The 57,671-nt window shown below is 41.9% G+C and carries 47 protein-coding genes, 1 tRNA gene and 2 pseudogenes (2 of these 50 running past the window's edge); 40 read left to right on the plus strand and 10 right to left on the minus strand.

Features of this window, described 5'->3' with window-relative positions; all coding sequences use genetic code 11:
• The 6 genes from hcaB to dmpG form a co-directional block, all read left to right on the plus strand.
• Positions 1-95, plus strand: the 3' portion of a protein-coding gene (hcaB, locus tag AC0SAP_RS00710; RefSeq protein ID WP_473382376.1) for a 3-(cis-5,6-dihydroxycyclohexa-1,3-dien-1-yl)propanoate dehydrogenase. Its footprint begins 712 nt before the window's first position; the window shows 95 of its 807 coding nt (coding positions 713-807); the start codon falls outside the window, past its left edge; the stop codon is at positions 93-95.
• Positions 96-133: 38 nt separating this feature from the next.
• Positions 134-1,117 carry an NAD(P)H-dependent flavin oxidoreductase gene (locus AC0SAP_RS00715; RefSeq protein ID WP_473382378.1) on the plus strand — a complete coding sequence of 328 codons (984 nt, stop codon included), beginning with the start codon at positions 134-136 and terminating at the stop codon, positions 1,115-1,117.
• Positions 1,118-1,364: 247 nt separating this feature from the next.
• Positions 1,365-2,144: a 2-keto-4-pentenoate hydratase gene (locus tag AC0SAP_RS00720; RefSeq protein ID WP_373296264.1), complete on the plus strand. Its 780-nt coding sequence runs from the start codon at positions 1,365-1,367 to the stop codon at positions 2,142-2,144.
• Positions 2,145-2,527: 383 nt separating this feature from the next.
• Positions 2,528-4,450 (plus strand): feruloyl-CoA synthase, encoded by a 1,923-nt coding sequence (locus AC0SAP_RS00725; protein ID WP_473382380.1) that lies wholly within the window; start codon positions 2,528-2,530, stop codon positions 4,448-4,450.
• 10 nt (positions 4,451-4,460) lie between these two features.
• Positions 4,461-5,411, plus strand: coding sequence for an acetaldehyde dehydrogenase (acetylating) (locus AC0SAP_RS00730; protein ID WP_473382381.1), 951 nt, complete (start codon positions 4,461-4,463; stop codon positions 5,409-5,411).
• Between the two features lie 7 nt (positions 5,412-5,418).
• On the plus strand, positions 5,419-6,444 hold the full coding sequence (gene dmpG / locus AC0SAP_RS00735) for a 4-hydroxy-2-oxovalerate aldolase (RefSeq protein WP_473382970.1): 1,026 nt from the start codon (positions 5,419-5,421) through the stop codon (positions 6,442-6,444).
• A 323-nt stretch (positions 6,445-6,767) separates the two neighbouring features.
• On the opposite strand, the gene AC0SAP_RS00740 is transcribed toward dmpG, so the two are convergent.
• Positions 6,768-7,970 (minus strand): NAD(P)/FAD-dependent oxidoreductase, encoded by a 1,203-nt coding sequence (locus AC0SAP_RS00740; RefSeq protein ID WP_473382383.1) that lies wholly within the window; start codon positions 7,968-7,970, stop codon positions 6,768-6,770.
• Between the two features lie 476 nt (positions 7,971-8,446).
• Positions 8,447-9,301 carry a carboxylating nicotinate-nucleotide diphosphorylase gene (gene nadC, locus AC0SAP_RS00745; RefSeq protein WP_473382384.1) on the minus strand — a complete coding sequence of 285 codons (855 nt, stop codon included), beginning with the start codon at positions 9,299-9,301 and terminating at the stop codon, positions 8,447-8,449.
• 446 nt (positions 9,302-9,747) lie between these two features.
• On the opposite strand from nadC, the gene nadA reads away from it, so the two are divergent.
• On the plus strand, positions 9,748-10,884 hold the full coding sequence (gene nadA, locus AC0SAP_RS00750) for a quinolinate synthase NadA (RefSeq protein WP_473382385.1): 1,137 nt from the start codon (positions 9,748-9,750) through the stop codon (positions 10,882-10,884).
• A gap of 84 nt (positions 10,885-10,968) precedes the next feature.
• Here the strand turns inward: nadA and AC0SAP_RS00755 are convergent, their stop codons facing one another.
• A complete protein-coding gene (locus AC0SAP_RS00755) occupies positions 10,969-11,913 on the minus strand; it encodes an NUDIX hydrolase (RefSeq protein WP_473382386.1) in 945 nt (314 codons plus the stop codon).
• Positions 11,914-12,424: 511 nt separating this feature from the next.
• Between AC0SAP_RS00755 and AC0SAP_RS00760 the strand changes: the two genes are divergently transcribed.
• The 11 genes from AC0SAP_RS00760 to dctM all read left to right on the plus strand — a co-directional run bounded on the left by AC0SAP_RS00760 (position 12,425) and on the right by dctM (position 25,836).
• Positions 12,425-13,831, plus strand: a complete 1,407-nt coding sequence (locus AC0SAP_RS00760) for an MmgE/PrpD family protein (RefSeq protein WP_473382971.1) — start codon at positions 12,425-12,427, stop codon at positions 13,829-13,831.
• Positions 13,832-14,179: 348 nt separating this feature from the next.
• Positions 14,180-15,232, plus strand: a complete 1,053-nt coding sequence (locus tag AC0SAP_RS00765; RefSeq protein ID WP_473382388.1) for a TRAP transporter substrate-binding protein — start codon at positions 14,180-14,182, stop codon at positions 15,230-15,232.
• 476 nt (positions 15,233-15,708) lie between these two features.
• Positions 15,709-17,508 (plus strand): succinate dehydrogenase flavoprotein subunit, encoded by a 1,800-nt coding sequence (gene sdhA, locus AC0SAP_RS00770; RefSeq protein WP_473382389.1) that lies wholly within the window; start codon positions 15,709-15,711, stop codon positions 17,506-17,508.
• Positions 17,509-17,517: 9 nt separating this feature from the next.
• Complete coding sequence (locus tag AC0SAP_RS00775) at positions 17,518-18,444, plus strand: LysR family transcriptional regulator (RefSeq protein ID WP_473382390.1); 927 nt, start codon at positions 17,518-17,520, stop codon at positions 18,442-18,444.
• A gap of 187 nt (positions 18,445-18,631) precedes the next feature.
• Positions 18,632-20,035 (plus strand): acyclic terpene utilization AtuA family protein, encoded by a 1,404-nt coding sequence (locus AC0SAP_RS00780; protein ID WP_473382391.1) that lies wholly within the window; start codon positions 18,632-18,634, stop codon positions 20,033-20,035.
• A 142-nt stretch (positions 20,036-20,177) separates the two neighbouring features.
• Positions 20,178-20,609: a DUF4387 domain-containing protein gene (locus AC0SAP_RS00785; protein WP_473382392.1), complete on the plus strand. Its 432-nt coding sequence runs from the start codon at positions 20,178-20,180 to the stop codon at positions 20,607-20,609.
• Complete coding sequence (locus AC0SAP_RS00790; RefSeq protein WP_473382393.1) at positions 20,602-21,444, plus strand: fumarate hydratase; 843 nt, start codon at positions 20,602-20,604, stop codon at positions 21,442-21,444. Before AC0SAP_RS00785 ends, AC0SAP_RS00790 begins: the two co-directional genes overlap by 8 nt.
• An 11-nt stretch (positions 21,445-21,455) precedes the next feature.
• A complete protein-coding gene (locus tag AC0SAP_RS00795; protein ID WP_473382395.1) occupies positions 21,456-22,058 on the plus strand; it encodes a Fe-S-containing hydro-lyase in 603 nt (200 codons plus the stop codon).
• A 688-nt stretch (positions 22,059-22,746) separates the two neighbouring features.
• On the plus strand, positions 22,747-23,691 hold the full coding sequence (locus tag AC0SAP_RS00800) for a TRAP transporter substrate-binding protein (protein ID WP_435659243.1): 945 nt from the start codon (positions 22,747-22,749) through the stop codon (positions 23,689-23,691).
• 172 nt (positions 23,692-23,863) lie between these two features.
• Positions 23,864-24,556: a TRAP transporter small permease gene (locus AC0SAP_RS00805; RefSeq protein ID WP_286479106.1), complete on the plus strand. Its 693-nt coding sequence runs from the start codon at positions 23,864-23,866 to the stop codon at positions 24,554-24,556.
• Positions 24,553-25,836: a C4-dicarboxylate TRAP transporter large permease protein DctM gene (gene dctM / locus AC0SAP_RS00810; RefSeq protein WP_109235370.1), complete on the plus strand. Its 1,284-nt coding sequence runs from the start codon at positions 24,553-24,555 to the stop codon at positions 25,834-25,836. The genes AC0SAP_RS00805 and dctM overlap by 4 nt, the downstream gene beginning before the upstream one ends.
• A 182-nt stretch (positions 25,837-26,018) precedes the next feature.
• Here the strand turns inward: dctM and AC0SAP_RS00815 are convergent, their stop codons facing one another.
• Complete coding sequence (locus tag AC0SAP_RS00815; RefSeq protein ID WP_473382396.1) at positions 26,019-26,759, minus strand: UTRA domain-containing protein; 741 nt, start codon at positions 26,757-26,759, stop codon at positions 26,019-26,021.
• Positions 26,760-27,204: 445 nt separating this feature from the next.
• On the opposite strand from AC0SAP_RS00815, the gene hutU reads away from it, so the two are divergent.
• The 4 genes and pseudogenes from hutU to AC0SAP_RS00835 all read left to right on the plus strand — a co-directional run bounded on the left by hutU (position 27,205) and on the right by AC0SAP_RS00835 (position 33,096).
• Entirely contained in the window at positions 27,205-28,875 is a 1,671-nt protein-coding gene (hutU, locus tag AC0SAP_RS00820; protein ID WP_473382398.1) for a urocanate hydratase, read from the plus strand.
• A 330-nt stretch (positions 28,876-29,205) separates the two neighbouring features.
• Positions 29,206-30,156 carry a formimidoylglutamase gene (gene hutG, locus AC0SAP_RS00825; protein ID WP_473382399.1) on the plus strand — a complete coding sequence of 317 codons (951 nt, stop codon included), beginning with the start codon at positions 29,206-29,208 and terminating at the stop codon, positions 30,154-30,156.
• Positions 30,157-30,235: 79 nt separating this feature from the next.
• Positions 30,236-31,477, plus strand: coding sequence for an imidazolonepropionase (gene hutI / locus AC0SAP_RS00830; RefSeq protein ID WP_473382401.1), 1,242 nt, complete (start codon positions 30,236-30,238; stop codon positions 31,475-31,477).
• Between the two features lie 277 nt (positions 31,478-31,754).
• A pseudogene (locus AC0SAP_RS00835) lies at positions 31,755-33,096 on the plus strand (YjiH family protein).
• A 205-nt stretch (positions 33,097-33,301) separates the two neighbouring features.
• On the opposite strand, the gene AC0SAP_RS00840 reads toward AC0SAP_RS00835, so the two are convergent.
• Positions 33,302-34,474 (minus strand): RtcB family protein, encoded by a 1,173-nt coding sequence (locus tag AC0SAP_RS00840; RefSeq protein WP_473382973.1) that lies wholly within the window; start codon positions 34,472-34,474, stop codon positions 33,302-33,304.
• 559 nt (positions 34,475-35,033) lie between these two features.
• Here AC0SAP_RS00840 and AC0SAP_RS00845 point away from each other — a divergent pair.
• Complete coding sequence (locus tag AC0SAP_RS00845; protein WP_473382402.1) at positions 35,034-35,444, plus strand: hypothetical protein; 411 nt, start codon at positions 35,034-35,036, stop codon at positions 35,442-35,444.
• Between the two features lie 14 nt (positions 35,445-35,458).
• On the opposite strand, the gene AC0SAP_RS00850 is transcribed toward AC0SAP_RS00845, so the two are convergent.
• Positions 35,459-36,049: a hypothetical protein gene (locus tag AC0SAP_RS00850; RefSeq protein WP_286479129.1), complete on the minus strand. Its 591-nt coding sequence runs from the start codon at positions 36,047-36,049 to the stop codon at positions 35,459-35,461.
• Between the two features lie 398 nt (positions 36,050-36,447).
• On the opposite strand from AC0SAP_RS00850, the gene AC0SAP_RS00855 reads away from it, so the two are divergent.
• From AC0SAP_RS00855 to htpG, 4 genes are all read left to right on the plus strand, one after another.
• Positions 36,448-37,464, plus strand: coding sequence for a lipoate--protein ligase (locus AC0SAP_RS00855; RefSeq protein WP_473382404.1), 1,017 nt, complete (start codon positions 36,448-36,450; stop codon positions 37,462-37,464).
• 16 nt (positions 37,465-37,480) lie between these two features.
• Positions 37,481-38,416, plus strand: a complete 936-nt coding sequence (locus AC0SAP_RS00860; RefSeq protein ID WP_473382406.1) for a pirin family protein — start codon at positions 37,481-37,483, stop codon at positions 38,414-38,416.
• A gap of 321 nt (positions 38,417-38,737) precedes the next feature.
• Positions 38,738-39,016, plus strand: coding sequence for a hypothetical protein (locus AC0SAP_RS00865; RefSeq protein WP_473382407.1), 279 nt, complete (start codon positions 38,738-38,740; stop codon positions 39,014-39,016).
• Between the two features lie 467 nt (positions 39,017-39,483).
• Entirely contained in the window at positions 39,484-41,379 is a 1,896-nt protein-coding gene (htpG, locus tag AC0SAP_RS00870; protein ID WP_286479156.1) for a molecular chaperone HtpG, read from the plus strand.
• 174 nt (positions 41,380-41,553) lie between these two features.
• Here the strand turns inward: htpG and AC0SAP_RS00875 are convergent, their stop codons facing one another.
• Complete coding sequence (locus AC0SAP_RS00875) at positions 41,554-42,276, minus strand: SDR family NAD(P)-dependent oxidoreductase (protein WP_473382409.1); 723 nt, start codon at positions 42,274-42,276, stop codon at positions 41,554-41,556.
• 252 nt (positions 42,277-42,528) lie between these two features.
• On the opposite strand from AC0SAP_RS00875, the gene AC0SAP_RS00880 reads away from it, so the two are divergent.
• From AC0SAP_RS00880 to AC0SAP_RS00930, 11 genes and pseudogenes are all read left to right on the plus strand, one after another.
• Positions 42,529-43,233 carry a TIGR04211 family SH3 domain-containing protein gene (locus AC0SAP_RS00880; RefSeq protein ID WP_094567982.1) on the plus strand — a complete coding sequence of 235 codons (705 nt, stop codon included), beginning with the start codon at positions 42,529-42,531 and terminating at the stop codon, positions 43,231-43,233.
• A gap of 478 nt (positions 43,234-43,711) precedes the next feature.
• Positions 43,712-44,554 carry a MetQ/NlpA family ABC transporter substrate-binding protein gene (locus tag AC0SAP_RS00885; protein WP_473382411.1) on the plus strand — a complete coding sequence of 281 codons (843 nt, stop codon included), beginning with the start codon at positions 43,712-43,714 and terminating at the stop codon, positions 44,552-44,554.
• Positions 44,555-44,747: 193 nt separating this feature from the next.
• The gene (gene hisG / locus AC0SAP_RS00890) at positions 44,748-45,644 is read left to right on the plus strand and encodes an ATP phosphoribosyltransferase (protein WP_094567984.1); all 897 of its coding nucleotides are present in this window, start codon (positions 44,748-44,750) and stop codon (positions 45,642-45,644) included.
• 76 nt (positions 45,645-45,720) lie between these two features.
• On the plus strand, positions 45,721-47,013 hold the full coding sequence (gene hisD, locus AC0SAP_RS00895) for a histidinol dehydrogenase (RefSeq protein WP_473382412.1): 1,293 nt from the start codon (positions 45,721-45,723) through the stop codon (positions 47,011-47,013).
• 187 nt (positions 47,014-47,200) lie between these two features.
• Complete coding sequence (hisC, locus tag AC0SAP_RS00900; RefSeq protein WP_473382414.1) at positions 47,201-48,367, plus strand: histidinol-phosphate transaminase; 1,167 nt, start codon at positions 47,201-47,203, stop codon at positions 48,365-48,367.
• 141 nt (positions 48,368-48,508) lie between these two features.
• Positions 48,509-49,603: a bifunctional histidinol-phosphatase/imidazoleglycerol-phosphate dehydratase HisB gene (gene hisB, locus AC0SAP_RS00905; RefSeq protein ID WP_473382974.1), complete on the plus strand. Its 1,095-nt coding sequence runs from the start codon at positions 48,509-48,511 to the stop codon at positions 49,601-49,603.
• A gap of 184 nt (positions 49,604-49,787) precedes the next feature.
• Complete coding sequence (gene hisA / locus AC0SAP_RS00910) at positions 49,788-50,519, plus strand: 1-(5-phosphoribosyl)-5-[(5-phosphoribosylamino)methylideneamino]imidazole-4-carboxamide isomerase (RefSeq protein ID WP_286479175.1); 732 nt, start codon at positions 49,788-49,790, stop codon at positions 50,517-50,519.
• Positions 50,504-51,268 (plus strand): annotated as a pseudogene (gene hisF / locus AC0SAP_RS00915) (imidazole glycerol phosphate synthase subunit HisF); the annotation flags it as partial. The gene hisA and the pseudogene hisF, both read left to right, overlap by 16 nt.
• A gap of 66 nt (positions 51,269-51,334) precedes the next feature.
• Complete coding sequence (gene hisIE, locus AC0SAP_RS00920) at positions 51,335-51,934, plus strand: bifunctional phosphoribosyl-AMP cyclohydrolase/phosphoribosyl-ATP diphosphatase HisIE (RefSeq protein ID WP_353623178.1); 600 nt, start codon at positions 51,335-51,337, stop codon at positions 51,932-51,934.
• Between the two features lie 89 nt (positions 51,935-52,023).
• Positions 52,024-52,100, plus strand: a tRNA-Met gene (locus AC0SAP_RS00925).
• A gap of 111 nt (positions 52,101-52,211) precedes the next feature.
• Complete coding sequence (locus tag AC0SAP_RS00930; protein WP_473382415.1) at positions 52,212-52,559, plus strand: arsenate reductase; 348 nt, start codon at positions 52,212-52,214, stop codon at positions 52,557-52,559.
• A 100-nt stretch (positions 52,560-52,659) separates the two neighbouring features.
• On the opposite strand, the gene AC0SAP_RS00935 is transcribed toward AC0SAP_RS00930, so the two are convergent.
• Entirely contained in the window at positions 52,660-53,289 is a 630-nt protein-coding gene (locus AC0SAP_RS00935) for a class I SAM-dependent methyltransferase (protein WP_473382417.1), read from the minus strand.
• A 64-nt stretch (positions 53,290-53,353) separates the two neighbouring features.
• A complete protein-coding gene (locus AC0SAP_RS00940) occupies positions 53,354-54,460 on the minus strand; it encodes a DMT family transporter (RefSeq protein WP_473382419.1) in 1,107 nt (368 codons plus the stop codon).
• A 356-nt stretch (positions 54,461-54,816) separates the two neighbouring features.
• Between AC0SAP_RS00940 and AC0SAP_RS00945 the strand changes: the two genes are divergently transcribed.
• Together AC0SAP_RS00945 and AC0SAP_RS00950 are read left to right on the plus strand one after the other, a co-directional pair.
• Positions 54,817-55,707 (plus strand): LysR family transcriptional regulator, encoded by an 891-nt coding sequence (locus tag AC0SAP_RS00945; RefSeq protein ID WP_286479182.1) that lies wholly within the window; start codon positions 54,817-54,819, stop codon positions 55,705-55,707.
• 116 nt (positions 55,708-55,823) lie between these two features.
• A complete protein-coding gene (locus tag AC0SAP_RS00950; RefSeq protein ID WP_286479183.1) occupies positions 55,824-56,099 on the plus strand; it encodes a hypothetical protein in 276 nt (91 codons plus the stop codon).
• 135 nt (positions 56,100-56,234) lie between these two features.
• Here AC0SAP_RS00950 and AC0SAP_RS00955 read toward each other — a convergent pair whose 3' ends face one another.
• A protein-coding gene (locus tag AC0SAP_RS00955; protein WP_473382421.1) for an amidohydrolase crosses the window boundary here: on the minus strand, positions 56,235-57,671 show its 3' portion. The gene runs 270 nt beyond the window's last position; the window shows 1,437 of its 1,707 coding nt (coding positions 271-1,707); its start codon lies beyond the right edge, outside the window — the gene reads right to left on this strand; its stop codon occupies positions 56,235-56,237.

Raw genomic sequence — 57,671 nt, forward strand, 5'->3', positions numbered from 1 at the left:
CTTCGCGGGAGAACTCCGCACTAACGACAGCCACCATTATTCATAGTGATGGGGGTTGGGAGGTTAGAAAGCCGGGAATTCACAATCGCCGATAACTTAATAGGCAATGGTTATTTATCTTTGGGAGACCAATATGTCACAACAGATAGAAGAGAATTTTTTAGAATCATTGAGACACTTAAAAGTGCCGGTGATGGTTGCCCCCATGTTTTTAGTTTCAGGACCTGAGCTTCTACTTGCTACTTGTCGAGCGGGCGCTATTGGTAGTTTACCGCTGCCCAATGCGCGTAATATCACAATATTGGAGGGGTGGTTAGAGGAGATTAAGCTAGGAATTGATAGATTAGCGCAAGAACAAAAAAGGAGCATTCCTTGGTTGCTGAATATGATTGTCCACCGCACCTATGACCGTTTTGATGCAGAGTTAGAGTTAGTCTGTCAATACCAACCTCCACTGGTGACAACTGCACTCGGTTCACCTAAACGCGTTGTGAAAGAGGTACATCAATATGGTGGCGTTGTTTTTGCTGATGTCACTAATTTAACACTTGCAAAAAAAGCGGTAGATGCAGGTGTCGACGGGCTAATCTTAGTCTCACATGGTGCAGGTGGGCACACAGGCCATCATAATCCATTTGCATTTATAGCTGAGGTGAGAAAGTTTTGGTCAGGCTCTATTGCGCTTTCAGGGGCATTGATGAATGGGCGTGATATTTTGGCCACGCAAGTCTTAGGTGCTGATCTCGCTGTTATGGGAACACGCTTTATTGGTGCGAATGAGAGTTTAGTGGCCAATCAATATCGGCAGATGCTCTTAGATGCCAATCTAGATGACATTATTTTGAGTGACCAAATTAGTGGGGTTCCGGCAAATTGGTTGAGAGCGTCTCTTGAAAAGAGCGGAATAATATTACAAAGAGATCAGCCATCAAAGATCAACTTCTCTGGCAATATTTCAGATGATAAACGTGCATGGCGCGATATCTGGTCTGCGGGCGAAGGGGTTGGTCAGATTGAAAAGTTAGAGAGTGTTGCCGATATTATTGCTGATTTAAGTGTAGATTATCAGCAAGCTAGAGGAGAGATTATTAACTCAAAGAATTATATAAAACTCTAAGTTAAGTCTTAGTTAGAGTGAATTTGGGGCAAAGAGCGAAATAGAGCAATAAGAATCAATCAAGATTAATAGAATCAACAAGATCAATAGAGAGATTCAGGATAAAAGATAGAGCGCGCAAAAAGATCTCCAAAAGCGTAAGCAATCAGTTAAAGAATAGAACAATAAAGCAAGTCGTAGGTTTGTGTGATCACTTCATAAGATCCCGGCTTACGAGATAACAGACAGGGAAGAGGATAAAGAGATGATGCTAGATCATTATAAAAAGGCTGCTGCCGAGTTACTTAGGGCAAGAGAGGAGAGAAAAACTTGTGGTCGAATCTCCGAGGCATATGGCATTACCACGATGGAAGATGCCTATCGCGTCCAAGAGATCAATACAGAAATTGCCTTAAAAAATGGTCGTCGTATTGTTGGACGCAAGATTGGTTTAACTTCAAAAGCAGTCCAGCAACAATTGGGCGTCGATCAGCCCGATTTTGGGATGCTATTTGCTGATATGGAGATTGGTGATGGTGACTCAATCGATGCTTCGACATTAGTGCAACCCAAAGTTGAGGGAGAGATCGCTTTTGTTCTAAAGCGTGATCTACCAACGGAGGATACCACATTAGCGGAGTTGATTAGCTCTATCGATTATCTTCTACCGGCATTAGAGATCGTAGATACCGTTATTGAGAATTGGGATATTACACTTGCTGATACGATTGCCGATAATGCCTCAAGTGGTCTCTTTGTTCTAGGAAAGACACCTATTTCGCTCGACCAACTCGATCTAGAACTAGAAGGGATGTTGCTTTATAAAAATGGAGAACTCGCTTCTACAGGAGTTGGTGCATCTTGCTTAGGAAATCCCCTTAATGCCTGTTTGTGGCTTGCTCGAACAATGTCGCAAAAAGGAAGACCACTTCTTTGTGGAGATATTCTCCTTTCAGGCGCTTTAGGGCCGATGGTCAATGTCGAAAAAGGTGACTCAATCTCTATGCACTTGACGCGTTTAGGCAGTGTTAAATGTGATTTTGTCTAGCTTTATCGTTTGATATCGTTCTAGTTTAATTACGTTTTTACCGACTCAGTTAAGATGATTATAATTTTTCCAATGAAAGTCGTTGGAGAGTCGTTATTTACACCCTCAAAAGCTCAGAAGAGGGCTGTAGTAAAAAATAATAAAGAGCAATTTAAACCAATAGTAATGATGAGAAGACGGTATTACCAATGTCTAGCCGCCAATGCCTATCGCTAATACTTATCGGTATGAATAACTCGATAGGATAACGCGATATAACAACGCGATATGACAATACGATTTGACAACGATGACGACATTATTATTACGACAATATTGTTGTAGAGAGAGTCGTTATTGGGGCAATGCTTGGTAGACCGACAATCTAAAAACGGAGGAGTAGTATGTGTAGGACTTTGGATCAAGAGCAGGGATTAGTAAAAGCAACCATTTTGAAATCTTTCTATGCTAAAGAGAAGCAGAAAGAGGAGGCTGTAGGACGATTAGCAGTGGCTTCTACGCTCTGTGAATATCGGGAGGATGGCAGCTTTATTATGAAATCTCCAGAGAAGCTGAAGCCATATGCAAGATGTGTTGGGGAATGGTTAGATTATTGGGCAGATAAAAAACCCAATCATCCATTTCTCTCCGAAAGAGAGGGCGATGGTTGGAAGAGTCTTACCTACGCAGAAACACGTGATAAAGTGGGGCGAATCGCACAAGGTCTTCTTAATTTAAAGATGCCGACTTGCCATCCTATCGTCTTTCTATCAGGGAATGGATTGAGCCAAGCATTGGTCACTTTAGCGGCTTACCATGTGGGGATTCCTGTTGCGACAATTTCAGCTGCTTATTCACTGCGTCCTACTGACTTTTCTCGCCTTAATTGGATTTTAAATACTTTAGAACCTTCTGCTGTTTTTGTCGATGATGGTGCTAAGTATGAGAAGGCATTGAGGGGTGTTGAGGTCGATAGCCGACTTATTATTGAGAAAAATGCGGAACTCTTTCCTCAAGCAGTTACTTTCGATTCGCTCTTAGAAGCGACGGAAACTGAGGAAGTAAACCATTATTTTGAACAGGTTGGCCCCAATACGGTTGCCCGTTACCTTATGACTTCAGGATCAACGGCAGATCCTAAATTTGTTGTTCATACGCAGCGTGTTCTCTGTTCTAATCAGCAAGCGATCTCTCAATGTTGGCGCTTTATTGAAGAGAGTGAAATTGTTGTAGTTGACTGGTTACCTTGGAGTCATGTTTTTGCCTCTAATCACAACTTTAATATCGTTTTGCGTAATGGCGGAAGTCTCTATATCGATGATGGTATGGCAACTGATCAGAAAATTGAGCGAACCATTGAGAATATTAAGATGGTTAAGCCGACGCTCTATTTTAATGTCCCGAGAGGTTATGAACTCTTACTTCCCTATTTAGAAGAGGATCAAGAGTTAGCAGAAGCGCTCTTTGGTCGATTAGAGCTGCTCTTTTATGCCGGAGCTGCATTGCCGAAAGTCGCCTGGAATCGATTAGAAAAGGTGGCAAGTAGCTGTCGTACAACACCACTTTTTATCGCAACAGAATGGGGAACAACAGAGACGGCACCTGTTATTACTAATGTTCATTACACCATTGATGGACCTGGAAATATCGGCCTACCTGTTCCTGGGGTTGAGGTAAAGTTTGTCCCGAATGAAGAGAAGTATGAGATGCGTGTTCGTGGGGAGTTTATCTTTACCCGTTATCTCGGTGACCCCGCTATGACGGAGAATGCTTTCGACGAGGAAGGATTCTACTACACTGGAGATGCCGGCTATTTAGCAAATCCTCAACGTCCAGAGCAGGGGATTATCTTTGATGGGCGTATTACGGAAGACTTTAAGCTTAATACTGGAACATGGGTATCGGCAGGTGTTTTAAGACCGCTCTTAGTGGATGCATTCTCTCCTTATGCCCTCGATTTTGTCATTACAGGGCATGATCAAAAATATGCAAGCGCCATGATGTTCCCGACAAAAGAGCTCTATTTATTAGCCGATGATCCGGAACAGAAACTCGATGTTGCAGAGCTTTCAGAGCATCCGAAGGTTAGAAAAGAGCTATTAACACGTATGCATCAATTCTATAAAGAGAATAGTGGTTCATCGCGCCATATTAAGCGTCTCATTATTCTTGACACGCTCCCCTGTTTAGAATCGGGCGAGACAACAGATAAAGCTTATATTAATCAACGAAAAACATTAGCAAGAAGACAAGATCAAGTGATGAAACTCTATGCTGCTCATCCGGGTAGAGAGGTCATTAGACTCTCGGAACTTGAAGAACAATAGAAGGATAGGAATGATGAAAGAGAAAGTACGTGCTGCAATTATCGGCTCAGGCAATATCGGCACCGATTTGATGATTAAGATGTTAGAAAATGGGGTCAATGTGGTGATCGATACAGTTGTTGGTATCGATATTGCATCAGATGGATTGAAAAGGGCGAGAGATCGTGGAGTTAATACAACCCATGAAGGGGTAGAGGGATTGGTAAAATCCCCCAATTTTGAAGAGATTGAGATTGTATTTGATGCAACTTCAGCCAATGCTCATCTTCATAATGAGAAGGTTCTTCGAGCGCTAAAACCGGAAATTAAGATGATCGATTTAACGCCAGCTGCGATCGGTCCCTACTGTGTACCTGTTGTAAATCTTGAAGAGCATCTCGCTGAGAATAATGTCAATATGGTCACTTGTGGTGGACAGGCGACTATTCCCATTATTGCGGCAATCTCTTCTGTGGCAAAGGTTCATTATGCAGAGATTGTTGCCTCTATTAGTAGTCTTTCAGCCGGACCAGGAACACGGGCAAATATCGATGAATTTACTGAAACCACATCTCGTGCAATTGAGGAGATTGGCAAGGCAACTAAAGGGAAAGCTATCATTGTTCTCAATCCTGCTGATCCGCCGATATTGATGCGAGATACCGTCTATTGCTTTACCGATAATGCAGATCAAGATCAGATCCGGGAAGCTGTTGAAAAGAGGGTTGCTGAGGTCAATCAATATGTTCAGGGCTACCGTTTAAAGCAAGATGTACAATTTGAGGTGATTCCAGAAGATAAGCCACTCAATCTACCAGGAATCGGTTATCGATCCGGATTGAAAGTTGCTGTTTATCTTGAGGTAGAGGGCGCAGCACACTATCTTCCTGCTTATGCCGGAAATCTCGATATTATGACTTCAGCTGCTTTAGCGACTGCAGAAAAGATTGCTCTCAATTTACTTGCTCAAAAGGAGGCATAAGATGGGAATGCCAGAGAAACTCTATATTTCAGATGTAACACTCCGTGATGGTAGCCACGCTATTATGCATCAATACTCTCTAGAAGATGTGAGATCTATTGCGAAAGCTCTAGATGATGCACATGTTGATAGTATTGAGATCGCTCATGGGGATGGACTTCAAGGTTCAAGTTTTAACTACGGTTTTGGCGCTCATTCTGATCGAGAGTGGATTGAAGCGGCGGCTGATGTGGTTAAAAATGCAAAAATTGCCACTCTATTACTCCCCGGTATCGGTACCACTCGAGATCTTAAAGAGGCTTATGATGCCGGAGCAAGAGTCGTGCGTGTTGCAACTCATTGTACGGAAGCTGATGTTTCCGCTCAACATATCGCTTACGCTCGTGAGTTAGGAATGGACACAGTGGGCTTTTTGATGATGAGCCATATGACGACGCCGGAAAATTTAGCACAGCAGGCTAAAAAGATGGAAAATTATGGGGCTACCTGTATCTATGTCGTTGATTCTGGTGGTGCTATGACAATGAATAATGTGCGTGACCGAGTTCGTGCTGTTCGAGATATCCTACTACCTGAAACTGAAATCGGTATTCACGCACACCATAATCTCTCTTTAGGCGTAGCAAACTCTGTTATTGCGGTAGAGGAGGGGGCTAATAGAATAGATGCAAGTTTAGCCGGCATGGGTGCTGGAGCAGGAAATGCGCCGTTAGAGGTTTTTATTGCTGTCGCTAATAAATTGGGATGGAAACATAATGCTGACCTCTATCGTTTAATGGATGCAGCAGATGATATTGTTCGTCCTCTGCAAGATCGTCCTGTCCGTGTTGATCGGGAGACATTAGCATTAGGTTATGCCGGGGTCTATTCTAGCTTCCTTCGTCATGCTGAAGATGCTGCAAATCGCTTTGATCTTAAGACAGTCGATATTTTGGTTGAATTGGGTAAGCGTAAAATGGTGGGTGGGCAAGAAGATATGATTGTTGACGTTGCGCTAGACCTTCTTGAGAAAAGCCAATCCCTAAAGAGTTAATTAATAGAGTATAAATAGAGTATAACTCCATGACTTCATTACACTTTGACTAAAGTGCTTTCGCCTAAACAGGATCTCCTTTCTGTTTAGGCTTTTTTTATGTTTGATCGGTTATGACCCCTTTTTGATCAACAAAATGACGCGTGAGGAATACCAATACCTTTTGAAGCGCAATCTTTGAAGCACTATCTTTGACGAGTAATAATCTTTGGAGAGTAAGTTTTGAAGGGCAACTTCTTTACAAAAGTTGCCCATTCAATGACTCTCTATTGTATTAATAAATTATGATTATCAAGCCACCAAGCCATCAAACCATCAGACTACTAACGAAGCTTCATAAGATCGATCTCACTATTTTGCAGTTGCTCGGGATCAAGGGAAGCACCTTTTCTAAACCAGAAGCGTCCAACACCAATTGCTTTAGGTTCATTGAAGGCAACAATGGAGCGAACTTTCTGATCTTTATCGAGATGGATAAAGCATTTTTTATCGCCATCTTCTCGAATCACGAGTTGATTTTCTTCTTCAATTGGCAAGCCCATAATTTGAATATTGTGATGATACTGATCTGACCAGATCCAGGGAACCTCCTGATATGGTTCATCTTTCTGCCCAACAATAGCTTTTGCGACTTTTTCTGCTTGTTGCTGTGCATGCGCCCAAGATTGTGTTGTAAAGCCGATAAGAGGGTGGATTGCTGCATCGCCGGCAGCATAGATATCGGGGTCAGAGCTTTGCCCATAATGATCTACTACAATTCCCCCTTTTACTTCGAGTCCTGCAGCAACAGCAAGCTCTGTTGCAATCTCTGCTCCGGCACCGATCAGCAAGATATCAGCTTCTATTGTGATATCGCCACTTTGAATTTGTAAAGTGCCATCGCTCTCTTCTGTGATCTCGATCTCTTTGGCATTCAGAATAATAGTAGTCCCTTCTGCTTCATGGAGCGTCAGTAGATGGGCAGAGACTTCAGGAGAAACACTGCGACTGCAGAGGCGATCTTCACGTTCAAAAAGAGTGACTTCTAATCCGAGCTTATTAGCGGTTGCGGCAACTTCTAATCCGATCCAGCCTCCACCAATAATGGTAAGTCTCTTTCCATCAGTTAATCTCTCTTTGAGTTTCAGCGCATCTTCTACCGTTCTAAGAGTATGGCTATTTTTAAAAGTGAGCCATTGGGCATTAGGAACTCGAGGACGGCTCCCGGTTGCGATGATTAGTTTATCATAGGGGAGAGTAGTGCCTTGATCGGTTTTGACAACTTTTGCTTGACGATCGATCTCAGTTGCACGCATCGGTTTATGCCACTCAATATTGAGTTTGTCGATACTCTCTTGATCGAAAAAGTAGAGTTTATCTAATGTCTCTTCGCCACTAAGAATTCCTTTTGAAAGAGGAGGGCGTTCATAGAAAATACGATCCTCATCGGAGATAATCGCCAACTTCCCTTCATAGCCTTCTTTTCTTAGAGTCGAGGCCGCAAAAGCAGCCGCTTGACCGCCACCGATAATAACAATTGAATCCATTATAACTCCCTTTATAATTCCTTATAGTTGTTGGTATTTAAGCCGATATTAATAATTTTTACATGAAATCTCTAAGCTAACTCCGAATTAGTCAGTTAATGATCTAATGAGCTAGTTAATTAACTCATTCAATTTAAAAATTAACTTATAAGTTAACTTAGAAATCAGATAGATAAAGAAATTAGATAGATAAAAATAGTAAGAGCCACTAATAGTTAATGAGTTTAATGAGTGGCTAATTGAATAAACATACATATCTGTATGTTTAACTATATAGGAGTCAGATAAGATGATCAAGAGAACAAAATATGCGATATAAGGATCTTCAGGCCCTCTAATAATCATTAAGATATGGGCGTTATCAACGATTGGGTGGGTCTATTCATAAAAGGGGTAGCAAGATCAATAAAAAACCTCAAGAATCACTTCTTGAGGTTCAACTATTTCGACTCTTCTCTCTATCTCTTTTTCTCATCTTATAGTGTGTAATCGAGGCCTATATCGAGCGACTTGACACTATGGGTGATCCATCCCATCGCAATAAAATCGACACCTGTCTGTGCAACTTCTAAAACATTGTGGGGCGATATTCCGCCAGATGCTTCTGTCTGACAGATCCCTTTTGCTAATTTGACAGCCTCTCGTAATTGCTCGGGATTCATATTATCGAGCAATACAAGATTAATCCCTTCTTTGAGTGCAAGTTCTAATTGCTCTAAAGTATCAACTTCAACCTCTACCGGAATGAGATGACCGGCAAATGCTTTTGCGCGTTGGATAGCCGTTGTAATATCGCCGGCAATGGCAATATGGTTATCTTTGATTAAGATTGCATCATCAAGCCCCATACGATGATTGCGTCCGCCACCGGCGCGTACAGCATATTTTTGTAATATCCGTAATCCTGGAATGGTTTTACGTGTACAGGTGATCTCAACAGGGTAATCGGCAACGATCTCTTTAATAGCGGCAACCTCTGTCGCAATTCCACTTAGATGAGTTAAAAAATTGAGAGCGGTGCGTTCAGCTGTGAGTAATGCGCGTGCATTTCCAGCAACTTCGGCTAAGAGAGTGCCGGCGGCAACTTTCTCACCATCATCGATTTTGGTACTAAAAGAGATCGAAGGGTCAATCTCTTGAAAGGCTAATCGGGCAAGATCCATGCCGGCAATAACACCTGGCTCTCTTGCTACGATCGCTAATTGACTTGATCGATCTGCTTCAATCAAGGCAGCGCTCGTAAGATCGCCTCTACGGCCTAAATCTTCTTCTAGGGCCTGCTGAACAAAAGGGCGTAGTAGTGGGGTGGGAAGGGCGGCAAGCGATGTCATAAGAACTCCTCATTCCAATTTAATAATGCTCATTATGAGCATATCGACTAATTTTCAAAATCTCAATCTTTATTTTCAATCTATTGTGCGAGTAAAGATGAGTAAAGATCTATTGTTAGGGAAAATGGTGTAACTAATTCCCTAATTAATCCTCTTCTATGAAGAATGATTTTATAAAAAGCTTGTTCTTCTATGAAAATCCATATATGCTCAAATTGAGTATATCTCTCTCATTGAGCGCAATTGATAATCAATATTTTAATCAATATTTGAATGAATAGTTCTCATCGAATTATTTCTATCAATAGTAGAGCCTATGAGATCTATAACATCTATTGGTTAATTAGATAGTTGTGTCAATGGGTGGAGAAAGGCTTAAAAGCCGTTTGAAGATATTAAGGATATGAAGGTCATTAAGGATAAGTGACAGAGGAAGGATGATTGCCATGAATCAGGAAGTAACAAAATGGGTCGACTATATTCAACCGACAAAAGCTGGATCGGCTAAAATTTCCCAAGCAGAAGCAAAAGTACCGGTCGCACTCACTTCAGAAGAAGAGGAGAAGGTGATTGCGGAATTAAAAGCGCTTCTTAAAGCGGAAGATGCCGTGTTAGTGGCGCATTACTACACCGATCCTCGTATTCAAGCATTAGCTGAGGAGACGGGAGGTTGTGTAGCTGACTCGCTTGAGATGGCCCGTTTTGGGCGGGATGCAAAAGCGCAGACGTTAGTCGTTGCGGGGGTTCGCTTTATGGGAGAAACTGCAAAGATTTTAAGCCCCGAAAAACGTGTCTTAATGGCGGATCTAGATGCAACTTGCTCTTTAGATTTAGGCTGCCCAGAGGAGGAATTCTCTCAATTTTGTGATCAATATCCTGATCGAACGGTTGTGGTTTACGCTAATACAAGTGCCAAAGTAAAGGCTCGAGCAGATTGGGTTGTCACCTCAGCAATTGGGCTCGATATTGTTAGAGAGCTAGATCGTGCGGGTGAAAAGATCATCTGGGGTCCTGATAAGCACCTTGGACACTATATTCAAGAGCAGACCGGCGCAGATATGATTTTATGGCAGGGAAGCTGTATTGTGCATGATGAATTTAAAGCTGATAGCTTAGCGCTCTTTCGTAAAGAGCATCCCGACGCTGCAGTTTTAGCTCATCCAGAATCGCCGGCATCCGTATTGGCGCAAGCAGATGTGATCGGCTCAACCTCTCAATTGATTAAGGCGGCACAAGCTTCAACTAGTGAGCGCTTTATTGTGGCAACCGATCGAGGCATTTTTTACAAGATGCAACAGGCGGTTCCCCATAAGGAGCTACTCATTGCACCTACTGCAGGAGAGAGTGCTACCTGTAAGAGTTGTGCGATGTGTCCCTGGATGGCGATGAACTCACTGGCAAAGTTACGAGATGCCTTGAAATTAGGTAGTAATGAGATCAAAGTGGATGAGGCAATCAGAGTCGGTGCAGTTAAAAGCCTTAATCGAATGCTCGATTTCTCTGAAAAGATGCGTGTAAACGTGCAGGCTTCCGGCGATCTGCTTCAGGATCAGAGGCTCTTTCAACACGTCGGGCCTGCGTAACATAAGTTGTGAATCATAAGATCAATCTATTGATGATCGATAGATATGATGGGTAAGAATAATCGATAATCGATTGTGATAGTGCTAACGAGAGATAGGGAGCTTACTGCCGGAGAGGGAGCGTTCTAAAAGAACATCATCTCTAAATTGGTAGAGTCTAGCGGGTCTTCCAGGGCCGCTCTGATCGAGCTCTCCTGTCTCTTCGATCAATTCTTGTTGCGTGATAAAGCGGCGAAAGTTCTGCTTGTGAAGCGTTACACCACCGAGTGCCTCAATACTCTGCTGTAATTGTAGGAGTGTAAAAGTGGGGGGCATCAATTCAAAAATTACCGGTCGATACTTGATCTTTGCTCGTAGACGCGCCATAGCAGAGGCTAAAACGCGGCGATGATCATGAGCCATCCATTGACCTATAATCTCTTTAGGTAGGAGTGCAACATCAGCACCCGCTTCCGGTAGAATTCCCACTTCGTAGAGTAATTCATAACGCTGCAGCGCATACTCTTCATTCCATGTAAAAGGCGCAATTCCCCAACAGAGTTTGACGCGCTGTTCACGTGCTTTCTGTTCTGCAACGGTATTACCGGAATTGATCCAATGACGAAAAATGGGATAGAAGGTCTCTTCAATAAATTGAGGAGGTGCTTCTCGATGATCTTCCCAAGGAAGATATTGATACCAGTTGCACCATATTGCGCTATTGTCGCCGCTCTTTTTCTCTTCATCAGCTTCCTCTCGGACTAATCCAAGATAACTAATATAGATTACATAGTGACCAGAAGAGGTTTTACGATTGGTATCTACAAAGGTATAGAGTTGCTCAACATATCCTAAAGGTCGACCTGTCTGCGTTTCTACCCATTGCCGGACTCCCGCTTGCAATGAGCGATGAATCGGTGTCAGTGGCCCATTGGGGAGTAACTTTCCAGCATCGACGGTCAACACCTTTGCTTCTGATTGTGTCACAGAGATTAAGACTGCTGCGAGTTCTGTCGTTCCTTCTTTGGGTCTCTGATTTAATTGGGTCATAGGCAAATTTTATCTCAAATATAGGGGATAGTGTCTCGCTGATTGGCGGATCATTGAGTGATCTCTTTTGAGGAGGTATTGTACCTCAATTTTAGGATAAGAGCGGGGTAATCTCCATTCAGATCCATGTTTCTTGATCTCTATTCTCGCCTACTGCAATTCTCTCTTCGTTGCTATAAATGCAAATCTGTAATCCATAATTTGCACTATGCAGTCCTCAAAAATATCGCTAGTCTGTTTTCTAAGAGGAGAAAAAGATCTTTTCTTCACTGAAAGAGAAGGTCAATGCTTATTAAGCGAATATGGTTAATATGAATAATAATATATAACTGAAAATAATAATAAGTAACCATATGCAACTACATATAACTATATACAACCATATGTAACGATATGCATCGATATAGATCGATATAGAGCGATATAACAATAAGATAGAAGTATCAGAGGATAAGTGATGATGGAGAGAAGTGAAGAGCAGAAGCAGACAATAGCGCCCGATTATCCAGAGGTGTCACAACAGACGCTACTTTTAGCAAAATATCTGGTAGAAACAGAGTATCAAGATCTCCCAAGTCACGTTATCGAGGGGATGAAAGCTTTAACATTAGACTGGTTAGGATCGGCATTGGCAGGAAAAGAGTTTTATCCCAGTGATCTTTTTCGGCAATATGCAGCGATGATGGGACCTGCTCATGGTCCAAGTACTATTTTTAATTCCAAAGAGATTTCAAGTAATGAGTTAAAGGAGGGAAGCAGCCCCTACTTTGCGGCTCTTGTGAATGGTGCTTGCGGTCATCTTTTAGAGCAAGATGATCTGCATAATAGCTCTGTTTTTCATCCCGCTACGGTCGTTTTTCCGGCACTTCTTGCTGCGAGTGAAGATCTTAATGCATCAGGTGAGGCATTTTTATTAGCCGCCACAATGGGGTATGAGGCAGGCATTCGGATAGGAGAGTTTTTAGGAAGATCTCACTATCGTGTTTTTCATACAACATCAACGGTCGGATCGATCTCTGCAGCGATCGCGGTGGGGAAGTTGATGAATTTTAATCTTGAAGAGATGCTCAATCTAATAGGTAATGCGGCGACTCAATCTGCCGGCATTTGGGCCTTTCTTGAAGATGCCGCTGATTCAAAACAACTGCATACAGCAAAGGCGAATGCTAATGGATTGCTCGCAGCCTATCTGACAAAGATGGGGCTCAAAGGGGCAAAGAATAGTTTAGAAGGGGTGCAAGGGCTTGCTGCTGGAATGTCAGAAGAGAGTAATCCTAGCGCATTAAGCGATCGATTAGGAGTAAGGTGGGCTGCCATTGAAACTTCATTTAAATATCATGCTTCATGTCGCCATACCCATCCTGCCGGAGATGCCTTGTTGCAACTCTTAAATGATGAAGGGCTCTCTTATCACGATATTGTTAAAGTTAAGGCCTTTGTGCATCAAGCTGCAATTGATGTTTTAGGGGCAGTGATTGAACCACAAAGTATCCATCAAGCTAAATTTTCTATGGGGAGTGTACTAGGATTATTAGCGGTACATGGGCGAGCAGGGCTCTTTGAGTTTGATCAATATAGTTTAACAGATCGAGATGTTATCGCTTTTCGTCAAAAGGTCTCAATGGTGCTAGATCCTGAGATTGATGCTGCCTATCCCAAAGAGTGGCGTGGAAGGGTGGAAGTAGAGACGAAGGAGGGTCGACGTTATCAATCTATGTTGCGTTACCCCAAAGGTGATCCAGAAAATCCATTAACCCAGCTTGAATTAGAAGAAAAGTTTCAAAGACTTCTCCATTTTTCAGGAGATCAACATCTTTTAGCGCAATCAGAGGCGCTCATCGCAATGATTTGGAAATTGGAGACACTCGAAACGATGAAGAGCTTAACGAAGTTAATCGATCCTTGTAATGATTTATAAGGAGAATGCCTTTAACAACTGTTGAAGAAAAACTGTTGAAGAAATTTTATGGCAAATTCATGGCGAATTCATCGCGGATTTATGGAGGATTTTTAAAAAAACATTTTTAGCATCATGCAGTAAAAGAAGGAGTGATTAAGCAGTAAGTAGCAGGAAGTAATAGTAAGTAACAGATAATAACAATAAACAATAATTAAAATAATGAAGTGAATAATCACACTCTACACAAAGCGTTTAGTCGACATCTAGTTGATATTTAATATCTATTTTATGTAGTCACTATTTAGTGACTATTTAGTAGCTATTTAGTAAACGCTTTATAGATGTAGTTTATTAAAGGAGAATGGAATGATGGAAGTAATGACACAATCGATCAAGAGATCTATTTCAACGACATTATTGAGTAGCGCACTACTATTTGCCGGCATCAGTAGTATCAATAGTGCATGGGCAGATGAGCCAATCGTTATTAAATTTTCTCACGTAGTTGCTGAGCAGACCCCTAAAGGGCAAGGGGCACTTCTATTTAAAGAGGCTGTTGAGAGAGCACTCCCCGGAAAGGTATCGGTGGAGGTCTATCCTAACTCCTCCCTCTTTGGTGATGGACAGGAGCTAGATGCACTCTTGATTGGAGATGTCCATATGTTAGCGCCTTCAACCTCAAAATTGGAGTATTACTCAAAGCAGACACAGCTTTTTGATCTTCCATTTCTCTTTGATGACTTTGATGCCGTTGAAAAATTTGCAAAGAGCGATGCCGGCAAATCAATTTTGATGAGTATGGAGAACTCCGGTATTACCGGCCTTGCTTATTGGAATAATGGAATGAAGCAGATGTCTGCCAATAAGCCGTTAAAAAAACCGCGGGATGCGAGGGGATTAAAGTTTAGAGTGCAAGCATCTAATGTATTAGAAGATCAATATAAGGCAGTACGAGCGAATCCTCGTAAGATGTCTTTTGCTGAAGTTTATCAAGGGCTGCAAACAGGTGTTGTTAATGGTACAGAGAATACCTACTCCAACTATTACTCCCAGAAGGTGCATGAAGTGCAGAAATATATCACCGAGAGCGATCACGGACCCATTGTCTATATGGTTATTACAAATACGAAATTTTGGGAGAGCTTGCCGGCAGAGATTCAGCAGACTCTAAGTGAAATTTTAGATGATGTCTCAGCCGAGGTAAATCGCCAAGCATATGATCTCAATATGCGTGACAAAGCCAATATTATTGCCGAAGGAAGTACAGAAGTGATCACCTTAACACCTGATCAAAAAGCGAAATGGCGTACGGCAATGGAGCCTGTATGGAAGAAACATGAGAAGGTGATTGGTCCGCACCTTATTGAGGCGGCACTCAATATTAATAGTCATAGTAATAGTAGTAGTGCGTCAGACTGATAGTAAGTCACTCTATTTAAAGGACTATAAGGAGTATCAGTGCAACGGCATAAGAGGCAATCTCCTCAACAATGCACTTAATCTTTTTTTGAGTACCTAAAAGGAGATAACGGGGGAAATGAATAAGGGCTATAAGAGATCAAAAAGATGATTAAACCTAAGTATTGATTATTAAAGATCTATTATCAGTTGAATGGTCAATGCTTCTTAGCTTTTTAACTCAATCTTTTCTATGAGATTCTGTTATGGGTGCGGAAGAAGGGGGTAGCTGATAATGGCATAGTGAGTTTCTCTTATAGCCCTTTTATTACTTTGATTGAGCGGGTTTTTAGAGGATAAAGAGAGTAGATGAGGATAGCTATTGTAATGATTAATCAAGAGTGGATAGATCAAGTTTGAATCTATCAATTTCGTACAAACAAGATTGAAAACGTGAATTAAAAACATGAATTGGACAGAGCAGAGGGAGAGGGAAGATGGGGCGGTATAGTTATAAAGATTACCAAATTGTTGAGCACCAATATGATGTTGTCGTTGTCGGCGCCGGTGGAGCGGGTTTACGCGCGACATTAGGGATGGCAGAGAAAGGATTGAAGACCGCCTGTGTCACAAAGGTCTTTCCGACGCGATCTCATACTGTTGCTGCACAAGGAGGTGTTTCTGCCGCTTTAGGCAATATGGGCGAAGATGATTGGCGTTACCATATGTATGATACGGTTAAAGGCTCCGATTGGTTAGGAGATCAGGATGCTATCGAATATCTCTGCCGGGAGGCGATTCCTGCGATTTTAGAGTTAGAACATTATGGTATGCCTTTCTCCCGAACAGAAGATGGCAAAATCTATCAGCGATCATTAGGGGGAATGACGGCACGATATGGAAAAGCACCGGCACAACGAGCATGTGCTGCCGCTGATAGAACAGGGCATGCAATGCTCCATACGCTCTATCAGCAATGTTTAAAGCATCAAGCTGAATTTTTTATCGAATATTTCGCTCTCGATCTTTTAATGATCGATGGTGAGTGTTGTGGTGTTTTAGCCTGGGATCTAACAGAGGGTAAGATTCATGTTTTTCGAGCCAAGATGACAGTATTGGCAACAGGAGGATATGGACGGGCTTATTTCTCGGCAACATCAGCACATACCTGTACTGGTGATGGTAACGGCATGGTGGCGCGTGCAGGATTACCATTACAAGATATGGAGTTTGTTCAATTTCATCCTACCGGCATCTATGGTGCAGGTTGTCTAATCACAGAGGGGGTACGCGGTGAGGGTGGATTTTTAACTAACTCCAAAGGAGAGCGATTTATGGAGCGATATGCACCTAATGCTAAAGATTTGGCATCCCGAGATGTTGTCTCCCGTTCTATGTTATTAGAGATTCGTGAAGGCAGAGGGGTCGGTCCCTTAAAAGATCATGTCTATCTCCATTTAGAGCATCTTGGCCCTGAGATTATTTTTGATCGACTTCCGACCATCGCTGAAAGCGCAATGACCTTTGCCGGCGTAGATGTAACGCGTGAGCCAATCCCTGTAATTCCAACAGTCCACTACAATATGGGGGGAATTCCGACCAATTATCATGGTGAGGTCGTGACGCTTAAAGATCATAACCCTGACTCTGTGGTGAAAGGATTGATGGCACTTGGTGAAGCGGGATGTGTCTCTGTTCATGGCGCGAATCGCTTAGGTTCAAATTCACTCTTAGATCTGATCGTTTTTGGCCGTGCTGCCGCAAAGCGTTGCGCGGAGATTATCGACCCCAATAGTGCGACGCCCGAAGTTCCTGAAGAGGTGGTTATCAATCTTTTAGAAAGATTTGATCAGATTCGTTTTGCAGATGGCACTATCTCAACGGCGCAGCTTCGCGATAAGATGCAGCGAGCGATGCAGAAAGATGTTGCTGTCTTTAGAACAGAAGAGACTCTTAAAGAGGGGTATGATTCAATTTTAGAAGCTTATCGCCAATTTAAAGAGATCAAAGTTTATGATCGTAGCCTTATTTGGAACTCAGATCTTGTTGAAACCTTGGAGCTTGCCAACCTTTTAGCATGCTCATTAACGACCGTAGCTTCCGCTTATAATCGCCAAGAGTCACGCGGAGCACATGCGCGGGAAGATTTTCCAAAGCGAGATGATCAGAGATGGATGAAGCATACATTAGCTTGGGTCGATGAAGCAGGAGAGGTGACAATTGATTATCGTCCCGTCAGAAACTTTACATTGACAGATGAAGTCTCCTACATCCCACCAGAAGAGCGTTCATATTAGGAGTATAGGATGAGAAAGAGTGATCAGATCGAGTTAAAGCAGTTACGTTACTTCACCCATGTGGCAGAATTTGGGAGTTTTACTCGAGCTGCGAATCATCTCGATATCTCCTCTTCTGTTTTGAGTCGACAGATTCGGCAGTTAGAGGTTGATTTGGGGAAGAATCTCCTTATCCGAGATGGTCGTGGTGTGACATTAACGGAATCAGGTTATCTCTTTTTAGAGCATTGTCGTAAGATCTTAACGCAGTTAGAAAAGGCAGTCGAATCGGTCTCGGGGGCAGAACTTGCCGGAAATGTATCACTTGGCTTTCCGCCGACTTTAGCGCGATACTTCTCTGTACCGATTATTCGTACTTTCCATGAGTTAATGCCCAAGGCAAAATTACGCGTCATTGAGGAATCGACAGTCTCCATTGAAGAGGGGATTATCACTGGCAGAATCGATATGGGATTGATCTACAATCCCGTTCATATGCAGGATCTTGATGCTGTTTTTCTCTTAAAAGAGAGTCTCTATCTGATAGCGCCTCGCACAATGGAGGTCGGTGCAACATCACAGGGGATTTCATTGGCGAAAGCAGCCACATTGCCCCTTATATTGCCGGCATATCCCAATGGGCATCGCCGGTTAATTGAGACCGAGATGATCAAAATAGCTTCTAAGCCCAATCTTATTTTAGAGGTCAATAGTGTTCGAACAACTTTTGAATTAGTGGCAAAAGAGATGGGGTGTACGATCTTCTCAAGTAAAGGGATCGACTTATTGCCAAAAGAGGAGCAGAAGAATATTCAGATGCATCGGATTCATACTCCCTCACTTATTACTAATCTCTATATTGCCACATCAAATAAACGGGTGATGACCAATACAGAGGAGACGCTCAGCAAAATCATAGCATCTCTCTGTTTAGAGTATTTTGCAGTTGGGGAGTAAGAAAGAAGAGAATCGATCAGTAAGAGATCGCCTAAATAGTCGCTTAGAGAGCAATTTGGACAAGGGGATAGTAAGGGTTTAGTTAATGATGCAGCTAGGGATTTAGATAGAGACCGGTAGTAGAAAACGATATTAAAAATTGATATTGAAAAACGGATATTAGAAGAGAGAGATATTAGGAGGAGTGATGACAGGAAATTTACAAAAAGATGGGGTAGTAGATGAGTTACGGATCTTATCTCCTACAGCGATTTTGGGATATGGTTTCCCTTTAAGTTCTTTTGAGAAGGGAATGGCGCGTGATCCCCATGTGATTGCTGTAGATGCCGGCTCAACAGATCCAGGACCTTTCTACTTAGGAAGTGGCCAATCATTTACCGATAGGGCTGCTGTAAAGCGAGATCTGAAGATTATGATCCCTGCGGCAAAGCGTGCGGGAATCCCTATTATTATCGGCTCAGCCGGAGGTGCTGGTGCAGAATCACATCTGCGACTTACGCTTGAGATTATCAAAGAGATCTTAGTAGAGGCGCATCTGAAATTGAAGATAGCTCTCATTAATAGTGAATTACCGAAAGAAGTACTCTTAACGGCATTACGGGCGGGAAAGATTACCCCCTTAGCGCCGGCAGAAGCGTTAACTGAAGCGGAGTTATTGGCAAGTAGCGCGATTGTCGGGCAGATGGGGGAAGCGCCTTTTATCGAGGCGCTTGATCAGGGTGTCGAGCTGATTCTTGCCGGTAGAGCATATGATCCCTCACTCTTTGCGGCATTTGCAATTCGAGAGGGGTTTGATCGTGCCTTATCTCTCCATTTAGGGAAAATTTTAGAGTGTGCGGCAATTGCAGCATTACCGGGAAGTGGTAGTGACAGTATGTTAGGAACATTGCGACAAGATCATTTTATTGTGGAGCCTTTGGCAGATAATCGACGCTGTACAACGCTCTCTGTCGCCGCTCATACCCTCTATGAAAAGTCAGATCCTTACCATCTACCAGGACCTGGTGGGGCACTCAATCTAACGAACTCACAATTTACACAGATTGATGATCGCCGTGTAGCAGTCAGTGGAACAACATTTGATCCTACTGAAAAGTATTTTATTAAGTTAGAAGGGGCTAAAAAGAGAGGGTATCGCACCATCTCTATTGCCGGCGTTTCTGATCCTGTGATGATTGAGAAGATCGATGAGATCTTAGATGCGGTAAAAGAGCGTGTGATTGATAACTTCTCCGGAAGTGATTTTGGGGAGTTTGATCTCAATTTCAATATTTATGGGAAAGGGGGAATCTCTCTACTACCAGAAAAAGAGGAGGAGAGCGAGCCACCTAAAGAGTTAGGTATTGTGATTGAAGCATGTGCACCGACACAAGAAGAGGCGAATGCGATCTGTGGTTTTGCCCGTAGTACAGCGCTTCATTTTGGGTATGAGGGACGGATCTCAACAGCGGGAAATCTTGCTTTTCCATTCTCTCCCTCAGATGCGGAGATGGGAGAGGTCTACCAATTTTCACTCTATCATCTATTAGAAGTTGAGTCGGAGAGTCAGCTTTTCCCTATTGAATATCTTGAGATTGATGGGGGTAAATAGGGATGAATCGACGCCATAATTTAGAAAAATTAGAAAAAGTGCAGTTCTTTAACTGCTCTATATGCTCTATAGAAATTATTCAAAACGCCATTCAATGCAGTATTCAATGCAGTACTCAAAGAATTATTGGGGGAGGAGTAGAATGTTAACTCGAAAACAAGGTAGCCAAGGTCATCAAGATTATCAAGATCATCAAGGTGCATCGCAAGCGATGATCACTTATACTCTACGAGAGGTTGCATCGGTAATACGGAGTAAGAATGCCGGCCCGTTTGAACTCTGCTTCGATATTATCTTTATTGAAGAGGCATTTTATCAGCGCTGTAAGGCAGCGAAGATTATCACTCCTGAATCTTTTGCAGATCTCTATGGTATCAAGCCCGACCAAGTTCTCAATGTTGTCTATTTTGATCCGGCAAAAGCATTGAAGATCACAATCATTCGGCCAATCTCTTCAGGCGCTTTAGGGGAGAAGGATGTTTACGGCGCACAGCAACATCGCCCACTTGTCAATTTTCAGTTTCAATTAGCTTCTTCAGTCAACTCAACAGAGGAGGAGAGGAGTAATGCATAAAATTAATGTCGCCGCTATTACCGACTTGGTGGCAGAGCTCTCTATTGAGGCAAATACCTCATTGAGTGATGATATCTATAGTTGTCTTGGTAGCTGTATGCAAAATGAGAGTTCCCCTTTAGGGCGCAATATTTTGCAGACCATTATCGACAATGCTGATTTAGCGAAAAGGGAGCGCCGGCCGATGTGCCAAGATACGGGGCAGACCGTTGTTTTTGTGGAGCTAGGGCAAGATCTACATATTGAAGGCGGACTCTTAGAAGATGCCATTAATGCCGGTATTCGAGAAGGGTATCGCCGCGGATATCTACGTAATTCCGTTGTAAAAACACCGTTTGATCGCATCAATACAGGAGATAATACGCCGGGGGTGATTCATTATGAGATCGTTGCCGGTGATCAATTGAAAATAACGGTGTCGCCCAAAGGATTTGGGAGTGAAAATATGAGTCAGTTGAAGATGTTAAAGCCGAGTGATGGTCTTGAAGGGGTAAAAGAATTTATCCTTCAAGTGGTTAAAGATGCCGGCTCTAATCCATGTCCGCCCATTATTGTGGGGGTGGGTGTAGGGGGAACGATGGAAAAAGCAGCACTTTTGAGTAAAAAAGCACTCTTAAAGCCGATCGATATTGTCAATGAAGATCCATTTTTAGCTTCGCTTGAGGCGGAATTGTTAGAGAAAATTAATGAGTTAGAGATTGGTCCTGCCGGTTTTGGTGGTAAGACAACGGCATTGGCTGTCAATATTAATCTCTATCCGACCCATATTGCGGGTCTTCCTGTTGCTGTCAATATTGGCTGTCACGCTAATCGGCATGCAGAAGGGATTTTGTAGGAGGGGAGATAATGAAGCTAAATGAGCAAATAGAGCAAATAGAGCAGTCAAAAGATTCGTTGTCCGTGGATCAATCAGGAGCAGTTACAACAGGAAGAGAGCTGAAATTGCCACTGACAAAAGAGGTGATCAACTCTTTAAAGGCAGGGGATCTTATCTATTTAACAGGTTCACTCTATACAGGTCGTGATGCGGCACATAAAAGAATGAGTGAGATGTTATCTCGAGGAGAGAAGCTACCGATTGAAGTTGAGGGAGAGGTGATCTATTATGCTGGCCCCTGTCCTCCGAAACCTGGGGAAGCAATCGGTTCTGTCGGACCGACAACTGCAAGTAGAATGGATGCGTACTCGCCACAGCTGATTGCTGCGGGATTAGTTGCAATGATTGGAAAGGGGAGTCGCAGTCAAGAGGTAGTCGAGGCGATAAAGCGCCATAATGGGATCTATTTTGCTGCTATTGGTGGTGTTGCAGCCTTGATGGGGAAATGTGTTATTACTGCTGAAGTGGTTGCCTTTGAGGATTTAGGTCCCGAAGCGATTCGGCGCTTAGAGGTAAAAAAGTTGCCTCTTATTGTTGCAGTCGACTCAACCGGGAAAAGTCTATATCCTTGAATTACAGAGTATAAGCCATTTAAGAGGTGATCTAGGTTAATTTTACCCATAAAATATTTTCTATAGAAAGCCTTTTTTATGCTATGTTCAATTTAAGTGTTAGAGAAAATCTCTTTAAGAGATGCATAGTGGATGCATAGTAGATCTATAATACGACCTAAATGTGTCCTATAACATACTTAATAGCACGAGTAATAAGATGAACCTTAAATGGCTCATACCCGTTTTAGATGGGATATAACAAGCGTATAAAAAGTAGGAGACAAGGATTAAGACACGTTAAGATGTCGAAAAATCAAATGAGGATAGAGCAGAGCGATCGATACGCTCTGTAATCATATTGGAAGAACCATCATTCCCGGAAGTTCATTTTCGGGATTTCTTCTAATGATCTTCCCCCCATTTCTGATTTTTCAGATCTCTCTACAATACTTCTTTATGAAGTTTTTTCATAAGGTCTCATTTTCAGTTCATTAACGATTGATTGTTATTTGAACTATTTTTATTTGATCTGACAAATAGGAGAGATTATCGGCCAAGTGCAGATGATTTTAAGTATTGCGGATCTTTTCATTAGAGTATTTTCGATAATTTTTTTGATAAGAGTAATCATAATATCTCAGGAGGAGTTATGAATCGTTTAATTCAGCGGCTAATCGCCACTTCAGTTTTAGTAGGTGGTTTAATTATGGGTTTTTCACATGCGGATGAACCGATTGTGATTAAATTCTCACATGTTGTTGCAGACACCACCCCTAAAGGGCAAGGGGCTTTGCTCTTTAAGAAATTAGCAGAAGAGCGCCTCCCAGGTCAGGTTCAAGTAGAGGTCTATCCGAACTCATCTCTCTATGGTGATGGACAAGAGATGGATGCATTGCTTGTAGGAGATGTTCATATTTTGGCGCCTTCCCTTGCAAAGTTTGAGCATTTCCAGAAGAAGATTCAACTCTTTGATCTTCCTTTCCTCTTCGACAATATGGAAGCATTAGATCGATTCCAGCAATCTGAAGCAGGGCAATCACTTCTAACAAGTATGGAAGATAAAGGAATTACAGGTCTTGGCTATTGGCATAATGGCTTGAAACAGCTCTCTGCCAATAAAGCACTTCATGTACCAAGAGATGCGCGCGGCCTTAAGTTCCGTGTACAGAACTCTGCGGTATTAGATGAGCAGTTTAAAGCACTTCGTGCAAATCCTCGTAAAATGGCTTTTGCCGAGATGTATCAAGGGTTACAAACAGGGGTTGTAAATGGTGCAGAGAACCCATACACCAATATCTACTCACAAAAAATTCATGAAGTACAATCTCACATTACTGAATCAAATCACGGTGTTCTCGATTATATGTTGATCACAAATACCGATTTCTGGAATGGATTACCAGAGAATGTTCGTAATGAATTGACCGATATTATTGCGGAAGTAACGGTAGAGGTGAATAATCAAGCAGCGGCACTTAACGAGCGTGATAAGCAGAGTATTATTGATGCTGGTACAACAGAGATTATCTACCTAACTCCAGAGCAGCGTGAAGCATGGCGTGATGCGGTTCGTCCTGTATGGGAGAAATTCCAAGATCAAGTGGGTGCAGATCTTATTGAAGCAGCACTTCAATCGAATAATCCACAGTAGAAAACTTTCTTAAGATCATCAAAATTTAATCTATGCCCTTAACTTACCCTCTAAATTTGATCATTTAATTTGATTACTTAATCTGATTATTGAATTTGATTATTGAATCTGATCATAAATAAGCAGAGTTAAGGGCGTAGATCCCTGTATGTAAAAAAAGAGAGGATTTCTAATGTTTATCAGTACATATCAAAAACTTGATAGAGGCTGGCAACAGATTGAAAAATTTGTCACAGTTCTCATTTTAAGCGCGATGACCTTCGTGACTTTTATCTACACGATGCTCAATAATCTCTATACCCCCTTTTATAGCTTAGCGGATTGGGTGGCGGGAGATGAACCCTCAAAATTAGAAGATTTTTTCCTCGATATGGGCGATTCAATGATGGATCTGGCGACTTCGATGAATTGGTCTAACCGTTTTACAGCGGCCTGTTTTGCTTGGTTAATCTTCTTCTGTATGTCGTATGGTGTGCGTATTGGTGGGCATATCGGCGTTGATGCCTTAGTTAAATTATTTCATAAACCGATTAAGCGCTTTTTAGCTTATATCGGCCTTGGTGCATGTCTTCTTTATGGCGGCATTATGCTATTTGCCAGTTTAGATTGGGTTCTTAACTTCTATAAGCTTGGAACATTAGCGGAAGATCTCGATCGTTTTGGTATTAGACGCTGGCATATTACGATGATTGTTCCTGTTGGTTTTCTCCTATTGATTCTGCGTTATCTTGAGATCGGATATAAAATTATAACGCATCAACAAGATGGCTTGGGCTTAGCTGATGAAGCTAAAGATGCCCTTGAAGAGATTGCACATGCTGAGCATGTTCAATTAGCAGATGATCAAGAAGGAGCGAAAAAATGACCATATTATTCTTATTTGTGTTGCTCTTTGCCTTGATGCTGATTGGTGTACCCGTTGCCATCTCCCTTGGGCTATCGAGCGCATTAACTATTATCTTTTTTAGTCCCGACTCTCCGCGTAGTTTAGCGATTAAGATGTTTGAGACTTCAGAACACTCCACACTTTTAGCCATTCCCTTCTTTCTTATTGCCGGGGCATTTATGACAACAGGAGGTGTTGCGCAACGTCTGATCGACTTTGCAAATGCTTGTGTTGGCCATATTAGAGGAGGGCTAGCAATTGGTTCGGTATTAGCTTGTATGCTCTTTGCTGCACTTTCAGGATCGAGTCCGGCAACAGTGGCCGCAGTAGGTTCAATTGCGATTGCCGGCATGGTTAAATCAGGTTATACCAAAGAGTTTGGTGCAGGTATTATCTGTAATGCCGGAACGCTAGGGATCTTAATTCCGCCCTCTATCGTTATGGTTGTCTATGCGGCAGCTACAGAGCAATCGGTTGGTAAGATGTTTATGGCAGGTGTTGTCCCCGGCGTACTCTTAGGCGTAGCATTAATGGCAGCGATCTATATTGTTGCGCGTATTAAAAAACTGCCAGCCCAACCTCGTGTTAGTGTAAAAGAGTGGTTTGTTGCTTTTAGACGCGCACTTTGGGGATTGCTCCTTATGGTGATCATTTTAGGTGGTATCTATAGCGGAATGTATACACCCACTGAAGCGGCGGCTGTTGCAGCTGTCTATTCAATGTTTGTAGCACTTTTCGTCTATAAAGATATGCGCATTCGTGATTTTTCTAAGGTGATGTTAGAGTCAGGCAAGATGACGGTGATGCTGATGTTTATCATTGCTAACGCCATGCTATTTGCTCATGTATTGACTACAGAGCAGATTCCGCAGTCGATCGCAAGTTGGGTGATCGATATGGGCTTCTCACCATGGATGTTCTTGGTGATTGTCAATATTGTGTTACTAATTGCGGGTAGTTTTATGGAGCCATCAGCGGTGATTCTGATCTTGGCGCCGATCTTCTTCCCCATTGCGATGGAGCTTGGTATTGATCCGATTCACCTAGGGATCATCATGGTTGTAAATATGGAGATTGGGTTAATTACACCACCTATTGGCCTTAACCTCTTTGTCTCCTCTGCTGTAACAGGTATGCCGATCACAAGTACGATTAGAGCAGCACTTCCATGGTTGATGATCTTAATTGTCTTCCTGCTACTGATTACATATATTCCCTTTATCTCTCTCGGATTACCGACTTTCTTAGGGATGATGTAGAGAGACTATATTTATATAATGTATTGAAATATAAAAGCATAAAAGCATAAAAGCATAAAAGCATAACAGCATAAAAGCATAACAAAATGCCATATACCCAGATTCAAGGGGATATGGCATTTTTTATGAAGAGCGTTTAAAGATTTTGGAAGCTTGACCCAGGGAGGGGGAAAAATCTCTATCTAGATTGAATCCATCGGGATGCCTAAGCGCATATATTCATCGACACGCATCCGAGAGTGTAGGCGATAGCGAGAGGCAGGGTAGATAAATTCAGCATAACTGATAAGACCGATTGAGCTCCAGGTTCTTCGTTTAATATCGAGGCAAGCAGAACCTAATTCTACTTTGAGGTAGCGACTTAAGCTCTCATCTGCGATCGTTGCTTCTATTGAATGCTCCATCTCCGTTAAATCATAATTTTTGAGAAGAAATCCACTCGGCGATATCTTTAAAAAATCTTGTTCAAAAAAATTAGGGACCAATTGATGAGGGATATAGCGCTTCTCAATTGCTAACGGGAGATCATTTTCAAAGTGGATAATATGGCAGAAGTAGAGTGTCGATTCGATCGGCACTTCCAACTTTTTAGCGACTAAGCCACTTGCCGGCAGTAGCTTTTGCGCAATAATTTCAGCACGATGACGATTACCTCGATTCTCAATCTCACCGACAATATCTACAACAGTTAATGGTTGAGAGCTAGCTTTTTTAGGCATCACAAATGTACCACTTCCTTGAATGCGCTTTAGGATATTTTGTCTGCTCAGTTCAGTAATGGCACGATTAATGGTCATACGGCTAGCATTAAAGAGCTGTGATAACTCTTGTTCCGTAGGGATCTGTTCGCCTTCGCTATATTCATTATTTTCTATCTTTTCAAGAATATAGTTCTGGACTTTTTTATATATTGGGATTGACATGCATATTTTTCCGGCACTGAATGAATGAGTAGGCAAATTATAGCCCACAACTTAGGGTAATTCATTATTATCTCATGTGAAAATCGATCTGTTATGGGAATTTCTCCGGCATTAAGGAGGATGGTATCTCTCCATTATCAAAGCGTTTCGTGCGATTAGATCCCGTAATGTCTATACAAAAATTAAATGTATAGACATTTAGAAATAGCTATGTATATAATGAAATTAGCTTCAGAGCTAAAAATGAAAAGAAAGAAATTGATTAAAAATTTGAAGCTTTAGGTGTCGGGTTTAGGGAGGAGACTCAGGCGAGGGTAGATCAATACTCAAGACCACTATTCAAATCTCTAAATCCCATGCTTTAAATATATAAAGCTTCGATCGAATAGAGGTGATCTCCATAAAGAGGTCACATCACACAATCTTAGTTTGGAGGATAAGAGTTATGTCTAATAATGATCGTTATAGAGATGTCGAGATTCGCGCACCGAGAGGAACAGAATTAAATGCTAAGAATTGGCTAACAGAAGCTGCGCTTCGGATGTTGATGAATAATCTTGACCCTGATGTTGCAGAGAACCCTAAAGAGCTTGTTGTTTATGGGGGAATTGGCCGAGCAGCTCGTGATTGGGAGTGTTTTGATAAGATCATTGAGACATTAAAAGCGCTTGAAGCAGATGAAACACTCCTTGTGCAATCAGGTAAACCTGTAGGTGTCTTTAAGACCCATAAGGATGCGCCGCGAGTCTTAATCGCAAACTCCAATATTGTCCCTCATTGGGCAAATTGGGAGCATTTCAATGAGCTCGATAAGAAGGGCTTGATGATGTACGGGCAGATGACAGCAGGTAGCTGGATCTATATCGGTAGCCAAGGAATTGTTCAAGGAACATATGAGACCTTTGTGGAAGCAGGGCGTCAACATTATGGCGGTTCTTTAGAAGGAAAATGGATCTTAACTGCCGGTTTGGGCGGAATGGGGGGTGCTCAACCGCTTGCTGCAACGCTAGCTGGAGCTGCTTCTCTCAATATTGAGTGTCAACAATCGAGTATCGATTTCCGTCTTCGTACAGGATATGTTGATGAGCAAGCGGATGATCTCGATGATGCATTAGCGCGTCTTGAAAAATATACTCAAGAAGGTAAAGCGATCTCGATTGCACTTCATGGGAATGCTGCAGAGATTTTGCCAGAGCTTGTTCGTCGTGATGTTCGTCCTGATATGGTGACTGACCAGACGAGCGCACACGACCCACTTCACGGTTATCTACCTATTGGCATGACATGGGAAGAGTATAAAGAGGCGGCAAAAACTGATCCTGCCGGCACAGTGCAAAGAGCAAAAGAATCGATGGGTAAGCATGTTGAAGCGATGTTAGCCTTCCAAGAAATGGGCGTGCCAACCTTTGACTATGGTAATAATATTCGTCAAATGGCGAAAGATGTCGGCGTTGAGAATGCATTTGATTTCCCAGGATTTGTACCTGCTTATATTCGCCCACTCTTCTGCCGTGGTATCGGTCCATTTAGATGGGTTGCGCTTTCGGGAGATCCAGAAGATATCTATAAGACCGATGCGAAAGTGAAAGAGTTACTTCCCGATAATGAGTCTCTCCATCGCTGGTTAGATATGGCAAAAGAGCGTATCCATTTCCAAGGATTGCCGGCACGTATCTGCTGGGTTGGTTTAGGCGATCGTGCGAAACTCGGTCTCGCATTTAATGAGATGGTTCGTAGTGGTGAGCTTTCGGCACCGATAGTGATTGGTCGTGACCACCTCGACTCAGGATCTGTATCTAGTCCGCACCGTGAAACTGAAGCGATGAAAGATGGTTCAGATACCGTTTCAGATTGGCCACTACTCAATGCGTTACTCAATACTGCAGGCGGTGCAACATGGGTATCTCTCCATCATGGTGGTGGTGTTGGTATGGGCTTCTCTCAACATTCTGGAGTCGTGATTGTTTGTGATGGTACAGATGAAGCGGCGGAGAGAATTGCGCGCGTATTGACAAACGATCCTGCTACCGGCGTGATGCGTCATGCAGATGCAGGCTATGAGATTGCTATTGAGTGTGCAAAAGAGCAGGGCTTAAATCTACCGATGGTGAAATAGGCCTATCGGATCATTGATAGCGCTTATCATAGAACTGATCGATATTCTCTAATGAGTCTTCTTTCTACTGATCTTCTAATAGCATGAGTCTTTATCTAAAGCTTTTATATAAGTCTTTCATACAAGGTTTTCATACAAAGTTTTATGTAAAGATTACCCCATGTAAAGATTGCTATGGATTGCTATAGATTGCCATTAAAGGCGATATCTATATCTATTGATTGTGAAGATGAAGAAAAGGGGAGGAGAGTCATTGGGGAATATCATTTTTCTGTTTAAGCGCTATATAAGATGTAAAGAGATGGAGAGAGATCTATAAGTGAGGGAAAGATGATGAAATTTTGGCAAAAAACAGCGAATGAGATCTGGACAGGACGTGATGATAGCCATGAGAGTCAGGCTGCAAAGCGGATGTTCCAGGTTGTTCCTATTGTAGAGGAGCCTCAATTTAACTTTAGTGAGCGAAATGCTCTCATTGGCTTTGCCTGTGATGAAGGCGTTAAGCGAAATCGTGGGAGGGTGGGGGCGGCAGAAGCACCAGATCAGCTGCGAAGAGTTTTTGCTAATTTTGCTGCGCATCAAGAGCATGAAAAGTTGATAGATTGTGGCACGATTCATTATCGAGAATCTCTTGAAGCAACTCAAAATGCCTTAACAGATCTCGTTGTCTTACTACAGAGAAGTCACAATAAAACAGTGGTGTTAGGGGGTGGGCATGAAACAGCCTATGCCCATGGATTAGGACTCTATAAGAGTGATCGTGATGCAAAGATAGGGATTATCAATTTTGATGCCCATCTTGATATGCGCCTAGCTGCAGAATCAACCTCGGGGACACCTTTTAGAGAGTTACAAGAGTATTGTCAAAGAGAGAATCGCCCCTTCCATTATCTCTGTATCGGTGCAAGTGAAGTTGGTAATACAGGCTCTCTTCTAGAGATGGCTCATAGTAGTGGAACAGAGATCATTTGGGATTATGAGTGCCACTTGGGAAATCTCCCATCACTTGAGGCTCAATTGGAAGCATTTTTAGAAAAAGTCGATCTAATCTATCTCAGTTTTGATCTCGATGCGCTATCGCCAAGTAGTATGTTTGCGGTATCGGCACCTGCTTCTTTAGGTGTTGACCCTCAACTCTATCTCCATTTGGGGAAGAAGATTAAAGGTGGTGGCAAATTACAAGCTCTCGATTTTGTAGAGTATCTTCCATCACGTGATCATGATGATCTATGCGCGCGGGTTGCGGCTCGTTTTATTTGGGAGTTTACACGAGGGTTGTAACGGCTCTAAAAGAAGAGAAAGAGCAGAAAAAATGAAGAGAAAATGAAGAGAGAAGAAAGAAAAAAGAGGAGAGTAGAGAATGCAGAATCGAGATAAGAATCAAAAAATTTGGCACAACTGTCAGATCGTCACTATGGCTGATGGGCACTATAATCTGATCGAAAAAGGGATTATTGTGACTAATGATCAAAAAATTCAATGGATTGGTCCTGAGGCCCAATTTGCTGATGTGGATGGCGATTATGAAAAGATCGATCTTGAAGGTCGATTGGTCACCCCCGGCTTGATCGATTGTCATACCCATCTAGTATTTGGTGGAAATCGTAGTGAGGAATTTGAGGCTCGTTTAGAAGGGGTGAGCTATACGGAGATTGCAAAGCGCGGTGGTGGTATTCAGAGTACTGTTAACGCAACACGTCAAGCCTCTGAAGAGGAACTTTTTCTAACAGCTAAAAAACGGATAGAGCACCTGATGGCAGATGGTGTGACAACCGTTGAGATTAAGTCTGGTTATGGCTTAGATCTAGAGTCTGAGTTAAAGATGCTCTCGGTGATTGCGCGCTTAAAAGAGACGATGCCGATCTCCATCCATACGACTTTTTTAGCCGCTCATGCACTTCCTAAAGAGTTTGGGGATGATTCAGATCGTTATATCGATTATGTGATTGAAGAGGTTCTTCCGAAAGTTGTTGAGCAGTGTGAGATCGATGCGCTCGATGCTTTTTGTGAACATATCGCTTTCTCCCCTGCGCAAGTGGAGAGGCTCTTTATCGCCGCTCAAAACTATAATATTCCGATTAAATTGCACGCGGAACAACTCTCATCTCTGCACGGTTCAACATTAGCTGCAAAATATGGCGCATTATCAGCAGATCATATGGAGTATGCGGATGATTCTGATGCAAAAGCGATGGCGAGATCAGGAACGGTAGCGGTTCTTCTTCCGGGCGCATTTTATATGTTAAGGGAAACCCAATATCCTCCCATTGATGCATTTAAACGAGAGGGCGTTAAGATCGCACTTTCAACGGATCTCAATCCCGGAACATCTCCGCTTCTTTCACTCCGTTTAGCACTCAATATGGGATGCACACTATTTAGACTTACCCCAGAAGAGACATTAGCAGGGGTGACCTATAATGCAGCTTTTGCGCTAGGTATAGAAGAAAATGAGGGTTCGTTAGAGGTTGGTAAATTAGCCAATTTTGTTGCTTGGGATGTCACTCACCCTGCAGAACTGAGTTATTGGTTAGGCGGTACAGTAAATAATAGAGTGATCTACCAAGGCTCTGAAATCACCGATCTCTGTCAATGGGATTAAGCGTGATTATAAGGGATCACGATAGCTACTTTTAGAGATAGAAAATACTGGTCAGAGATGAGTGGCAGTAGTAGTCATAAAGTAGCTATCAAAATAGTTATCAGAAATAGCTATCAGAAATAGTTATCAAAATAACAAGCGTCAGCAATAGCCAAAAAAGGTCAACAAAAGCCAACAAAAGTCAACACACAAGACAATATAACAATAAATATAATGATAAAAGTGACGAAAAAATAGCGATAAGTATAACGATAGAATTTAATCGGAGGAAGATGATATGGATGATGTTTTAAGAGAGAATAGAAAGAAGAAAGGTTCGGAGCGCTTGATGTTAACCCGAGTTTTTCTCTACAGTTTGGTGGGAGTTGCGCTCTTTTTTATCTCAATCGATATTGGGGGAAAAGAGACAATTATGTTGGATCATATCGCTGGCTTTGTAATCCATCAAATGCGTCCCTTTGCTTTAACAGCGATTATGTTGATTATGGCATTTGGGGCATTCTACTCCTATATTTCAGGGAATTATAAAAACTCTATAAGCGAGAAGATTTTCTCTGCATTTAAAGTATTAGGGTTGGTTTATTTTAGCCATTCTCTACTTAACAGGATGGGCTCCTGCTTGGGCGATGACGCCCGATATGTTACCTTTTCTGTTTGAAAAGCTAGCATTATCGGTGGGGCTCTTAATTCCTGTTGGCGCGGTGGCTTTAACTTTTCTATTAGGTTTTGGTTTTTTAGAATTTGTTGCCGTCTTTATGGAGCGTTTAATGCGTCCTCTATTTAGAACGCCGGGAGGATCTGCTATTGATGCTGTTGCATCATTTGTAGGGAGTTATTCCATTGGTTTATTGATTACAGATCGTGTCTATCGTCAGGGAAAATACTCTCTAAGAGAGGCGATGATTGTTGCAACAGGGTTTTCAACAGTCTCGGCGACATTTATGATTATTGTAGCTAAAACGATGAATCTCATGGGTGCTTGGAACTTCTTCTTCTGGAGTACCTTTCTGATTACTTTTTTAACAACAACGATCACAGCTTATATCCCACCGATATCACGTCTCGATAATAGAGCTGAAAATCCTTTACCAGATAGTGGTGCAGATCAGAGTCGTCTAGCGCATGCAAAAGATCTCGCAATTACACAATATGAAGCAAATCCAGGGCTCTTTATCTCTCTTTGGAGAAACTTCAAAGATGGTTTAAAGATGTCATCTGTTGTAGCTCCTTCGATCTTAGCTATTGGATTTACCGGGCTCATTCTCTCAAAATATACACCCTTATTTGATTGGATCGGCGTTGTTTTAAAGCCGGCACTCTTAATAACAGGATTAGAGGGAGCATCTGAACATAGTGGTGCAATTGCATCAGGATTAGCAGAGATGCTCTTGCCGGCAATTTTACTCAATGAGGCAGATCTCTCTATTCGTTATATTGCTGCTGTGACATCAATTGGTAGTGTGCTCTTTCTCTCGGGAAGTGTCCCTTGTATTTTAGCAACAAAGATCCCTGTAAAATTTTGGCAAATTTTAGTGATTTGGTTTATTCGAACAGTTCTCTGCTTAATTTTTGCAAGTATCGCCTTTAGAATAGGAATCGCTACAGGGTGGTTAGGGTAATTAGAGAGGGATTAAGATATTAGCTAGATAGGTATTATTCAGATAGATATTATTTAGATAGACCTATTATCCTGTTTGAGTATCTAAGTTTTATCGGTTAATAGAGAGCCGACACTAATGTAATGTAGTGTCGGTTTTTTATGGTTTTTTATGGTTTTTATTATTGATTGATTTACTACCTTGATTTGATCTTATTTCTTCAATCCTATCCCTTCACACAAACGATCTGCTTTAAGGTATGCACAATCTCAACAAGATCTTTTTGCGCAGCCATGACGGCATCAATATCTTTATAAGCCATCGGGATCTCATCGATCACCTCTCTATCTTTTCTGCATTCAACCCCTTGAGTTGCTCTCTTTTGATCCTCTATTGTAAAACGTTTTTTAGCCTCAGTTCGGCTCATCACTCTTCCGGCACCATGAGAGCAGGAGTGAAAACTATCGGGATTTCCTAAGCCTCGAACAATATAGCTTTTAGCCCCCATCGATCCGGGGATAATTCCCAACTCTCCTTTCTGTGCAGATACTGCTCCTTTGCGTGTAACATAGATCTCTTCTCCAAAATGTCGCTCTTTTTGGACATAATTGTGATGACAATTGACAGCTACAGAGGTCGTTGTAAAAGGTTTTTTAATCACTTTTCGTAATGCGGTAATTGTATTTTGCATCATCACTTCTCGATTAAGTCGTGCATAATTTTGTGCCCATTCAACGGCTTCAACATAATCTTCAAAATGCTTTGTTCCCTCTTTTAAGTAAGCAAGATCTTTATGGGGAAGGTTGGCAAGATGGCTCTCCATATCTTTTTTAGCCTGCGCGATAAAGAAGGTGCCTATCGCATTACCAACGCCGCGAGAGCCACTATGGAGCATGACCCAGATACGATCTAACTCATCGGTACAAAGCTCTATAAAGTGATTCCCTGTACCCAACGTTCCTAGATGATGGTAATGATTACTCTTTTCTAACTTGGGGTATTTCTCGGTGATCTTCTTGAAATCAGGGAGAAGTTGTTGCCAGTAGTGATCAACTATTTTAGGGGGCTCCTGCCAACTGCCAATATCTCTTCGTCCCTTTCCAACAGTTCTCCCATGGGGAATCGCTTCTTCAATAGCAAGACGGATAGGGTGAAGATTGTCCGGCATATCAGCAGCCGTTAATGAAGTTAAAAGCGCGATCATTCCACAGCCAATATCAACGCCGACTGCTGCCGGGATAATCGCTTTTTTAGTAGGAATAACAGATCCAACAGTAGATCCCATTCCCATATGTGCATCTGGCATTGCCGCAATATGGCGAAAGATCACCGGCACTTGAGCCGTATCAGATAGTTGTTTTTTTGTCTGCTCATCAAAAGGGACACCTCGGGCCCACATCTTAATGGGGACTCCATTAGGAATCTCTTTTTGAATATAGGTACGATCACACTTTGACTCTTGGTGATTTTTTGGGGGAGCAATATTTTTATGATTCTCTTCTCTCATCTCTTTATCTATTTTAAATATTTAATTGTTTAGTTTTTTAGTTGTTTAATTATTTAGTTGTTTAATTATTTAGTTGTTTAATTATTTAATTATTTAATTATTTAGTTATTTAGTTATTTAGTTATTTAGTTATTTAGTTATTTAGTTATTTGAATTAATTCTGATTAATCATTTTGAAGCGCCTACTTAGAGTGATCTCTTTTGATCTGTTTTAATCTTTTTGGAATATTTCTGCTTTAGTAGGTTGTGGGGTTCCCTTATAGTATTCTTGTAATATTCATTATATCGTAATATCTGCTCTCAATAGGATTCTCCCGATATGAAGGTTGTGTGATAGCATTATGAAGTGGTAATGATGAGATAATTAAAATCGCACCGAGAGACAATGCATGAGCGAGAGTTATCTATCTTATCATTTAGATATAGCGCAAAAATTGAGGAGGAGATTAGCATGAAGATGGAAAAAGTGGGGAAGAAGAGAGGAATTTTGGGAAGACTCTTAATGGTCAGCACATTATTAGGGTTAACTCAGTTACCAACATTCGCCTCAAATTATCTCTTTGTGCAAGATGCTCGATACTATATTGGCGATGAGAAGCGCGTTTGTGGTTTGATTACAGGCTTTAAGAGTCAAAGTGAAAATAATCAATTAGAGATTCTTTTTGAACAGCAGAATCAGCGACCACAATTTATCGTTGAAGTACAAAATTTAAAAAAAGAGGTTGCTGTTGAAGATATTGAAGCTCTTCAGCAACACCTTGGTGCAGAAGCCTGTATCTTCGGCATAATCAGAGAGAGGGAAGGGATACCGATGATCAGCACCCCTTCATTTGAATCGTTAGAGATTATTCGCTATCTCTAGACGTTTTTATCTGTTTAACGGCGACAGCTATGAACTGCTTTATATTCCTCTTTTAATTTAGGCGTTAAGATGGTTAAAGTCCCCGATTGCGCTCTAACAAAGTTATCTTCATAGACCTCATCCACCTCTAAAGTCATTAAGATGTTGTTCTCGGTATTACTCCAGATATGTAGATGCTCAGGTTCAAAATGGCTTTTTTTCAATTTAATCGGGGTATTTTTAAGCTTAATCACCATCTCATCATCATTAGAGAGATTGCCTAAAGCAAGCTCTACTTTTTCAGGGTTTTTGAGTGGAAAAGGTTGTGAAAGTGAGATATCACAGCGATAAACAAGCTTTTTGAGTTCAATTTGTGGCTTTGCTGCACTCTTTTCGCTCTCTTCTGTTGCTACTTGAGCTTCATCGGTTGTGTTTTCTCTATTGTCTTCTTCTGAAGCGCTCTTATTATCGGCATCAGGATTCTCTCTTTTGAGTTCAAATCCGAGTGTTTCAGCATACTCTTGATCGCTCATTGAAGGCGTTGTTAATGTCGGCATCTTTGCGACAGCGAACTGGTTTGAGCCTAAAATAAGCGCGACGGAGATTGTGAGAAGGATTTTTTTCATCGATTTTACTCCTAAGAGAATATGGTTATTATCTAGGTAGATTTTATCATAATAGCGATGGGGGAGAGCAAGACTTAAATATTTTTGAGAGGGTTGTAATCTCATTCTTAAGCCCCATTAAATGAGAGGTTAAGTCAGAAATAAATTAAAAATAAATTGAAAATAGATTGAAAACAGATTGAAAACAGATTGAAAACAGATTGAAGGTCAGTTTGGAAATAGATCGGAAATTTTTTGAGAAATCCGCATAAAATCGGATGACAAGATCGGGCAGCGAGAAGTAATACGAAGTTATTTAAAAAAGAATTTAAAAAGATATTGCTAGGGCTGCAAAAGAGATGAAAACTAGAAGCCTCTAGGGATTCTTAGAGAGAGCATAAACAGAAGGAATATAGAACATGAAACCACGTCTTTTGATATCTGAAAGCGTCAATCCACTCTTTAATTTAGCGGTTGAAGATGCGATCTTTCAGACGATGGATGCTTCGCAACAGGTTCTCTTTTTATGGCGTAATGATCAGACCGTTGTGATTGGTCGTGGGCAAAATCCTTGGAAAGAGTGTAACACCCAAAAAATGGAGGAAGATGGTATCACATTAGCGCGCAGAAGCAGTGGCGGGGGTGCTGTCTACCATGATCTAGGAAATACCAACTTTACCTTTATGGCGGGAAAGCCGGGTTATAACAAGGAGAGTTCAACTGCCTTAATTTTAGAGGCACTTCACGCTCTTGGCATTGCCGCAGAAAGTTCTGGCCGCAATGATATCGTTGTTACACAAGAGGGGGAAGTTCGGAAGATCTCCGGGTCTGCTTATCGGGAGACTAAAGATCGTGGCTTCCATCATGGGACGCTCCTTATCGATGTCGATTTTGGTCGATTGAGCCGTTATCTCAATCCTGATCCTAAAAAGCTACAGGCGAAAGGGATCAGCTCTGTGCGTTCACGCGTTGCCAATTTAGTAGAATTTAAGCCCGAATTGAATCATGAGGTGATCTGCCGTGCGATTGAGGCACAATTTAGGAAAAAATTTGGGGAGATCGAGACGATTGAATATATCTCAGAGGAGAATCCACCCCAGATCCCAGGATTTGATGCGATCTATGAGAAGCAGAAGAGTTGGGATTGGAACTTTGGTCAAGCACTTCATTTCTCCCATCTTCTTGATGAGCGTTTCCCATGGGGTGGTGTCGAAATTCATCTCGATATTCCTAGAGGAGGAAGAATCGAACAGGCAAAGATTTTCACAGATAGCCTCTTTGTCGAGCCATTTGAGTGCTTAGCAATAGCATTGGTGGGAGTTCGTTATCATGGAGAAGAGATTGCCGCACAATTGACTAATATCGGTGAGCAATATCCCCACTTTAAAGAGGAGTGGCAACAGTTTAGTGACTGGTTTGTTGCTGCAATTAGATAAAGAGAGAGGAGAGACTATGAAAGAGATTAATAAGCGTAATAAGGCGTTATTAGGGGTTTATCATGCGCCAGCAGCTCATTGGGTGGGAGATGCATTTCATGTTCGCTCTCTCTTTACCTATAACAATCATGGACGTTATCTTAATCCTTTTTTGCTCTTAGATCGTGCGGGGCCAACAAAATTTGAAGCTAGCGATAAGATCCGTGGTGTCGGCTCCCATCCCCATCGAGGCTTTGAGACAGTGACACTTGTCTATGAAGGAGAGGTTGCTCATCGTGATTCTACCGGAGAGGGCGGAACGATAGGTGCCGGTGATGTTCAGTGGATGACGGCAGCACGAGGTATCCTCCATGAAGAAATGCTTTCAGAGCCCTTCTCTCAGAAAGGAGGTGTACTCGATATGGTGCAGCTTTGGGTTAATCTACCTGCGGAAAAAAAGATGGATTCTCCCCGATATCAGCAGATTATCGCTACAGATATCCCACAATTTTCAGTTGTAGAAGGGGGATTGATGCGGATTATTGCCGGCCAATACCCTCCTAATCTATTTTATGATTCTATTGAGAATAGGGAGCAAGCGCCACAACAAGAGCCACAATATTATCAAGGTCCAGCTAATACGGCTACGCCGGTCGATCTATGGGATCTTGTATTGCAAAAAGGGGTAAAGGCGGAGATTCTCTTACCTGAAAATCGTTATGTTGGTATCGTTGTACTGAAGGGCGAAGTTCGCTGTAATGGGGAAGTTCTTAAAGAGACTGATCTTGCAATATTAGAAAGAGAGGGCAATAAGACAATATTAGAGGCGATCAACGAATCGAGTATTCTAATTTTGAGTGGCGAGATGATCGATGAACCCGTTGTCGGACATGGCCCTTTTGTGATGAATACACGGGAAGAGATTAAACAGGCATCTCTCGATTTTATGAGTGGAAAATTTGGCGAACTATAGGGCTATCAGCCGTTATTAACCCCATTTTGTTTTTGTAAATAAGGTATAATGAGTTATAAGAAGTTTATTATTCATGTAAAGATTATTTAGTAGTCTTTGTAGTAGTTTTTAGCTTTTAATATTTGTATTAATGATTTTTCAGGTGGTTGTTTAGTAAATACTCATTATTAATTACTCACTATTAATTGCTTACTATTAATTACTGGCTATTTTTTAATTCATTATCAACTTATACTAACTCATTGCCCATAGGTTATTGGTAGGCTATGAGTAGTAAGAAATGATGCTGTATATAATTCTATTGAGATAGGAGATAGAGAAATGAGTAAAACAAAAGGTGATATTGTTAAAGAGAACATCACAAAAGCAGCTGAAAAATTGGGTAATGTTGCTGCTAAATTGACAGATGAGACTGTTGTAAAGACTCATGAAGCAAAACGAGTCATTGATGACCAGATTGTTGCTTTGAAAGCAAAGCGTGATTCGCTCTCAGATAATGCTGATGATGCTAAAAAGACATTAGATGAGAAGATTGAAGCTTTAAAAGAGAAAGCGAAAGAGTTATCAAAAATTGCAAATGATAAGATTCAAAAAATGTAGTCGTTTATGTAACTATCTTATATAAATATTTCTGTAGATACTTAAATTCCCTCTAAAGGGAGAGTGTCTTGGGAATATGAATTTATAAGAAGAGATAGAAGTATAGATAGAAGAGCTATTGGGATTATTTTCTCAATAGCTCTTTTTTATGGATGATAAGTGAGATCATCGATCATGGGATACTCTATAAAAATGAAAGAGTTTTTTTGTCTTAAATTCTCCTATTGATACTCCTATTGACTCTCCTATTGGCACCATTGAGGTGTGACTGTTTTTCAGACATAAAGTACTTTGATCTTGAATTATTCTATTCGGACTCCATCTATTAATTATTCAATAAATAGTATGCAAGCAGTGGGTATGCAAGAGATACTTAATACGTACTTAACTAATACCTACTTAATTCAATAAATCGTTGTTAATAAATTATTGTTAATAAATCATTGTTTAATGGAGTCAAAGTAGTTATGACAAAAGAGACACATGCAGAAACAATGCAGTTTCAGACTGAGGTGAATCAGCTTTTAAATTTAATGATCCACTCTCTCTATTCTAATCGTGAAATCTTCCTTCGTGAATTGATTTCAAATGCTTCAGATGCTTTAGATAAGCGTCGTTTTGAAGGGCTTACTGATACCAAATTGATTGATGGGCAAGGAACACCACAGATCGATCTGGCCTTCGATAAAGAAGCGAAAACCTTAACGATTACCGATAATGGTATTGGAATGACCCGGGAAGAGGTGATTGAAAATATCGGTACCATCGCTAAATCGGGGACAAAAGCATTCTTAGAACGTTTAGAGGCTGATCAGAAAAATGCTTCACAATTGATTGGACAATTTGGGGTTGGTTTCTATTCTGCATTTATCGTAGCGCATGAGATTGAATTGATTACGCGCAAAGCCGGTACAAATGAGGATGAAGCAACACATTGGCAGTCAAAAGGGGAAGGGGAATTCACCCTGACAAAGACAACACGTGATAAAGCGGGAACAACTGTCATTCTCCATATGCGTGAAGATGATCTTGATCTCCTCAATGAGTGGTCAATCCGTGATATTGTGAAGAAATATTCAGATCATATCGCTTACCCCATTATGATGGGGGTTGAAAAGCCGATCCCACCTAAAGAGGGAGAAGAAGAGAGTGAGATTAAGCATGAAGTTGTGATTGAACAGATCAACTCGGCTGAATCACTCTGGCAGAGAGAGCGCTCTGAGATTAGTGATGAAGAGTATATCGCTTTCTATAAAGAGCTAACGCATGATTACAGTGATCCACTTGCTTGGAGCCATAATCGTGTGGAAGGGAATACGACTTACACATCACTTCTCTATGTTCCTGCGGTTGCACCACGTGGCTTGTGGGATCAAGAGGTAAAGTATGGTATTGATCTCTATGTTCAGCGCGTCTTTATTATGGAAGGCTCTGATAAATTGATTCCGCGTTACCTTCGCTTTATCCAAGGGGTTGTTGATACGCAAGATCTTCCGCTCAATATCTCACGCGAAATCCTGCAAAACTCAAGAACGATCGATACTATTCGCCAAGGATTGACTCGTCGAAGCCTCTCGATGTTAGAGACATTGAGTCAAGATGAAGAGAAGTATCAAAAATTCTGGGGCCAATTTGGTCGTGTCTTGAAAGAAGGATTAGGGGAAGATTTCTCTAATCGTGAGAAAATTGCCAATCTTCTGCGCTTTGCCTCAACGACAACAGATGAAGAGACTGTTTCGCTCAAAGCCTATAAAGAGCGTATGCAGGAGGGGCAAGAGAAGATCTACTACATTACTGCAGACTCTCTCAATACTGCGAAAAATAGCCCACACTTAGAGATCTTTAAATCGAAAGGGATTGAAGTTCTCTTAATGACGGATGTTATTGATGATTGGATGACAGGATTCCTCCATGAGTTTGATGGCACACCGATGGTGAATGTGGCTAAAGGTGATATTGAGCTTGATAAAGAGAAGGAAGCAGAAGAGAAGCCTGCGGCAAGTGAAGATGAGATAAAATTGATCGACCGCGTAGAGAAGGTGTTAGGCGATCGTGTTGAGAGTGTTAAGATCTCTAAGCGCCTTACCGACTCAGCTTCCGTTTTAGTTCGTAATGAACATGCATTAAGTGGGCATTTTGAGAAGATGCTGAAAGAGGCAGGTCATGACGTTCCTTCAACTAAACCATGGTTAGAGATCAATCCAAAGCATCCTCTCTTAGTGAAATTAAGTGAGACAAATGATGCGAAGATGGAGGAAGATATCGCAATGTTAGTCTATGAAGAGGCGCAACTATTAGAGGGCGCGCAGCTCGATAATCCTTCTGAGTTTGTCGCACGACTCAATCGACTTATGAATGCATAAAAGTCGATTATGAGGCTCTATTATAAGGCCAGGCCCTATATCCTATATATAGGGTCTTATGATAATTATAGAGTCCATATTTGTTGACTCAGTTTTAGAAGATGTCCTTTATAGTGGTGATTAGTTACTGCTATAAAGGACTTTTTTGTGGTTGACGATCAATCTGTATTGTATTTATCTCAAATCCCGAATATCAGCAATCGGTTCATCACCGGTCATGAATGGCGAGTTGAAGTAACGAATAATTGCTTCTGCTGCCTGATGGGGGGAGAGTAATTGATTCTGCGCTTTAAGTTGTAAGAAGCGGTCAATATGGGGAAAGGCTTCAGGAGAACTTGCTCGAATCTCCACCTGCATGTCGGTATCGATAACGCCGGGAGCAAGGGCTGTAACGTAGATGGGATGCGCTTGTTGCTTCTGCTCTAAATGGAGTGCTCGGCTAAAATGATCGATGGCTGCCTTTGTAGCACAATAGATTGACCAGCCAGAGTAGACATGTCGTCCTGCACCAGATGAGATATTAACGATACGCTTCATAATGGGGAGATTCTGCGTTGCAGCGACAAATTGATTACTCAGCTCAATAGGCGCTTTAATATTGATATCGATCGCTTTTGCAATTGCTTCACTTTCCAATCTCCCAACTTGTTCAATAGGCTGTACAACGCCGGCATTATTGATCAGAGTAATCTCTGTCGCAAGAGAGAGGTAAGGCTTTAACCACTCAATGACATGATCTGCTGCCTCGGGCTGGGTAAGATCGAGAGCAAGATGATTAGGGAGCTGCTCAGGATTGCTGCGAGAGATGCGTAGTACCTTATAGCCTTCTGCTTCTAATAGGGTCGCCAACGCGTGGCCAATACCTCGTGATCCACCGGTAACAATATAGATTTTCATCAATAGACTCCTTCTCATTTGTTGAGGGTTAGTAGTTTTCTGTTCCTATCATTGTAGGGAACTTCAGACTATTTTTATACCTCATATCGGCTGAAGTTATTTAAAGCACTCCATTTTTACATAGCAGCTTTCATGTATAATAAGATTTTTTATGTCAACCGAAAATATCAATTAAAGATATCAACTAAAGATATCAATCGAAAATTATAGAGGATCTTCCGAGGTCACAATCAACAATAGGTGGAATGAGTTATGAAAAGATCGAAGCGCTTACTAACGACAGCACTCTTCTGGCTTGCATCTTTTGCAATGGCAGAGCAGCTCTATATTAGCGATAAACTACAAGCCCCTATTAGAGCCGGTGCCGGCGATAATTACCGAATCACAAAGATGATTAATGCCGGCGAACCCGTTGTTAAATTAGCAGAGCGGAATGGGTACTATCAGATTCGTTACGATGGAAATAAGACCGGTTGGATCTATAATACTTTTTTGATGAATGAGCCGAGTGCGCGTAACTATATTGAAGAGGCTAAGAATCGTTATGAGCCACTACTGCAAGAGAATAGGGCATTAGAAGAGGAGATTGAGCGATTAAAAGAGGCGCAGACTCAAGCTCTTAATCGTGCTAATCAAGATAAAGAAGCACTCTTAAATGAGTTGGAGGTCTTAACTGCTGAAAATCAAGCGCTACAATCGGAGATTGTGGAGTTACGTACGCTCAATGCCAGAGAGATCGAATTAGCACAAGAGAATGATGCACTAAATCGCCGTGATCATGTTCAAAAAGTGGAGATTACAACATTAAAACAGGAAAATGCGCGTCTTCAGTCGGTCAATCGAAGTAGTGAATGGACTGCAGGAGCATTGATTCTTCTCGGAGGGATTATTTTAGGAACCTCAATTTTACCGCGACTCTTTGCAAAAACTCGCCGTAAAAGGACTTGGGATTTTTAAAAAGGATATTCCTGACAGGTTGTTTTAAGTCTTTCAAATAGAGTATAAATAGGGCTTAAATAAGATTTAAATCAGACTCCACATAAGACTTAAAATAGAGCATTTATTAAAGCTTTAATTAAAGCATTAATAAATTTGTAATAAAAGTATTGACACTCTTCACAATACCCGTTTTAATAAAGAATGCCGATTTGACACAGCTTGCGGGCAATAAACAGCTAAAGCGTGATATAGAAGATGAGTACCATTTAAAAGACTCTAAGCCTCTATACCAGAATTAGCCAAATAGCCCGTACCTTTTAGGTTACGGGCTTTTTTATGTTTCAAAAGTGGGGATTACTTCAAACCCAAGGGCTCATTGAATATCTAAACTCAAAATTTAATTAAGATATTCAATAGAAAAGATATTTAATAGAAAAGATACTCAATAGAAACAAGCAGATTTATCAACTTATTGTAGAGAGAAGGAATAGAATCGATGAAAGCAGTTTTAAAAAAATTAGCATTTATATCGCTAATCGGGGGCTCATTAGTTTTAGCCGGATGTAATTCTGATGATCAGAGTGACAATGGAGACCGTAAAAAAATTCGCATCGGCACAACCGTGGGTGATTTTGCTGATATGGTGACCGATTCTGTTAAACCACAATTGGAAGCGAAAGGATATCAGGTAGATTTAGTGGTCTTTACTGATTATGTCCTTCCTAATCATGCTCTTGCAGATGGTTCTATCGAGATCAACACTTTCCAACATCTGCCTTACCTCAACTCTTTTAAGACACTCCATAAGCTCGATATCACAGAGGTTTTTCAGATCCCGACGGGGCCATTAGGCATCTATAGCGGAAAGAAGAAGAGTTTAGATCAATTAGAGGAGGGGGCTAAATTTGCTGTGCCGAATGATCCTAGTAACTTCTCTCGTTCACTTGCCCTCTTAGTGGATGCGGGCTTGATTACGTTAAAGCCGGGAACAGATTCACTCAAAGCAGTTGCGGCAGATATTGCAGAAAATCCCCATAAGATTGAATTAGTGATGATTGAAGCACCGCAATTACCGCGCGTTCGTGATGATCTTGATTATGTCATTATTCCAGGGAATTATGCCGCAAGTTCAAAGATTCCTTTTAGTGATGCGCTCTTTACAGACCCTGGATTTGCTTTTATCAATTGGGCTGCCGTGAAGAGTAAAGATCTCGATGCACCTTGGGTCAAAGATGTTAAAGAAGCCTATAACTCCGATGCCTTTAAGGCTTACGCCGCTGAACGATTTGCCGGATATAAATATCCTGCAGCCTGGAGCGATGATGAGTCTCAACAATAGAGAGAAGAGAGCGGTCAATATGACCGCTTTTTTTTAGATATAGTTTAGATATAGTGAAAAAAGAATTGTAATCTCTATCAAATTGTATTATTGTACTACTACGCTAATACAGAAAGAGAGGCGTTACTATGATAAAAGCCTCTCTTTTTTATTTTTATAACCAGATTGAAATCGTAGAGAAGAGGCATCGACAATGATGAAAAGTAGTCGCTTAAAAATCGCTATCCAGAAGTCAGGACGTTTAAGTGAGGAATCTCAAGAGTTACTTGAGAAGAGTGGACTTAAGATCAATATGACCAAGGATAAGTTGATCGCTCATGTAGAAAATATGCCAATCGATATTCTACGAGTTCGTGATGATGATATTCCGGGATTAGTATTTGATGGTGTTGTCGATCTAGGAATTGTTGGTCAAAATGTACTAGAAGAGGTCGCTTTAGGGCGTCAAGAATCGATCGATTCGCTCTATCGTGTGAAACAAATTCTCCCCTTTGGGGGATGTCGCCTCTCTTTAGCGCTTCCTAAGAGTTGTGACTATCAGGGAATTGAAGATTTTCAAGGGCTTCGTGTTGCCACCTCTTTTCCCAATCTTTTAGATCGTTATTTAAAGGAGAAGGGAATCAATTATAAGAGCTCTCTTTTAACGGGATCTGTAGAGGTTGCCCCAAGAGCGGGATTAGCAGATGCGATATGTGATCTGGTCTCTTCAGGCGCAACATTAGAGGCAAATGGCTTAAAAGAGGTTGAGGTTATATTCCGCTCTAAAGCTTGTTTAATCGAGACAAATGTTGAGATGAGCCCAGAAAAAGAGGCCTTGATCGCTAAAATTATGCCGAGAATACAGAGTGTTATTCAAGCAAATGAATCAAAGTATATTATGCTCCATGCGCCTAAAGATCGTCTAAAAGAGATTACCGAGCTTCTTCCGGGTGCTGAAAATCCCACTATTTTACCATTAGCAACAGATCAATCTCGCGTTGCTGTTCATGTGGTCAGTAGCGAAGTTCTCTTTTGGGAGACGATGGAAGCACTGAAAGCAAAAGGTGCTAGCTCTATCTTAGTTCTTCCTATTGAGAAGATGATGGAGTAATCGAAATTATTGGGTCGGTGCTCTAGCATGGCAGAGCATCATCGATGGCAGATTGAGTGAAAAAGAGAGCAAATCAATGGAGAAAATTATCTGGAATTCTCTGACAGAAGCAGAGCGAAAAAAAGCATTAGAGAGACCTGCAGAGCGATCTGCGAAAGAGATTAAAGAGATTGTTGCCAAGATTGGCGAAAGAGTAAAAACTGAAGGTGATCAGGCAATCATTGCGTTAACAGAAGAGTTTGATAAAGTTTCAGTGACACAATTGGCAGTAGAGCAAGAGGCATTTGCTGCTGCAGAATCACGCCTATCTTCTGAGTTTAAAGAGGCGATTGGACGCGCTTATCGTAATATTAAAAAATTCCATGAAGCGCAAAAAAGCCCTAAAGTGACAGTAGAGACAGAAGAGGGTGTTTTTTGTGAAGTATTAATAAGAGCGATTGAGTCTGTAGGGCTCTATATCCCGGGAGGAACGGCACCGCTCTTTTCAACCGTATTGATGTTAGCGATTCCAGCACAAATTGCGGGATGTCGTGAGATTGTTCTCGCCTCACCGCCACCGATTGCTGATGAGATTCTCTATGCTGCGGAGCTTTGTGGTATCGACAAGATCTATCAGATGGGAGGTGCGCAAGCGATCTTTGCACTCGGTTTAGGAAGTGAGAGTGTTACCAAGGTGGATAAGATCTTCGGTCCTGGGAATAGTTTTGTCACAGAAGCGAAGCGACAAATCAGTCAAATGCCGGGTGGTGCAGCGATCGATATGCCGGCAGGACCTTCCGAAGTATTGGTCATTGCAGATCAATATGCTCATCCTGCTTTTGTTGCGGCAGATCTTCTCTCTCAAGCGGAGCATGGTGCAGATTCCCAAGTAATTTTGGTGACGCCGTCAGCAAAATTAATTGATGAGGTAGAGCGTGAAATAAGCGCGCAACTACAGCTGTTAGGACGCGCAGAAACAGCGAGAGCAGCATTGGAGCACAGCCGTTCTATCTTGGTTGAAAACTTAACAGAAGCGATTGAGGTGAGTAATCGTTATGCGCCGGAGCATCTAATCATTCAGACAGAAACGCCGGAGAGATGGGTTGATCAGATTATGCATGCTGGCTCGCTCTTTTTGGGGGCTTACTCTCCAGAGTCGATGGGAGATTACGCATCGGGTACTAATCATGTGTTACCTACCTATGGATATGCTAGAACCTATTCCAGTTTAGGTTTAGCCGATTTTAGTAAGCGAATGACTGTTCAACGCTTAACGAAAGAGGGATTTTCACGCTTAGGACCGACGGTTGCACTCCTTGCAGAAAAGGAGCAATTAGATGCTCATAAATTGGCAGTAGATGTTCGCTTGCAAGCATTAGCAAGAGAGTAGATGATAGAAGAGATCCATTCAATAGAGATCGATACAATGAGTTATTGATATAGGATCTACAAACAAGCAATATGATTAATAGATAATTCTATTAATTGTCTATTAATTGGTTATTTATTAATAGGTCATTAATAAAAAACCAACAAGAAAGTATCAAGAAAGTAATCAGAGATCGATAGGGGGAGATATGAGTGAGAATAGGGTTGAAGCTAAGGTTGAGGTGGAAGTGGCGCAAAAGATGGATAACTTAGACGATTTTTTATCAAAAGAGTCGAGCGATATCGCTCAACGTTTGAGCCGCCGATCTGTGCAGAAATGTGAGCCCTATATCGCCCCAGCAAGAGATTATAGTGGTCGTGAGATCTATCTCGATGCTAATGAAAACCCCTATGCTATACCGATCTCGCTGGAGCTCATGATGAATCGCTATCCCGACTCACAACCGGAGCAGGTGATTGCACGCTATGCGGAATATCTCGGTGTTGATCAAGAAGAGATTCTGGCAACATTAGGGGGGGATTCTGCTATTGAACTTCTGATTAAAGCCTTTTGTGAACCGAAAGAGGATAAGCTTCTCTATCTGCCACCGACCTTTGGGATGTATCAGGTAACCTGTGATCTTTATGATGTAGAGACGGTAACAGTACCATTGCGAGACGATTTTTCGATCGATCTTGATGCGCTTCTCTCAAAGCTTGAGGCGATTGATAACATTAAGATGCTCTTTCTCTGTAGTCCCAACAATCCTACCGGTAATGTGATTCCAACCAAAGATATTGAGACCATTTTAGAAGCAACGCGCAATAAAACAATTGTGGTATTAGATGAAGCTTATATTGAGTTGAGTGATCAAGCCTCTTTTGCTACTCGTGTGAAGGAGTATCCTCACTTAGCATTAGTTCGTACACTCTCGAAAGCATTTGCGCTTGCCGGTATTCGCATGGGATTTGTTGTGGCAGATCGTAACTTGATCGATATTCTTCGCCGAGTGATTGCGCCTTATCCATTGCCTGTTCCAGCAATTGCAGCCGCAGAGGTGACACTCTCCCCAGAGGGGATCGCTCATATGAAAAAGAGTCGCACTAAAATTTTGCAGAGCCGAAAGAAGTTAGAAGAAACGCTTGCCGGCATCTCAATCATTGAGCGGGTCTACCCATCGGATGCGAACTTTCTATTGGTCAAGGTGGAAAATTCCAACTCCCTCTTTGAGTATCTTTCTGAGGAGGGTATTTTTGTTCGCTACCAAAGCGCGCCGGCATTGGCAAATATGTTACGAATCTCTGTCGGTTTACCAGAAGAGAATGAAGCCTTAATCGCTGCTATAAAGCGCTATGCAAAAGGTTTAGAGATCTAGTTTTGATAGTTTTGAATGAACTCATCGAGCTAATTCAATGAGTTCGAAATTCAATGAGTTTGAATGACCCAGTTAATGATGATTTTAAGTACGACTTATCAGTGTGACTTTTAAGTATTAAAAAATTTTAGGAAGAAGAGGATAGGGATGCAAAATATTCTATTTATTGATCGTGATGGCACCTTAATTGATGAGCCCAAGAGCGATTTTCAGGTAGATACATTAGAGAAGTTACTATTTGAGCCGAAGGTAATTCCTGCGCTGTTAGAGCTACAAAATGCCGGCTACCGTTTTGTGATCGTCTCCAATCAAGATGGTTTAGGGACAGAGAGTAATCCTCAAGATAAATTTGATCTTGTTCATGAGCGTATGATGGAGACCTTTGCCTCACAAGGAATTATATTTGATGAGGTGTTGCTCTGCCCACATTTTCCGGAAGATCAGTGTGAATGCCGGAAACCGAAAACAGGTATGGTGACCCGTTACTTGGAAGAGAAGCTCTTCAATCCTGAAAATAGTTATGTGATTGGCGATCGGGAGACGGATCTTGGTTTAGCGGAAAATATGGGAATTGAGGGAATTCTGTATGATCGCGAGAAGATGGATTGGTCTTTGATTGTTGAGCGCCTGATCGATAAAGGGATTGTCAGAGAGGGGCATCAGCCTCGTAGTGCCAAGATCTCTCGTAAAACAAAGGAGACCGATATTGAGATTGAGCTCTTCTTAGATGAGACCGGAAGCAGTACCATTGAGACAGGTATCCCATTTTTTAATCATATGCTCGATCAGATCGCAACGCATGGAGGATTTAGAATGAATGTCGCAGTTGATGGCGATCTCGAGATCGATGATCACCATACTGTAGAGGATACCGGTATTGCTTTAGGTGAAGCGCTCCGTGCCGCTTTAGGTGATAAACGGGGAATTGCTCGATTCGGATTTGTCTTACCAATGGATGAGTGCCGTGCTTTCTGTACACTTGACCTATCAGGGCGCCCCCACATCGACTTTGAAGCCACTTTTAATCGCGATATGATCGGTACCTTTAGTACAGAGATGGTGCCTCATTTTTTCCGCTCTTTAGCTTATGCGTTAGGTTGTACTCTCCACTTAAAAGCGGAAGGGGTCAATACGCACCATAAAATTGAGTCGCTCTTTAAGGTCTTTGGTCGTACGCTGCGTCAGGCGATTAAGGTTGAAGGGGATCTACTTCCAAGCTCGAAAGGGTTGCTCTAATCAGACGCTATCTTTAGTGTCGTGGTCGAGGATAGATCTACACGTATATGATCTACCCATATATCTATACGAATAGATCCCTGGCAATCACTATATCAACGATATCACTCATCACTATATCAATAACAGCAACAGTAATTACAACAGTAATAGCAACAGTAACAATAGCTACAAGGAGTAGCCCATGATTATTCCCGCTTTAGATCTTATCAATGGCGAAGTTGTGCGTCTCCAACAGGGGGACTATCAACGCCAAACCACCTTCTCATACTCACCGATTGAGCAGTTTCAACATTATGTAGATGCCGGAGCGCAATATCTCCATCTTGTAGATTTAGATGGTGCTAAAGATCCAGCGGCTAGACAGCTCTCCCTAATTGCAAAGATTGTTGAAGAGGTTGAAGCGCCTATTCAAGTCGGTGGTGGTATTCGAACAGAGGCCGATATTCAAAATTTACTCGATATCGGTGTCTCACGCGTAGTAGTGGGTTCTACTGCGGTGACTAATCCTGATGAAGTCATTCGTTGGTTTGAGAAGTTTGGAGGAGATCATATCGTTCTAGCGCTCGATATTCGTATTGAAGGGGGCGTTAAAAAAGTTGCATTAAGCGGTTGGCTAGAAACAAGCGAGAGTAGCTTAGAAGAGCTTATTGCGCGTTATGAGCCATATGGTTTAAAGCATGTTCTCTGCACCGATATTTCGCGTGATGGCATGTTATCAGGATCGAATGTTCCTCTCTATCAAGAGCTCTCTACGACTTATCCCGATATTGCCTTTCAATCTTCAGGTGGTATTGGGTCACTTGCCGATATTGAGGCATTAAAAGAGAGCCAAGTGGCTGGTGTGATCGTAGGTCGCGCACTATTGGAAGGGAAATTTAGCGCTGAGGAGGCGATCAGATGTTGGCAAAAATAGTGGCATGTTTAGATGTTAAAGAGGGTGTTGTTGTTAAAGGAACCCAATTTCGAAACCATGAAGAGATGGGAGATGCAGCGCTTCTAGCGAAACGTTACTCTGATGAGGGCGCGGATGAATTGGTTATTTATGATATTACCGCATCGAGTAAAGGGGCAGTGGTTGATAAATCTTGGGTTAAAGAGATCAAGGCGTTGATCGATATTCCGCTCTGTGTTGCCGGCGGGATTCGCTCTTTAGAGGATGCAGAAGCCCTCTTTGAGCATGGTGCTGATAAGATCTCCATCAATTCTCCTGCATTAGCGAATCCTCATCTGATCAATGAATTAGTAGCAGCGTTTGGAAGTGATAAAATTGTAGTGGGGATCGACTCTTACTATGATAAAGCGTTAGATGACTATTTTGTCTATACCTTAACAGGAGATGAAGCAACAACAGAGAAGACCGCATGGCGAACATTAGATTGGGTAGCTGAGGTAGAGAGCCGAGGTGCCGGAGAGATTGTTCTGAATATGATGAATCAAGATGGTGTTCGTGATGGTTATGATCTAGCGCAGTTAAAGGCGGTTAAAGCTATTTGTCAGCGCGCAAAGCTAATTGCTTCAGGGGGTGCTGGTAAGATGGAGCATTTCCGCGATGCATATCTGATCGCAGGCGTTGATGGAACATTAGGCGCTTCCGCTTTTCATAAACAGTTAGTGAATATCACCGCACTTAAGGAGTATCTCGCTGCTGCCGGTATTGAGGTTCTTCCTACCCAATCATTAAAAGCGCAAGCGGAGCGAAAGCTCTCATTAGAAGCTTCTCAAAAACTTATCGCGGCAGTTAATTGGGAGAAGGTAGAGCATCTTCTTCCTGTGATTGTCCAAGATTATGATTCGGCTGAAGTTTTGATGCTAGGATATATGAATGCTGAAGCGTTAGAGATGAGTCTCATGCAAGGGCGCGTGACCTTCTTCTCTCGAACTAAAGAGCGACTCTGGACCAAAGGGGAGTCATCTGGAAATTATCTACAGATTGTTGATTATGCGCTCGATTGCGATCAAGATACATTGTTAATCTTAGCTAAACCGATAGGTCCTACATGTCACTTAGGGGAGATTAGCTGTTTTGAATCTAGCTCAAAAAATGTCCCTTGGGTCTTTTTCTCCCGTTTAGAAGCACTATTAGCCTCTAGAAAAGGGGGAGATCCTGCAGAATCTTATACCGCATCTCTCTATGCAAAAGGGACAAAACGAATTGCTCAAAAAGTAGGAGAAGAGGGCGTTGAGGTGGCATTAGCGGCAACGGTCCGCGATGCTGATGAGGTGATCTCTGAGATGGCCGATCTGCTCTATCATGCAACTGTCTTATTGCAAGATCAGGAGCTCTCCTGGGGCGATGTTTTAGCTAAATTGGAAGAGCGTAATCGGTAAGCATAGAGAATAATGGAAAATAGTTAACATATATTTAACATAATGCTTGCCTTTTTTAGAAAAGGCTCTATAATTACTAAATCAATTAGCGCGGGGTGGAGCAGTCTGGTAGCTCGTCGGGCTCATAACCCGAAGGTCGTTGGTTCAAATCCGGCCCCCGCAACCAAATTGAAAAGCCTACTAACGATTGTTAGTAGGCTTTTTGTTTATTCTATTATTTCTAACTCTAATTTGGATTCTTAGGTTTTTAGAGTATTGATGATATAAGGAGACCTTAATGATTGTTTATGGTATTAAAAATTGCGATACGATGAAGAAAGCTTTTACATGGTTAGATAATCATAAAATCGATTATCAATTTCAGGATTATCGTAATCCCCCATTGCCGGCAGAGACCTTATTAGCGTTGATCGATAAGATTGGGCTCGATCAATTAGTCAATAAACGGAGTACTTCTTGGCGCGCACTTTCAGAGAGTGAGAAGAAGTCAGTGATGGAGCGATCAGAGGCTGTAGCGATTTTACAAGCACATCCAACATTGATTAAACGTCCTGTCGTAGTGACGGCTGATCAGGCATTCGTTGGTTTTTCAGATGCGCTCTATAGTGAAACTTTTTTAAAATAAAAAAGATAAAAAAGAGATAGTGAAAAAGAGACAGTCAAAAAGAGACAATCAAAAGTTAAATCCTAAATGGATAAAAATGGATGAGTCAAAAATAATCGGGTTAGCGTTTCTTAGCTAACCAGATTGTTCGTCCGCCACAACTTTGGTCCACAATCTGATATTGAATCAGGCCAAAGCCGTGATCAATAAAGAGTTGCCGGTAGTGATCGGGAGAGAGGCTTGCATGATAGAGATCATGCCCATTAAATTCCCCAATAGCTTCGCCGGCATCTGCCCCTGTTGTTATAAGAAGTGGTGCTCCTAGGGCACAGTAGCGCTCAAATTTTTTAAATAGCGCAACTTGATCATTAGGGGGAAGATGGAAGTAGCTATCCCAAGCAATGATGCCGGAGAACGTTTTATCGAAAGTAATATCGCGCATATCTGCAAGGATCCACTCTGCCGGCATCCCTTTAAATTGTTTTTTAGCTGCTTTGATAAAAGCTTTGGTAATATCTACTCCTGTAACAGAATAGCCTTCCTCTATAAGATAGTGAGCAATAGGGTAGCCATCACCCGATCCAAGATCTAAAATCTCACGCTCCGCTGCACTTTCCGCTTTTGGAATCATCGAGAGAAATCGATCGAGCCAAGCCTTCTCGATAAAGGGTGCTTCTGCACGTAATTTGCGCCATGCTTTCGCATAGCGCTTATAGATGATAGGAAGATAATCAGCAGAAGGGTGGACCATATTATGACTCTTTTAATTCTTTAACCATGTTAACTAACTTGTAGATGAGTTCTAGGCCCAACAATTAACGTGCGGTTAAGCCCTCATCTGCAATATGACATTTCTCACTCTCCACGCTTTCGATATTCGCAACATCTTTTGCCGGCATATTTTTTGCACTTATGGCACTTACGGCAGTGGTACTCTCTGTTGTAACATCATGGAGAGCTATTTCAGCGCTCTTAGCACTCTTTTTTTTAGGAAAGCGTCTTTTCTGTTGAAAACGATTATGGAGATTGTTCGCTATAATCATACCACAGACGATCACAACGCCGAGCAATTCTACTACTTCGATGGTGTGTCCTTGGAACATCCGAATAATGATCGTTGTTATAGGTGCAAAGTTGATAAAGAGTACCGCATTGATCGGTGTTAAGATCTGCACCCCTTTATTCCAGCCAATGAGCGCAAAGAGCCCGGGGAGGAAGATCATAAAGAGAAGCTCATACTTAACAGAGTAGATCTCCGGCAATGTGGGTGGTGTGATTGTGCCAAAGATTGTGCCGATCATTACCACGATAAAGGTAGTTGCCATTCCATAGATAATTGAGAGTGTGGAGTAACGTAACACCGACCATTTTGGAAGGCGGGAGCCACCGATTGTATAGAGCGCCCAGCCTAATGCCGCTAAGAAGAGCAAAAAGAGGGGAAGGAGACGATCACCACCAAAGAGTGTTGAGAAATCACCATTAGTGACAACTAGCGTGACGCCGAAGAAAGCGATAATGATCGTTCCAAGTGTGAAGTTACTCGGTCTTGAGCGATAGTAAGCCCAGATCACAATGGCAGAGATGATCGGAACGGCAGCTTCCATAATCGATGCGATTAGAACGCCGGGGTCACCCAATTGATCTTGACCAATAAATATTAAGAGGTTATAGACGGTAAAGCCCATTGAGCCAAAGAACCAGATCATTAAGGTATGGCCCTCTGGCTTAAAAGCGGCAGCACCCTCTTTATAGTAGAGGATGACGGCTAAAATAAGTGCAACAGGAAGATAACGTAGCAACGTAAAGTAGTAAGGATTGATCACCTTAAAAATTTCGGCAGCAACAGGGAACATCGCACCCCAAGATGCGCTTGCGATGATCAGTAGTAATGCTCCATAAATTAGACTATACCGACTTGCCATAATAATTCACCCCATTCCTTGTCAATTTTTCTTTAGAATCCTATTTTGGATTCCATTTTGATCGTTTACTGTTATTTAGATATTCGATATTCGATATTCGATATTCGATTTCATCAATTTTTATTATTATTTCGATTGCTCTATTTCTCTATCGCTATATTTCTATAACTCTCTAAAAGTATCGCTGATCTATTTGCGTGCGCTACGTTCCGTTCTATAGCAATGTGACTCAATTTAAACCGCTTTTCATATCTTGTAAAACGATTAATTATATTAGTTGCGATCATTTTTAGTGATAGATATAATATCTCCATCATTAAATGAGAGATGAATCAATCAAAGAGGAGGCGGGAGCGATGAATGGTCGTGATCTACGAATATTTACAAAAGTGGCGGAGTTAGGCTCCATCAGTCATGCGGCAAAAGAGCTCAATTATGTTCAATCGAATGTGAGTTCTCGGATCCAGAAGTTAGAGGAAGATCTTAATGTGACGCTCTTTTTTCGCAGTAAGCAGGGAATGCAATTAACGCCGGAAGGAAAGGTGCTGATCGATATTGCTTATAAGATCATTGAGCTCTCTGACAAGATGATGCAACTTGCACGCTCAGGTGGAAAGCCGGTGGGTAAATTAGAGATTGCATCTGTTGAAACAGTGATTAAATTGCCATTGATTCTCTCTAAGTTTAATAAAAATTACCCCACTGTTGATCTTCGTTTAGCCACGGGAGTCACAACGGAATTACGAGATAAGGTATTAAATTATAAGTTAGATGGGGCATTTGTTACTAAGAGTCGCTTTACAAGTCATCCGGAATTGCGTGAAATTGATGTTTTTGAAGAGAAGTTAGTATTGATCGCCGATCATCGAGCAGAGGATATTGAGACACTGCTCGAGATGCCGCTATTAAGTTTTAGTGATGGATGTGGTTATCGTGCGAAACTACAAGAATGGTTAAAGACCATTCATTTTGAACCCACAAAGAATATGGAGCTTGGTACATTAGAGACGACTCTGGGTAGTGTGATTTCCGGCTTGGGGATTGCTTATGTACCTTATTCTGCGGTGCAACATTATGAGCAGCAAGGGCTTATTTTCTGTCATGAATTGCCGGCTCAATATAGTGAGATTACAACCACCTTTATCCATCGCGTAACAGAGGAGATTAGCCCAGTATTGCAAGCTTTTGTAGAGACAATCGAGTTAGCTAAAGATGATGCCATCTCTCCTTTTTTCCGTTTTAAGTGATGTAACGTATTCAAAAGATTCAAAAAATTTAAGCGGTTTAAGAGGAATAAGTGATTTTAAGTAGTTCGGAGTGCTTTGAATGACTTCTAACGGCTTTTGAGTAGAGAGGAGAAGCGATGGAAGCGATAGTAATCGTGATTGTGATATTGGTAGCCTTTAGTGCATTACGTTTTGTCTTAGGATTTGTTGGAAAGATCGCTTCGGTCTTTATTAAATTAGTGATGCGTCTTGTGATGATCTTAATCTTTCTAGGAATTGTCCTGTGGGTTTTAGATTATTACCAGATCTGGAGCTTAAAAGATGCACGGCAGATGGTAGAGCAGCAAGCAGAGCGGTTTGATCTTCCGGAGTTACCCGATTTTAAAGGAAAGGATCATCAAAATCGCCATTAAGGCAGAAGCGCCAGAAGCGCAGAAGCTACTAGCGATCTACTAAAAACCATTAAAATATGCCGGCAATTGCCGGCAATCTATTTTGACTTATCTATCGGTGTATCTATCTGATGCGTTATCCATTATGGTGAGAGGTTATTGTGCGCAATAGACCTCTTTACCACCGACATAGGTCTTTAAGACTTTGGTATTACCGATCTCTTCTGGCGGATGATTGAGAGGATTACGATCGAGAATAATATAATCTGCAAATTTCCCTGGCTCTAATGAACCGATATAACGATCAGCATCGAGCATATAGGCCGCTTCAATCGTGGCAGATCGTAAAACTTCGGTTAAAGTGAGATCTCTATCGGTGTTGAGCCTTGGATTATCATCGCCATCACCGCGCCTTGTGACCGCAACTTTAAAAGCGAACCACTCATCGAGAGGATCGATCGGCCAATCGCTGCCAAAAGCAACTCGTACACCGGCATCATAGAATTTACCCGCCGTCTCTAAATATTGAAAGCGCTCATCCCCTAAGATCTCCTTCATCTCATCGGCAAAAACTTGTGGGTAGTCCGCCCATTGAAATGAGAGGCAAGGAATCGCTTCAAGCGCTCTAAAACGCTCATATTGATGGGGAGAAGTTAACTCATTATGAGCAAGACTTGGGCGAATATCCCCCTTCACTTGAGCGCGCATCTTCTCAATGGCATTGAGCGTCGCTTCAATGGCGCCATCTCCCACAGTATGCATATGGGGATGAAATCCATGTCGGCTCACTTCGGTAATAAGTGCTGTTAATAGCTCATCTGAGTAGTAGAGATCCCCAGTCTGTTCTGATAAGCGATATTCTGGCGCACTCTTTGTCCCATAATTAATACGGTAAGGGGAGAGGAGTGCTGCCGTATGGATCGGTGCTTGCATAACGCCATCGACAAAAAATTTAGCATGTTGAATAAAAATTCCTGGTGACACGTCCCATGATGCATCACTATATTTTTTTGCAAATGTCGCCATCTCTTCAACCGCACGGGGAACATCGGCAACAGTTGGGGAATCATCAGGTGTAATCTCACGCGCACCTAAGAGACGAAGGGTTAATTTCCCAGCCTCTTTAACGGCGGTAAAGGCATCAAATTGAAGGGGTAATGCACGCGCATCCATAACCGTGGTCACCCCTTGGCGATTGAGGAGTTGTTGAACATTTTCGGCAACTTTTATTGCTGTAGTAGCATCGAGAGTGGGGATCGAATCGTAAGCACGCATTGCCGGCGCATCTTCCATGATTCCATTGAGTGTACCATCGGGATAGCGGCGAATCGTACCATCTTTGGGCGTCGGAGTAGATTCATCAATCCCAAAGAGTTCTAATGCGCGACTATTAGCCACCAAGGTATGACAATCATTGGCGAAGAGAATAACGGGACGTACAGTATTGAGCTGATCAAGATCACGCCGAGTGATGTCGTATCCTAATGGAAGAACTGCATGGCGAAGATAGGCCCGGACAGGGAGCCAATCTCGATCCCCTTTATGTTCATCACGGTCGAGATAATCTTGAATAAATTTTAGGGTCTCTTCTAC

The sequence above is a fragment of the Ignatzschineria sp. PL_is040 genome (assembly GCF_055813795.1).

What these genes read in the sequence shown, in the direction of transcription:
- hutI (WP_473382401.1), top strand. Translation starts at nt 30,236, where the DNA reads ATGCAGAATCGAGATAAGAATCAAAAAATTTGGCACAACTGTCAGATC.
- AC0SAP_RS00805 (WP_286479106.1), top strand. Translation starts at nt 23,864, where the DNA reads ATGTTTATCAGTACATATCAAAAACTTGATAGAGGCTGGCAACAGATT.
- AC0SAP_RS00785 (WP_473382392.1), top strand. Translation starts at nt 20,178, where the DNA reads ATGTTAACTCGAAAACAAGGTAGCCAAGGTCATCAAGATTATCAAGAT.
- AC0SAP_RS00795 (WP_473382395.1), top strand. Translation starts at nt 21,456, where the DNA reads ATGAAGCTAAATGAGCAAATAGAGCAAATAGAGCAGTCAAAAGATTCG.
- AC0SAP_RS00945 (WP_286479182.1), top strand. Translation starts at nt 54,817, where the DNA reads ATGAATGGTCGTGATCTACGAATATTTACAAAAGTGGCGGAGTTAGGC.
- AC0SAP_RS00800 (WP_435659243.1), top strand. Translation starts at nt 22,747, where the DNA reads ATGGGTTTTTCACATGCGGATGAACCGATTGTGATTAAATTCTCACAT.
- AC0SAP_RS00775 (WP_473382390.1), top strand. Translation starts at nt 17,518, where the DNA reads ATGAGAAAGAGTGATCAGATCGAGTTAAAGCAGTTACGTTACTTCACC.
- AC0SAP_RS00860 (WP_473382406.1), top strand. Translation starts at nt 37,481, where the DNA reads ATGAAAGAGATTAATAAGCGTAATAAGGCGTTATTAGGGGTTTATCAT.
- AC0SAP_RS00765 (WP_473382388.1), top strand. Translation starts at nt 14,180, where the DNA reads ATGATGGAAGTAATGACACAATCGATCAAGAGATCTATTTCAACGACA.
- AC0SAP_RS00855 (WP_473382404.1), top strand. Translation starts at nt 36,448, where the DNA reads ATGAAACCACGTCTTTTGATATCTGAAAGCGTCAATCCACTCTTTAAT.
- AC0SAP_RS00725 (WP_473382380.1), top strand. Translation starts at nt 2,528, where the DNA reads ATGTGTAGGACTTTGGATCAAGAGCAGGGATTAGTAAAAGCAACCATT.
- AC0SAP_RS00790 (WP_473382393.1), top strand. Translation starts at nt 20,602, where the DNA reads ATGCATAAAATTAATGTCGCCGCTATTACCGACTTGGTGGCAGAGCTC.
- AC0SAP_RS00780 (WP_473382391.1), top strand. Translation starts at nt 18,632, where the DNA reads ATGACAGGAAATTTACAAAAAGATGGGGTAGTAGATGAGTTACGGATC.
- AC0SAP_RS00720 (WP_373296264.1), top strand. Translation starts at nt 1,365, where the DNA reads ATGCTAGATCATTATAAAAAGGCTGCTGCCGAGTTACTTAGGGCAAGA.
- AC0SAP_RS00885 (WP_473382411.1), top strand. Translation starts at nt 43,712, where the DNA reads ATGAAAGCAGTTTTAAAAAAATTAGCATTTATATCGCTAATCGGGGGC.
- AC0SAP_RS00930 (WP_473382415.1), top strand. Translation starts at nt 52,212, where the DNA reads ATGATTGTTTATGGTATTAAAAATTGCGATACGATGAAGAAAGCTTTT.
- AC0SAP_RS00845 (WP_473382402.1), top strand. Translation starts at nt 35,034, where the DNA reads ATGAAGATGGAAAAAGTGGGGAAGAAGAGAGGAATTTTGGGAAGACTC.
- AC0SAP_RS00755 (WP_473382386.1), bottom strand. Translation starts at nt 11,913, where the DNA reads ATGACCCAATTAAATCAGAGACCCAAAGAAGGAACGACAGAACTCGCA.
- htpG (WP_286479156.1), top strand. Translation starts at nt 39,484, where the DNA reads ATGACAAAAGAGACACATGCAGAAACAATGCAGTTTCAGACTGAGGTG.
- hisD (WP_473382412.1), top strand. Translation starts at nt 45,721, where the DNA reads ATGGAGAAAATTATCTGGAATTCTCTGACAGAAGCAGAGCGAAAAAAA.
- hutG (WP_473382399.1), top strand. Translation starts at nt 29,206, where the DNA reads ATGATGAAATTTTGGCAAAAAACAGCGAATGAGATCTGGACAGGACGT.
- AC0SAP_RS00950 (WP_286479183.1), top strand. Translation starts at nt 55,824, where the DNA reads ATGGAAGCGATAGTAATCGTGATTGTGATATTGGTAGCCTTTAGTGCA.
- AC0SAP_RS00840 (WP_473382973.1), bottom strand. Translation starts at nt 34,474, where the DNA reads ATGTGGGCCCGAGGTGTCCCTTTTGATGAGCAGACAAAAAAACAACTA.
- dctM (WP_109235370.1), top strand. Translation starts at nt 24,553, where the DNA reads ATGACCATATTATTCTTATTTGTGTTGCTCTTTGCCTTGATGCTGATT.
- AC0SAP_RS00940 (WP_473382419.1), bottom strand. Translation starts at nt 54,460, where the DNA reads ATGGCAAGTCGGTATAGTCTAATTTATGGAGCATTACTACTGATCATC.
- AC0SAP_RS00740 (WP_473382383.1), bottom strand. Translation starts at nt 7,970, where the DNA reads ATGGATTCAATTGTTATTATCGGTGGCGGTCAAGCGGCTGCTTTTGCG.
- hisC (WP_473382414.1), top strand. Translation starts at nt 47,201, where the DNA reads ATGAGTGAGAATAGGGTTGAAGCTAAGGTTGAGGTGGAAGTGGCGCAA.
- AC0SAP_RS00815 (WP_473382396.1), bottom strand. Translation starts at nt 26,759, where the DNA reads ATGTCAATCCCAATATATAAAAAAGTCCAGAACTATATTCTTGAAAAG.
- dmpG (WP_473382970.1), top strand. Translation starts at nt 5,419, where the DNA reads ATGCCAGAGAAACTCTATATTTCAGATGTAACACTCCGTGATGGTAGC.
- nadC (WP_473382384.1), bottom strand. Translation starts at nt 9,301, where the DNA reads ATGACATCGCTTGCCGCCCTTCCCACCCCACTACTACGCCCTTTTGTT.
- AC0SAP_RS00875 (WP_473382409.1), bottom strand. Translation starts at nt 42,276, where the DNA reads ATGAAAATCTATATTGTTACCGGTGGATCACGAGGTATTGGCCACGCG.
- hisG (WP_094567984.1), top strand. Translation starts at nt 44,748, where the DNA reads ATGATGAAAAGTAGTCGCTTAAAAATCGCTATCCAGAAGTCAGGACGT.
- hutU (WP_473382398.1), top strand. Translation starts at nt 27,205, where the DNA reads ATGTCTAATAATGATCGTTATAGAGATGTCGAGATTCGCGCACCGAGA.
- AC0SAP_RS00850 (WP_286479129.1), bottom strand. Translation starts at nt 36,049, where the DNA reads ATGAAAAAAATCCTTCTCACAATCTCCGTCGCGCTTATTTTAGGCTCA.
- AC0SAP_RS00935 (WP_473382417.1), bottom strand. Translation starts at nt 53,289, where the DNA reads ATGGTCCACCCTTCTGCTGATTATCTTCCTATCATCTATAAGCGCTAT.
- nadA (WP_473382385.1), top strand. Translation starts at nt 9,748, where the DNA reads ATGAATCAGGAAGTAACAAAATGGGTCGACTATATTCAACCGACAAAA.
- AC0SAP_RS00715 (WP_473382378.1), top strand. Translation starts at nt 134, where the DNA reads ATGTCACAACAGATAGAAGAGAATTTTTTAGAATCATTGAGACACTTA.
- hisA (WP_286479175.1), top strand. Translation starts at nt 49,788, where the DNA reads ATGATTATTCCCGCTTTAGATCTTATCAATGGCGAAGTTGTGCGTCTC.
- sdhA (WP_473382389.1), top strand. Translation starts at nt 15,709, where the DNA reads ATGGGGCGGTATAGTTATAAAGATTACCAAATTGTTGAGCACCAATAT.
- AC0SAP_RS00880 (WP_094567982.1), top strand. Translation starts at nt 42,529, where the DNA reads ATGAAAAGATCGAAGCGCTTACTAACGACAGCACTCTTCTGGCTTGCA.
- AC0SAP_RS00865 (WP_473382407.1), top strand. Translation starts at nt 38,738, where the DNA reads ATGAGTAAAACAAAAGGTGATATTGTTAAAGAGAACATCACAAAAGCA.
- AC0SAP_RS00730 (WP_473382381.1), top strand. Translation starts at nt 4,461, where the DNA reads ATGATGAAAGAGAAAGTACGTGCTGCAATTATCGGCTCAGGCAATATC.